The 40,887-nt window shown below is 59.7% G+C and carries 42 protein-coding genes and 2 pseudogenes; 19 read left to right on the plus strand and 25 right to left on the minus strand.

The window, feature by feature from the left end; all coding sequences use genetic code 11:
• Nucleotides 1–35: 35 nt before the first annotated feature.
• From MJ643_RS24415 to MJ643_RS24430, 4 genes are all read right to left on the minus strand, one after another.
• Nucleotides 36–926 carry a TniB family NTP-binding protein gene (locus MJ643_RS24415; protein WP_247727028.1) on the minus strand — a complete coding sequence of 297 codons (891 nt, stop codon included), beginning with the start codon at nucleotides 924–926 and terminating at the stop codon, nucleotides 36–38.
• Between the two features lie 86 nt (nucleotides 927–1,012).
• Nucleotides 1,013–2,869 (minus strand): Mu transposase C-terminal domain-containing protein, encoded by a 1,857-nt coding sequence (locus tag MJ643_RS24420; RefSeq protein WP_080708201.1) that lies wholly within the window; start codon nucleotides 2,867–2,869, stop codon nucleotides 1,013–1,015.
• A gap of 811 nt (nucleotides 2,870–3,680) precedes the next feature.
• Nucleotides 3,681–4,091 (minus strand): alternative ribosome rescue aminoacyl-tRNA hydrolase ArfB, encoded by a 411-nt coding sequence (gene arfB, locus MJ643_RS24425; protein ID WP_038410310.1) that lies wholly within the window; start codon nucleotides 4,089–4,091, stop codon nucleotides 3,681–3,683.
• A 77-nt stretch (nucleotides 4,092–4,168) separates the two neighbouring features.
• The gene (locus tag MJ643_RS24430) at nucleotides 4,169–4,591 is read right to left on the minus strand and encodes a hypothetical protein (RefSeq protein WP_024087120.1); all 423 of its coding nucleotides are present in this window, start codon (nucleotides 4,589–4,591) and stop codon (nucleotides 4,169–4,171) included.
• Nucleotides 4,592–4,807: 216 nt separating this feature from the next.
• Here MJ643_RS24430 and MJ643_RS24435 point away from each other — a divergent pair, with 216 nt between their 5' ends.
• Entirely contained in the window at nucleotides 4,808–5,734 is a 927-nt protein-coding gene (locus tag MJ643_RS24435) for a LysR family transcriptional regulator (protein ID WP_023663224.1), read from the plus strand.
• A 20-nt stretch (nucleotides 5,735–5,754) separates the two neighbouring features.
• Here MJ643_RS24435 and MJ643_RS24440 read toward each other — a convergent pair whose 3' ends face one another.
• On the minus strand, nucleotides 5,755–6,216 hold the full coding sequence (locus tag MJ643_RS24440; RefSeq protein WP_023663225.1) for a Rid family hydrolase: 462 nt from the start codon (nucleotides 6,214–6,216) through the stop codon (nucleotides 5,755–5,757).
• 263 nt (nucleotides 6,217–6,479) lie between these two features.
• Here MJ643_RS24440 and MJ643_RS24445 point away from each other — a divergent pair, with 263 nt between their 5' ends.
• Together MJ643_RS24445 and MJ643_RS24450 are read left to right on the plus strand one after the other, a co-directional pair.
• A complete protein-coding gene (locus MJ643_RS24445; RefSeq protein WP_013972601.1) occupies nucleotides 6,480–7,166 on the plus strand; it encodes a hydrolase in 687 nt (228 codons plus the stop codon).
• A gap of 169 nt (nucleotides 7,167–7,335) precedes the next feature.
• Nucleotides 7,336–7,788 (plus strand): AraC family transcriptional regulator, encoded by a 453-nt coding sequence (locus tag MJ643_RS24450; protein ID WP_013972600.1) that lies wholly within the window; start codon nucleotides 7,336–7,338, stop codon nucleotides 7,786–7,788.
• A gap of 47 nt (nucleotides 7,789–7,835) precedes the next feature.
• Here the strand turns inward: MJ643_RS24450 and MJ643_RS24455 are convergent, their stop codons facing one another.
• A complete protein-coding gene (locus tag MJ643_RS24455; protein WP_003258733.1) occupies nucleotides 7,836–8,315 on the minus strand; it encodes an Lrp/AsnC family transcriptional regulator in 480 nt (159 codons plus the stop codon).
• Nucleotides 8,316–8,474: 159 nt separating this feature from the next.
• On the opposite strand from MJ643_RS24455, the gene MJ643_RS24460 reads away from it, so the two are divergent.
• The 5 genes from MJ643_RS24460 to MJ643_RS24480 all read left to right on the plus strand — a co-directional run bounded on the left by MJ643_RS24460 (nucleotide 8,475) and on the right by MJ643_RS24480 (nucleotide 14,689).
• The gene (locus tag MJ643_RS24460) at nucleotides 8,475–10,301 is read left to right on the plus strand and encodes a tyrosinase family protein (RefSeq protein ID WP_169774827.1); all 1,827 of its coding nucleotides are present in this window, start codon (nucleotides 8,475–8,477) and stop codon (nucleotides 10,299–10,301) included.
• A complete protein-coding gene (locus tag MJ643_RS24465; RefSeq protein WP_023663301.1) occupies nucleotides 10,298–12,034 on the plus strand; it encodes a hypothetical protein in 1,737 nt (578 codons plus the stop codon). Before MJ643_RS24460 ends, MJ643_RS24465 begins: the two co-directional genes overlap by 4 nt.
• A 79-nt stretch (nucleotides 12,035–12,113) precedes the next feature.
• Nucleotides 12,114–13,718 carry a hypothetical protein gene (locus tag MJ643_RS24470; RefSeq protein WP_024087116.1) on the plus strand — a complete coding sequence of 535 codons (1,605 nt, stop codon included), beginning with the start codon at nucleotides 12,114–12,116 and terminating at the stop codon, nucleotides 13,716–13,718.
• Nucleotides 13,719–13,930: 212 nt separating this feature from the next.
• The gene (locus MJ643_RS24475) at nucleotides 13,931–14,245 is read left to right on the plus strand and encodes a hypothetical protein (RefSeq protein ID WP_023663299.1); all 315 of its coding nucleotides are present in this window, start codon (nucleotides 13,931–13,933) and stop codon (nucleotides 14,243–14,245) included.
• Between the two features lie 66 nt (nucleotides 14,246–14,311).
• On the plus strand, nucleotides 14,312–14,689 hold the full coding sequence (locus tag MJ643_RS24480) for an NUDIX domain-containing protein (RefSeq protein WP_024087115.1): 378 nt from the start codon (nucleotides 14,312–14,314) through the stop codon (nucleotides 14,687–14,689).
• Nucleotides 14,690–14,734: 45 nt separating this feature from the next.
• On the opposite strand, the gene MJ643_RS24485 is transcribed toward MJ643_RS24480, so the two are convergent.
• Complete coding sequence (locus MJ643_RS24485; RefSeq protein ID WP_023663297.1) at nucleotides 14,735–15,688, minus strand: GlxA family transcriptional regulator; 954 nt, start codon at nucleotides 15,686–15,688, stop codon at nucleotides 14,735–14,737.
• Nucleotides 15,689–15,794: 106 nt separating this feature from the next.
• On the opposite strand from MJ643_RS24485, the gene MJ643_RS24490 reads away from it, so the two are divergent.
• The 3 genes from MJ643_RS24490 to MJ643_RS24500 all read left to right on the plus strand — a co-directional run bounded on the left by MJ643_RS24490 (nucleotide 15,795) and on the right by MJ643_RS24500 (nucleotide 18,605).
• Complete coding sequence (locus MJ643_RS24490; protein WP_015270283.1) at nucleotides 15,795–16,592, plus strand: SDR family oxidoreductase; 798 nt, start codon at nucleotides 15,795–15,797, stop codon at nucleotides 16,590–16,592.
• A gap of 20 nt (nucleotides 16,593–16,612) precedes the next feature.
• Entirely contained in the window at nucleotides 16,613–17,377 is a 765-nt protein-coding gene (locus MJ643_RS24495) for an SDR family NAD(P)-dependent oxidoreductase (RefSeq protein ID WP_015270282.1), read from the plus strand.
• A 220-nt stretch (nucleotides 17,378–17,597) separates the two neighbouring features.
• Nucleotides 17,598–18,605 (plus strand): zinc-binding alcohol dehydrogenase family protein, encoded by a 1,008-nt coding sequence (locus MJ643_RS24500; RefSeq protein WP_013972591.1) that lies wholly within the window; start codon nucleotides 17,598–17,600, stop codon nucleotides 18,603–18,605.
• Between the two features lie 49 nt (nucleotides 18,606–18,654).
• Here the strand turns inward: MJ643_RS24500 and MJ643_RS24505 are convergent, their stop codons facing one another.
• The 10 genes and pseudogenes from MJ643_RS24505 to MJ643_RS24550 all read right to left on the minus strand — a co-directional run bounded on the left by MJ643_RS24505 (nucleotide 18,655) and on the right by MJ643_RS24550 (nucleotide 24,693).
• Nucleotides 18,655–19,629: a LysR family transcriptional regulator gene (locus MJ643_RS24505; RefSeq protein ID WP_013972590.1), complete on the minus strand. Its 975-nt coding sequence runs from the start codon at nucleotides 19,627–19,629 to the stop codon at nucleotides 18,655–18,657.
• Between the two features lie 83 nt (nucleotides 19,630–19,712).
• Nucleotides 19,713–20,519, minus strand: coding sequence for a DUF3618 domain-containing protein (locus MJ643_RS24510; protein ID WP_013972589.1), 807 nt, complete (start codon nucleotides 20,517–20,519; stop codon nucleotides 19,713–19,715).
• The gene (locus MJ643_RS24515) at nucleotides 20,516–20,944 is read right to left on the minus strand and encodes a phage holin family protein (RefSeq protein ID WP_024087114.1); all 429 of its coding nucleotides are present in this window, start codon (nucleotides 20,942–20,944) and stop codon (nucleotides 20,516–20,518) included. Before MJ643_RS24515 ends, MJ643_RS24510 begins: the two co-directional genes overlap by 4 nt.
• On the minus strand, nucleotides 20,944–21,531 hold the full coding sequence (locus MJ643_RS24520; protein ID WP_013972587.1) for a hypothetical protein: 588 nt from the start codon (nucleotides 21,529–21,531) through the stop codon (nucleotides 20,944–20,946). Before MJ643_RS24520 ends, MJ643_RS24515 begins: the two co-directional genes overlap by 1 nt.
• A gap of 241 nt (nucleotides 21,532–21,772) precedes the next feature.
• Entirely contained in the window at nucleotides 21,773–22,297 is a 525-nt protein-coding gene (locus tag MJ643_RS24525) for a hypothetical protein (RefSeq protein ID WP_013972586.1), read from the minus strand.
• Nucleotides 22,298–22,403: 106 nt separating this feature from the next.
• Nucleotides 22,404–22,700: a DUF6555 family protein gene (locus MJ643_RS24530; RefSeq protein ID WP_024087113.1), complete on the minus strand. Its 297-nt coding sequence runs from the start codon at nucleotides 22,698–22,700 to the stop codon at nucleotides 22,404–22,406.
• Between the two features lie 112 nt (nucleotides 22,701–22,812).
• Nucleotides 22,813–23,526 (minus strand): annotated as a pseudogene (locus tag MJ643_RS24535) (DUF72 domain-containing protein).
• Nucleotides 23,526–23,822, minus strand: coding sequence for a hypothetical protein (locus MJ643_RS24540; protein ID WP_013972584.1), 297 nt, complete (start codon nucleotides 23,820–23,822; stop codon nucleotides 23,526–23,528). Before MJ643_RS24540 ends, MJ643_RS24535 begins: the two are co-directional and overlap by 1 nt.
• An 18-nt stretch (nucleotides 23,823–23,840) precedes the next feature.
• Nucleotides 23,841–24,059, minus strand: coding sequence for a hypothetical protein (locus MJ643_RS24545; RefSeq protein WP_013972583.1), 219 nt, complete (start codon nucleotides 24,057–24,059; stop codon nucleotides 23,841–23,843).
• Between the two features lie 100 nt (nucleotides 24,060–24,159).
• The gene (locus MJ643_RS24550) at nucleotides 24,160–24,693 is read right to left on the minus strand and encodes a cupin domain-containing protein (protein ID WP_208209565.1); all 534 of its coding nucleotides are present in this window, start codon (nucleotides 24,691–24,693) and stop codon (nucleotides 24,160–24,162) included.
• Between the two features lie 139 nt (nucleotides 24,694–24,832).
• On the opposite strand from MJ643_RS24550, the pseudogene MJ643_RS24555 reads away from it, so the two are divergent.
• Nucleotides 24,833–26,620, plus strand: a pseudogene (locus tag MJ643_RS24555) (thiamine pyrophosphate-requiring protein).
• Nucleotides 26,621–26,707: 87 nt separating this feature from the next.
• Nucleotides 26,708–27,574 (plus strand): patatin-like phospholipase family protein, encoded by an 867-nt coding sequence (locus MJ643_RS24560; RefSeq protein WP_013972580.1) that lies wholly within the window; start codon nucleotides 26,708–26,710, stop codon nucleotides 27,572–27,574.
• 22 nt (nucleotides 27,575–27,596) lie between these two features.
• On the opposite strand, the gene MJ643_RS24565 is transcribed toward MJ643_RS24560, so the two are convergent.
• Together MJ643_RS24565 and MJ643_RS24570 are read right to left on the minus strand one after the other, a co-directional pair.
• Nucleotides 27,597–28,055, minus strand: a complete 459-nt coding sequence (locus MJ643_RS24565) for a MaoC family dehydratase (RefSeq protein WP_023663529.1) — start codon at nucleotides 28,053–28,055, stop codon at nucleotides 27,597–27,599.
• A 100-nt stretch (nucleotides 28,056–28,155) separates the two neighbouring features.
• Nucleotides 28,156–29,046 carry a LysR family transcriptional regulator gene (locus MJ643_RS24570; RefSeq protein ID WP_013972578.1) on the minus strand — a complete coding sequence of 297 codons (891 nt, stop codon included), beginning with the start codon at nucleotides 29,044–29,046 and terminating at the stop codon, nucleotides 28,156–28,158.
• A 127-nt stretch (nucleotides 29,047–29,173) separates the two neighbouring features.
• Here MJ643_RS24570 and MJ643_RS24575 point away from each other — a divergent pair, with 127 nt between their 5' ends.
• Nucleotides 29,174–30,004, plus strand: a complete 831-nt coding sequence (locus MJ643_RS24575) for an oxidoreductase (RefSeq protein WP_024087110.1) — start codon at nucleotides 29,174–29,176, stop codon at nucleotides 30,002–30,004.
• Nucleotides 30,005–30,537: 533 nt separating this feature from the next.
• Here the strand turns inward: MJ643_RS24575 and MJ643_RS24580 are convergent.
• From MJ643_RS24580 to MJ643_RS24590, 3 genes are all read right to left on the minus strand, one after another.
• Nucleotides 30,538–31,038 carry a peroxiredoxin gene (locus MJ643_RS24580; RefSeq protein WP_023662316.1) on the minus strand — a complete coding sequence of 167 codons (501 nt, stop codon included), beginning with the start codon at nucleotides 31,036–31,038 and terminating at the stop codon, nucleotides 30,538–30,540.
• 90 nt (nucleotides 31,039–31,128) lie between these two features.
• Nucleotides 31,129–31,548, minus strand: a complete 420-nt coding sequence (locus MJ643_RS24585; protein WP_024087109.1) for a DUF6691 family protein — start codon at nucleotides 31,546–31,548, stop codon at nucleotides 31,129–31,131.
• A 1-nt stretch (nucleotide 31,549) separates the two neighbouring features.
• Nucleotides 31,550–31,987 (minus strand): hypothetical protein, encoded by a 438-nt coding sequence (locus tag MJ643_RS24590; protein ID WP_003258763.1) that lies wholly within the window; start codon nucleotides 31,985–31,987, stop codon nucleotides 31,550–31,552.
• 238 nt (nucleotides 31,988–32,225) lie between these two features.
• Here MJ643_RS24590 and MJ643_RS24595 point away from each other — a divergent pair, with 238 nt between their 5' ends.
• Nucleotides 32,226–32,648 (plus strand): hypothetical protein, encoded by a 423-nt coding sequence (locus MJ643_RS24595; RefSeq protein ID WP_024087108.1) that lies wholly within the window; start codon nucleotides 32,226–32,228, stop codon nucleotides 32,646–32,648.
• Nucleotides 32,649–32,666: 18 nt separating this feature from the next.
• On the opposite strand, the gene MJ643_RS24600 is transcribed toward MJ643_RS24595, so the two are convergent.
• A complete protein-coding gene (locus MJ643_RS24600; protein ID WP_013972571.1) occupies nucleotides 32,667–33,308 on the minus strand; it encodes a dTMP kinase in 642 nt (213 codons plus the stop codon).
• 91 nt (nucleotides 33,309–33,399) lie between these two features.
• Entirely contained in the window at nucleotides 33,400–34,188 is a 789-nt protein-coding gene (locus MJ643_RS24605) for a LuxR C-terminal-related transcriptional regulator (protein ID WP_013972570.1), read from the minus strand.
• Nucleotides 34,189–34,350: 162 nt separating this feature from the next.
• On the opposite strand from MJ643_RS24605, the gene MJ643_RS24610 reads away from it, so the two are divergent.
• Together MJ643_RS24610 and MJ643_RS24615 are read left to right on the plus strand one after the other, a co-directional pair.
• Nucleotides 34,351–35,172, plus strand: a complete 822-nt coding sequence (locus MJ643_RS24610; protein WP_024087107.1) for a carbon-nitrogen hydrolase family protein — start codon at nucleotides 34,351–34,353, stop codon at nucleotides 35,170–35,172.
• Between the two features lie 99 nt (nucleotides 35,173–35,271).
• Complete coding sequence (locus MJ643_RS24615; RefSeq protein WP_013972568.1) at nucleotides 35,272–36,594, plus strand: APC family permease; 1,323 nt, start codon at nucleotides 35,272–35,274, stop codon at nucleotides 36,592–36,594.
• A 134-nt stretch (nucleotides 36,595–36,728) separates the two neighbouring features.
• Here the strand turns inward: MJ643_RS24615 and MJ643_RS24620 are convergent, their stop codons facing one another.
• Nucleotides 36,729–38,372, minus strand: coding sequence for an acetolactate synthase large subunit (locus MJ643_RS24620; protein ID WP_247727029.1), 1,644 nt, complete (start codon nucleotides 38,370–38,372; stop codon nucleotides 36,729–36,731).
• Nucleotides 38,373–38,542: 170 nt separating this feature from the next.
• Here MJ643_RS24620 and MJ643_RS24625 point away from each other — a divergent pair, with 170 nt between their 5' ends.
• Together MJ643_RS24625 and MJ643_RS24630 are read left to right on the plus strand one after the other, a co-directional pair.
• Nucleotides 38,543–39,424, plus strand: coding sequence for a LysR family transcriptional regulator (locus tag MJ643_RS24625; RefSeq protein WP_038409629.1), 882 nt, complete (start codon nucleotides 38,543–38,545; stop codon nucleotides 39,422–39,424).
• A gap of 181 nt (nucleotides 39,425–39,605) precedes the next feature.
• On the plus strand, nucleotides 39,606–40,790 hold the full coding sequence (locus MJ643_RS24630) for an MFS transporter (protein WP_023660858.1): 1,185 nt from the start codon (nucleotides 39,606–39,608) through the stop codon (nucleotides 40,788–40,790).
• Nucleotides 40,791–40,887: the final 97 nt, after the last annotated feature.

Consider the following 40,887-nt stretch of genomic DNA (forward strand, 5'->3'; position numbering starts at 1 on the left):
ATCAGCGTAGGCTGAAGTCAGTCAGAAATACAGGGCTATTTCAGACCATCCTTAGGCTTTGTTTGCGGTTCATTGATCTGATAACCGTACCTTTGTGTAATTCTGCTAATGTCCTGGAACTGTTTTTCATGAATACGCTCAACTCCAGTCGCAATAGCATCCATTGCAAACGCCTTGATGATCTTCACAACGTTATCCATGATGCCGAACGATTTAGCGTGAAGTAGCGCCCGAACCCGCTGATCAGCGATATTTGAAGGAAGCTTCAAGGGCAGGTGTGATTCATAAGCCGCGATGAAATCCGTAAAGTTTTGATCATTCTCCCAAGGCGGCAACAAAAACCGAACAAAGCGCCTGTTGATTTGATCATCATAACCAAGCACATCAGCCGTCCTGAGGTCACCGCATACAATCAGGCACAGTCGACATGGATCGCCTGAAAGGTTCTTCATAAGCGAAAGCGTCGTACCTGTCTGCCCATAAGCCTGAAACAATGCATCATGAAGCTCATCAACGACTAATCCTTTTACATTTTCAGCCTCTATGACCCTCACAACTGAAGCGGTTCTATCTCCCGATTTTACATTAAACCTAACCCCGAACGCCTCGCAAACTGAATGATGTAATCGGTAACGATCAAGGTTCTCGCTGAGGTTTACAAATTTCAATTTGTGTTCCGCGAGAACGTTAAGGTCAATCAAACGCTTAACCACTGCTGACTTACCAGAACCTCCCGTACCAATAATAGAGATACAGGATGCGGTAATCTGGTTTTCCGTCTCGAGAATATAGCCGATACATTCGAAAATATCATCGAAAGCAGGCGTGTTAATCCAAATGTCATGACGGCATATGGTAATCCTTTTTCGATCGGGGAGATCTGCCAGGTGCCGCTTCTGTGGAATAATGTGCTCATACTTCTCCATCAAATAAACCCCTCGAACAATATAAAGCCGGAACAACTTAAGTGTAAGTGCAAGAGCCTTTTTTCAAATGCTCTCGCACCTACAAATCAGAGCAGATAATCAAGCGGATCAATGATTTTCCTTGGGACTAGCACCTCCGGCTGTGGAGCTGGTATGGCGGGTGTCTGCTTTGGTTCAGGAACGGCAGGAATGTGATCGATTTCGGGAGTAGGCTCCATATTAGAATCAATTTGAACCTCGCCATTCCTCAGACCTTTCTCATAATCTGCCGTTTGCTTCACTGCCGCATCAACAATGCGATCTTGTCGTTCCAGCGCATTATCGGCGTATGGATCATCCACCTCTCCCGCTGGCACGGCAGGCACAAACTTGTGCTGCTTATAAGTTTTATCAGCCTTGTATGCCTCATATATTCTCGGCCAACTTCTTCTACTGTAACTACATGGGACTCTTACAAAAACCCCATCAAGGTTAGCCCATATGTAATCCAGGCAATTATGATCAAAACGAATATCGGTGCGAGTTCCGCGATATGCATCTAGATCTCTTGAGTTGTAACGTCGGCCATTGTAGGCAATACCGTACGGGTGAATCCGGCACCTGTATGCTGAAGGCAGGAAGTCTGTTCGGAATTTGTTTACCTCCTCATCTGGCACCACCGGTATACCTTCCTTCGCATAGTGCTCCCAAGCCTGCCTTGGCGTACAACCTAATCCTCTATGTTTTATTCCGTGATACTTGATCACCTCATTTATAAACCAGTCGCACAGCTGAACAAGATCCATCGTTGCGTCTTGCTCGCTAGATAAATATTTTCTTTCACCGGTATTTCTTCCTGTCGCCCCTGGCACAAAGCGTACGTTTGACATAAAGGTTCCGATCACACGCTCAATGGTTCCTCCATACCACTTTTTGTCTTTGGGTCGGTGCACCCAAGAAATACCCCAATGATCTTGACACTTATTCCGCAGTTCAGGGCTCAAAAACTCAAGGGCGTTATCTGTTCTTATGCATTTGAACAGTCCATGAAAAGGATGCTCGCTTGGTTCATACCCCCACCACTTCATCCACTCATCTTTCGGGAGGACTGCCATCACCAACGCATTTTGAACCGTTTGGATATTGGGATGCCTCAAACTGATGTAAAACCCAAGGATCACCCGTGTGGCCATATCGATGATCATTGTTACCCAAGGTCTGCCGAGGATCACCTTTCGATGAATGTGGTGGACGACAAATACGTCCATCTCGGTATGATCCATCTGCACATCAGAAAGAAGGCCTTCCACATGAAACTTCTTCGACATAGTCCCGTGAAGTTCATGCGCACGCTCCTTAGCGTACTTTCTTAGATTGCGCTCCCGAAGAGGCTTGGCTTTAATAAACTTCGTGACTATGTGCTTTGTCGGAGGATCCAGCCCGAGCTTTCTTGCAAAGCGTTGGGCGTACCTACAAACATCTGCATGCGATGCACCTGGGCCGTTCCATCTTCGATCGTACGCCCGCTGTATCACCTCCAATATTTGCGGTGGTGCGCGAACATGACCGGGGACGGGGCCCCTCTTGCCCCTTATGAACTCGGGCGCACTATCACCGACTAATTGATAACTTGTATCATCAGCGCACTCTCCTAAGCTTTGCTCATCGGTATGAACAGATTTGTAAATCGTAAGCAGCTTGTAAAATTGTGCGCGCTTGACGCCAATCCTTTTCATTGCCGCTTCGCGATCTATGTTGTTACACACAAAATCCCTTAGAACCTTCTTTCTTAACTCTGCCTGTTGTAGCTCTTGTTCGCTAGCCGTCTCCTCCTTGAAAGGTATAACGTACTCCGGTTGGTATTCAAGGCCACTAGACACCCAAGGGGTGGGTATCGGTGATTGCTGTGGCTCGATGACTGTTACTTGGTCGCCTACATTTTTCGTACTGGGTGGATCCTTCATCTTACCTCCTTACTATCAGCCTCCTGTTCACTGCCCTCTTTGAATCGACGTTGGTTAGGCTAGCTCAAGATTTCGTCGGCCTGCAAGGGCGCTACTTTTCCAGCTCACTGAGTAGTACGAGTTTAACTTAGAATCCCCTGTACAAACATCCAAGAAGTAATGCGTATATTGATGGACTCGGTTTTTATATAAATTAGTTTGGCTAACGATTTCATCGAAGCATTAATCTCGAACGATCAAGCGCTTACAAATGAAAAAATCCACACTATTATTTATCAATGCCAGGCATTAAATTCATTAAATTTATGCCTTGGCGGAATAACCTCTATTCTAAAATATTATGAAAAAAACCATCGACTGGATGGTGATTCAAGACTCGAACCTTTACAGGGAAGGCCACCAGCCTCATCACCAGGGATTCGTTTCTGACTATCAGACAGTACGTTTAGTGGCCACGTAGCCTTCCAGCAGGCAAAAACAGCCTAGCGCGCAGTGCTTGCTGGTGTTTGAACAATCAGAACCTGTTTCTGCGCGGCGAATACGTCGCGCAGGGACTCTTCGCACAAAGTGAAGGATCTATGGTTACGCCATCCTCACGGATGAACGTTGGTGCTTGGTGGGCGCATCTCGTCGGAGTTGGAGCGGTTCGCTTCAGCTCAGCATGATGCAGGCTATCTCGGGTGACGAATTAATCGGAATAGTTGAAAAGGCATAAAGAGATAATCGGACTCTGGATTCTCAATTCTGATTAATCCGTTACCTCAAGAAAAATCGTACTGACTTCATAGGCTTATGGGAGTCTGATTAATCCTCAACGCTCACAGCCCCGACCCGCCTTGACAGTGCTGCGCCTGGCTTTTCCTTCGAGGCGACGGGTCTTCGAGCCGAGGGTTGGCTTGGTGGGACGGCGTTTCTTCTCGGTCTTGCCGGCATTGATGATCAACTCGGCAAGGCGCGCCAGTGCATCCGCACGGTTCTGCTCCTGTGTGCGGTATTGTTGTGCCTTGATGATCAACACGCCGTCGCCGGTGATGCGATTGTCACGCACCGCCAACAACCGCTCCTTGTAAAACTCGGGTAGCGACGAGGCAGTGATGTCGAAGCGTAGATGCACGGCGCTGGACACCTTGTTGACATTCTGCCCGCCTGCGCCTTGCGCGCGGATGTATGTCAGTTCGATTTCGGCGTCTGGCAGGTGCACATTATTAGAGATGGTCAGCATGGCATGGCCCTTGTGATTCCCCTCCATTATCCAGGGGCCCCAAGCAACCATGCCAGTCATTGATGTACGCAGCACCATCACATCAGGCAATAGAATTCCCTAACCTCTGCCACAATCTCTCCCTTCGCATCATAAAGCCTCGCCTCTGGCGTCATGGCCATGGAGCGGGCCTCGAGCACGTAGCGCTGCCCAGCCTTGAAATGCTCGTAGTCGATGGTCAGGTAGCATTGCCTTACCGTGGTACCTCCCATCAGGCTGATGCCACCGCCACCATTTACTTCGTAGTCGAACCTGACGACCAATTCATGGCTGCCGGGGCTGACCTCAAAGAAGCGCCCATCACGCAGGCGTTGTGTATCCAGGCGTTCGGCCAACAGCACACGGTCATTCGGGAATGGCGTCGAGAGATCGACCCAAGCCATCTGTGGGTTGGCAGTTGGCATCGGCGCTTGGCAACCCGCAAATGCAGCGATCGCCAACAACAGTGTCAACTTGCGCATGAGTAATTCCCCAAAGACTCTCGGCTCAACAGACAGGATAACGCCGACAAGTGTTGAGTGTGCATGAAGGGACGACCGAAGCCCCCTCCTTCGCCTTCATGCTGATACTTGGTTCACGCGACCCCTTCTCGTATGATCGTCGCAATCTGATCTGGAACGGATTTCGTGAAGTCGTTACCTGGAAATGTCCCAATTACCCCGGCTACCCCCAAGGACGTGAAATGGAACGTGGGCGAGGCTGCCAACCAGCTCTCATGGGACGACCTGCGGATCATCAAAACGCTCAGTGAGTGTGGCAATCGCGCTGCCACAGCCAAGAAGCTCGGCATCAACGTGTCCACCGTCTCCCGCAGGGTCTCCCAGGTTGAAAAAACACTTGGCGTAGCCTTGTTCGATCACCGCAAATCAGGCTATTTGCTAACAATCGAGGGCGCGGAATTACGTGCACTCGCCGAGCGCGTGGAGCTGGACATTGTCAGCGTGACGCGGCGTGTCTCACGTGCCGGCCAGGGGCCACTCGGAAAGCTTCGTATCACCACCAGCGACTCACTGCTGCTTTACTTCCTCACCCCCATCATCGCGGACTTCAAGGCCCTCAATGAAGGCATCACGATTGAGGTGCTGGTGGGCAACGAATCACTGAGCCTTGCGCGAGACGAATCGGATATTGCGGTTCGAGCGACCAGGAAACCCGCCGAAAGCCTGGTGGGCCGCAAACTGGCCACAATCGCCTGGGCTCCCTACGGCAGCAGCAACCACACATCGCCTACTCCTCTGTTCACTGAAGGCCAGGCATGGGTTTCCTATTCCGCAGCGCTACGCGGGCTCAAGGCAACGAGCTATGTCGAAAACAGGGTCGCAGCCGAGTGCATCTCGTACCGCACCGATTCGGTTGCGGCGGCAAGTGCTGCAATCGCGGCGGGCCTGGGGGTGGGATTTTTGCCCTGCATGCTGGGTGATATCACGCCAGGGCTTGAACGCGTCGGCCCGGTGGTGCCGGAGCTGCAGGATGAGCTGTGGCTGCTGACGCACCAGGACATCCGCAAATCGTGGCGGGTCAAAGCATTCATGACGTTCTGTGCAGCTGCCGTTGCCAACCAGAAGCCGTTGATCGAGGGCCAACTGGTACTCCCGGTCACATAGAGCGAAACCGGGAGTGCAAGTCACTCAGCGCGTGAGCCAAGTACCGCTTTGCAGGCGATTTCGATCAGCTGTGGGCGCTGGGCAAGCCTCGATACGCCGATGATGTTGCTGGCGCATTGAGGCCGTTCCGTGCCGTAGGCGGCCTTGCGCACCTTGCCGACCACGGCAAAGGCCGCGTCCATGTCCAGCACGTACAGCGTCTCTTCCACGACATCTTCAAGCGTCGCCCCGTATAGCGCGAGCAGCTTGGCAATATTGTCGTAGGCGGCGCGCATCTGATCCCCCATCGAAGAGAAATCACAGGGCCTGCCGTCACGATCCAAGGGTGCCGGCGCGACCAGGTTGCCTTCTTCGTCATGATTGAACTGGCCCGATACGTAGATCTCGTCCCCTACCCGCCGTGCCTGCGGATACCCGTAAGAATTCTCCCACGGAACGCCCCAATAAGCGGTTTGTTTGTTGAGTGGTTGTGAAGCTGCCATCGCTTTCTCCTGGCGTAAACCGGATCAGGTAGACCCGCGTTTGCGTGCGAATACTAGCAACAGGATGAACAAACGAAGGGCGCATTAATGCGCCTTTGAGAGCGCAAAAGTGCGCCACCGCTTCGTTCTGCGATTGGCTATCTTGTTCTCGGACTCAAGCAACGGGCATCACTGAGGACGTCATCCAGTGCCTCAGCACAGCCTGCAGAAAACAGGCGCCGTGACTTGTGCGATGACCATCATCCAGGTGACAGGGAACACAAATGAACAATCCGAAAACTGAAGTACTGACCCCATTCAACAGCCAGCTGATCTTCATCGATCAGCAGCCACAGATGGCCTTCGGCGTTCAGAGCATCGACCGCCAGACGCTGAAGAACAACACCGTGGGCCTGGCCAAGGCAGCCAGGATCTTCAATGTGCCCACCACCATCACGACGGTCGAGACTGAAAGCTTCTCTGGGCACACCTACCCCGAACTGCTCGCCGTCTTCCCCGACGCTCCGCTGCTGGAGCGAACCTCCATGAACTCCTGGGATGACCAGAAGGTGCGTGACGCGCTGAAGAAAAACGGGCGCAACAAGATCATCGTTTCCGGCCTGTGGACGGAGGTGTGCAACACCACCTTCGCGCTGTCGGCGATGAACGATGCCGGCTATGAAATCTACATGGTTGCCGACGCCTCCGGTGGCACCACCAAGGAAGCCCACGATTACGCCATGCAGCGCATGATTCAGGCAGGCGTGGTTCCGGTGACCTGGCAACAAGTGCTGCTGGAGTGGCAACGCGACTGGAAAAACCGCGACACCTACGATGCCGTCATGGCACTGGTGAAAGAACACTCCGGCGCCTACGGCATGGGTGTCGACTATGCCTACACCATGGTGCACAAAGCACCAGAGCGCGTTCAGCACGGCCCAACCCTGGCCCCGGTTGCTGCCGCTGTCTGACCATTGCCAGCCCCTGCATCCAGGGGCTGTTCATTGACCCGCTGATGGGTACGCCGGCTGGCTGAGCCAGGCCATCGAATCGAGCGTTATCGTCTGTAGCCCGCCCGAGGCTGCAGTGGCCTGCCCTGCCCACTCTAAACGTGCCCATTTCACTGATTGATGGATCTGTATGAACAGTGATCACTGCACTGTGCTGGCGACTGTCGCACTGAAAACGACCGGGCTCCTCAAGCCCTGGCAGGTCACGACTGCCAAGAGGTTAATGCTGGAGAACCTGGACACTGGCATAACCGTTACGGAAGTCGCCCAAGCCTGCTCGTTGTCGCGTAGCCATTTCACACGAATGTTCAGGGATACCATGCACGTGCCCCCGCAACAGTGGATGCGTGAACAACGGTTGCGCAAAAGCAAGGAGCTACTGGGGGGCTCGGGAATGATGCTCGCTGAGATCGCACTGGAGTGCGGTTTCTGCGATCAGTCCCACTTTTGCCGCACATTCGTGAAGGCCGAGGGAATATCGCCGCAGGCCTGGCAGCGACAAGCGTCCACTCAAACTGAGCCTTTGCTCAATCAAGGAGCACATCTGTACTCTTCCGACGCAACGGCAGCAATCTACCTCTGAATAAATGCTGAGTATCACGAGCGGTTCAGGGTACCGCGCTAGCTTTGTCAGGCATCGACAGCCTGCTGCAACCCTCCTCCCAGCGGCAATTCATATGATTTCTTCACCGTACGCACCACCAGCGTCGAGGAATAAGTGCGAATCGGAATATCCCGGTAAGTGTCGAGAAACCGGTAGATATAGTCGGTGTACTCGGTGGCATCGCGAAACTTGGCAACCATCACGAAATCGAACTCGCCCGTCATCAGGTAACAGTCCTGAATCTCCGGGTGGCTGGCCAGGATGTGCTGCATCTTGCGGTCAATGTCGTTGCTGTCGCGGTCCAGCTTCACCAGAAAGAAGGCAGTCACCTGAATGCCAAGCTTGCGCTCGTCCAGTATCGCGACCTTGGCCTTGATGATGCCTGCGCTCTCCAGGCGCCTGATACGCCGGTAGCAACTGGTGGAAGACAGCCCAACGCTGTCGCTGAGCAACTCCAGATTCTGGCTGCAATCCTTTTGCAGCTTTCCCAGAATCTTCAGATCCATGGCGTCTGTCATTTTTCACGTGTCTTCCCTGAAAAACTGCAATGAATCCGCCGCAAGGACGCGCCAATTTGCACGATTCCCTGCGCGCCAGCTCTTTACCATCAACTGAGCTTAGCAGCCCGGCCGAATATGGCCTGCGGGGCGCATGAGAGGGACCTTATGATCATCGCGAAACCGACATGGACCGCGGACATCCACGGCCTTTTTACCGCTCCCTACTGGATTCCTGCTGCGCAGCGCGCGGCCGTGGCAGCCTCCTGGACCGGGTGCATGAACGCCTATTTCGTCTACCTGGACGACCCGGGCTCGGTCAAAACCTGGTCAGAAACCATCTACCAGCACCTGGCCTCGCGAAACATGCCGCTGACCCTCGACCAGCAACAGTTCTGGCCGATCGATGCGCTGGAAACCTTCAGGTTGTGGGTCAACCAGGGCTGGCGCCTGAACGCCGATTCTCCCTTCGATCTGGCCGAGCGCATCCCACCACCCGACCTGCCCCAATCGGTCAGGCGGGTGAGAAAGGACATCCGCGCCCTGACCCTTGAGGAACTGAACCTGTACCGCGCCCGCCTGGACGATGTAATGCAGGTGGGCGACCCCGACAGTGGTTCGCCCTGGCAACGTTACGCCTACATCCACACCAACTGGTGCCTGCATTATCAGGAGGCGTTTGCCCTCTGGCACCGGGCCTACCTGTTGTATCTGGAACAACTGATCGACTGTGCCATTCCCTATTGGGACTGGATGGCCGAAGACGCCAGCGTCGACGGCAGCCCCCAGGCCGGCCTGCCCCAGGCTTTTCTCGATGAAACCTATGTGCACCCCCACACCGGCGAAACCCGGCCCAACCCCCTGCGCTACGCGGCCGCCAAGGATGGTTGTTCGAAAGTGTGCGCCAGCGGTGCGGTCAAAGGGGTGGACTGCCGGTATGTGCAGCGCGACCGGTTGTTCTACACCCACGGTGACGACTCGCGTTCGGAGCGCACCCGTTTGTTCGGCATGAGCCGGATTTTCCAGCAACAGGTGGTGGATGCCCTGAAGTTCACCACCTTCAGCCAACCACAGGGCGTGCCCGGTTATCCGTGGGCCAACATCCCGGTGTTCGACCCGCCCCAGAAGGACAGCCTGTACCCCAACCGTGCCCTCAACTTCGACGGCCTGTACGAGCAACCCCACGACAACTATCACGGCTGGATCGGCGGTGACATGGCCGACAACGCCTACACCGCCTTCGACCCGGTGTTCTGCTCCTACCACGCCAACATCGATCGCATGCTCGAGGTATGGATCAGGGCCAACCCCGGGGCGCAATTCACCACGCAGTGCCTGCTCCAGCCGTTCTCCGGTCACGATGCCACGCAGCTCACATTCACCAGCGCCGACGCCTGGCGCTACACCACCATCGGCGACATGGCCCAGGACAGCCGGCACATCGGCTACGACTACGGCGTGCCGGTGGCCCCACAATTCGGCGCGCCCAAGGCGGCCACCGGCGCCTGCTGCAAGCACAGCGCAACAGCCGGGCCTGCCGCGGGCAACGCCGCAGGGCCCGGGCCGTGGGTGGTGTTCGATCACGTGCGCTGCACCCATGACACCTATCTGATCGATGTCTTTCTCGACCAGCCCGACGCTGCCACGCAGCACATCAGCGCCGACAACCCCCATTACGTGGGGCGCTTCAGCCGTATCGGCATGGGGCTGGTGGACGACAAGGGCCGATGCATCACCCACGGCGTGTCCCGCGCACTGAATGCGGCCCGCAACGCCGCTGCGCTGGGCCTTGCCCGCGGCGACGCGGTGCAGTTGTCGCTGGTGGTGACCCACCTCGACAGCGGCCGCGTGCTGACGCCTGACGAATACACGACGCTGCCCGGTTTCATCGCCCAACTGGTGTGGGACGACCCGCGCCAGACCCTCGCCGGCCCGCCCCCGGTCGCCGGCTGCTGCTCTGCTTCCACCTCACGCACATCAGGAGAACCGACATGAGCACGCCCTTCAAGCAGTTCACCTCTCCCGCCGGCCAAGCCCCCAAGGACTACAACAAGCTGGGCCTGGAAGACCAGTTGCCGCAGTTTGAAACCGACTGGAACAACAACCTCACCGGCTGGACCGAATCGTCGATCATCGGCAACCCCTGGTCGGGCCTGAACGACGCCCCCCGCTCGGGTTACTACAACCCGCTGGTGGAAGGTTTCGGCGACGTGACCGCCCCGGCGATCACCTGGGCGCCCTTCCCCAACCGGCTCTGGACGTTCTTCTACAACAACGGTGCGGCGGTCATTCCCCAGCTGGGTGGCAAGGCCATGACCCTGGACCAGGTGATGGAATTGACCGACCACGGCCAGATCACCCTCGACAACACCCTCTACATGCTCTACGACCCCAACAAGCAAGGTACCGTGCTGCAACTGCCGGCCAAGCGCTGCCCGAGCATCGACTGGAACGGCAAGTACACGGCGTTCTCGCCTTCCGGCCCACGGGGCTGGCTCGACGAGTACTGCGAGTGGTCGATCGTACGCGATGCCAACGGCAACATGCGCAAGATCACCTTCACCTGCGAAAACCCCGCGTACTTCCTGACCATGTGGCGCATCGACCCGAACGCAGTACTGGGCCTGTATCGCGACTACATCGACCCGAACGTGCAACTCGAAGACCTGTACCTGCGCTACGCCGTCGACTGCCCGACCGGCAAAGCCGGCGACCCGGTCATCGACCCCACCACCGGCAAGCCGGCCTATGACACCGTCAACAAATGGAACGCCGGAACGGCCTGTGTACCCGGCCAGTACGGCGGTGCGATGCACCTGACCTCCGGCCCCAATACCCTCAGCGCCGAGGTGTACCTGGCCGCCGCCGCCACCATCCTGCGCCCGGTGAGCAGCAGCCAGAACGCCCAGTCGTTGATCTGCTGCGCGCAGTACGGGCAAAACTATCGCAACTCTGATCCGCACATCGGTTTCATGGCCAATACCACGGCGGTGAACAACCGACTGTCGCTGACCAACCCCATTGGCCTGTACTTGCAGCAGCCCACCGATTTCAGCGCCTGGAAGGGCCCGCAAGGCCAGGACGTGAGCCAGTACTGGCGCATCACGCGCGGTACGGCGAAGTCGGCCGCCAATGGTTCCGACCAGATCCTGCAGGCGGTGTTCGAGGTGCCGGAAAGCGCTGGTTTCTCGATCAATGACATCACCATCAACAACCAGAAGGTCAACTATGTGTGGGTCATCGCCCAACAACTGCTGGTCGGCCTGAGCGTCACCGTCAAGCCGCTCAGCACCACGCCTCAAGCGTTCCCATGCGTGCAGGACCGGGTGGCCGGCCTGCAACCCTGGCCAGTGCAACTGCTGCCGCTGGACCTGTTCTACGGGCAATCCCCCACCGACCTGCCCGCCTGGCTTGCACCGGGTAGCAGCAACCAGTTCGTGCTGGTGGTGCAAGGTGCCGACCCGACTACCACGGCGCAGAATGCAAGGGTGCAATTCTCCAACCCCGGGGTGACGGCGCAGGTCACCCAGTACCTGCCCGACGCATCGGCCATTCCTGGCCAGACCAACTCGGGCGGCACCCAGGCCTACATTCTGACCATCACGGTCAGCCCCTCCGCAGCACCCGGCCTGGTGGCAGTGCGTGCCCTCAACCCGGGTGAAGATGTGAACGTGAGCGCGACAGACCACCCTTGGGAATCTGGCCTGGCGCTGGTGCCTGGCGCCTGAGCCACGCCACTTACGCCACTTACGCCCTTCTACCGCCGCACCTTCGGGTGCGGCTTCACAGCTTGCAAGGAGCGCAATGATGCCCAGGTCACGCTTGAGTCTTCTGTCGCTGCTGTGCGGCATTCTACTGTGCCTGTCGACCCCGCAACTTGCCACGGCGGCCACGCTGTCGGACGCCGATACCTGTGTACAGCAGCAATTGGTGTTCAACCCGGCTAGCGGGGGATTCCTGCCGGTCAACAACTTCAATGCCACCAGCCAGGCGTTCATGAACTGCTTTGGCTGGCAATTGTTCATTGCCTTGAACTGGCCGGTGAACCCCGGTTGGCCGGCCACCGCCAGCCTTGCGGGTGAACCCGACATGCAGAGCACGCTGGCGCAGTTCGGGGTCCCCTCCGCACCGGGTCAGCCCATGAGCGTGGCCCCGGTATGGGCCAGCTACAAGGACGCCAACGACATCTTCCTGCCCGGCGCACCCACGCCTACCGGCTGGGGTGTGCAAACCCTGGTGCCGTCCGGCTGCAGCACCCAGGGTAGCCTCAAGGCGCTCAAGGTGGGCGCACGCAAGTTCATGAACGCCACCTCCGAAGGCGCGATCAATGCCTTGCACGGTTTCCACCTGTCGACCGGGACACTTGCGTCCATTCCCGACCCGGTCATGGAGGCGTCCGGCGGCTGGCTGACGGACCAGGCGGGCAAGCTGGTGTTTTTCGAACGCAAGGTGGGCAAGGCCGAGTTCGACTACATCGTCGACAAGGGGCTCTACGACGCTGCCAACCAGTTGAAGGTCGCGCAAAACCTCGACGGCCAGACACCGGAGGGCCTGTCGCTGCCCATCGGCGAACCGATGCGCTCACTGCCAACCTCCCCAGTGCCACAGGAGCAACTGGGCGCGATCGAGCTCAAGGCCGCCTGGCGGGTTCTGACCGGCAAACCCGAGCTGTTCGGGCGCTACCTGACTACCGTCGCCTGGCTCAAACGCCCCGACACGCTGGAGTGTACCCAGGAGGTGGTGGGGCTGGTGGGCCTGCATATCATCAACAAGACCCAGGCTTCGCCCAACTTCATCTGGACCACCTTCGAGCAGGTGGACAACGTGCCCGAACCGGCCCAGGTCCCGCCGCAACAAACCCCGCCGAACGGGTTCGCCTTCAACAACCCTGACTGTGGCGACGGCCCCGAGTGCACACCGAACCAAGCCCGTATCCAGTGCAAGCAAACGCATCCCGACAAGGACTGCACCGATCTCTTCCCACGCGACCAGCCGGTACAGACCACCCGCGAACACCCCGTGCCCGGCGACCTGCAGGCCCTCAACAGCGCGGTACAAGCCAACTTCGCGCAGCACAGCCAAGGCAAGTCGGTGTTCCAGTACTACAAGCTGATCAACGTACTCTGGACCCTCGCCCCCAATCCGCCCAGCCCGGAACCGGGCGCCAACGCGCAAGTGCCGCTGTCGTACGGGCCGTTCATCAGCCAGGGCAACGTGCCGGTGGCCAACACCACCATGGAGACCTACGTGCAGGGTGATGACTGCAATCAGTGCCATCAGTACGCGACGATTGCCGGCAGCCCGTCATTGGCCTCGGATTTCTCTTTCCTGTTCAACAGTGCCGGCTCCGCCAGCAACAAAAGCCTGATCAAAAGCGTCAAAGCCTTCGAAACCCTCAAGGACCGCCCCTGAACCGCAAAAGGGGCGATCACCGATCGCCCCGAACAGGGTTTCGCAGATGGCGCTGCCCTTCAGGCACCTTCCTGTCCACACACCAAAATCTCGTACCCCTGAAATTCATGCGTTTAGTCAGCTAGCCAAATATTCCTTGCATACCGCGCGAACGGGCCTCGGTCATAACAGTACACACAGACCTTCCTGTGTCTGACACGAGGTAAGCGATCATGGCAAACAATCAAGACAAAGGTGGCAACCAGGGCAATGCTGACACCGGCATGGGCAACAATACTGCCGGGGCTGGCCAGCAAGGCGGCCAAGGTTCGGGGGGGCGGATGCCCGGTCAGCAGCAAGGTGGCAGCCAATCCGGCCAAAAACCTGAGGACAAGATGAACAAGGACTGGGAACGTTCCCGTGATACGGGCAGCCAGGGCGGCCAGGGTTCAACCGACAAGCAGAACCAGAACCTGCAAGACAAGGACCGCATGGGTGGTCAGCAAAACCAGGCAGATGATCAGCAGCAGTGGGATAAAGAGCGCTGATAATCAGCAGCGGGCATCAGGGTGATTGCTGCCCTGATGCCACCTCCATGGTCCGGGAGGGGCATGATGAACAACGCCAGAGAACGACACTCGACTGTCATTTGCCTGCAAGCAGGGCGCATCCTTTTCGTGCGCAAGCAAGGCGCTGAATGGGCGTTGCCAGGCGGGAAGATTGACCCAGGCGAGCACCACCTGGATACAGCGCAGCGCGAGCTGATGGAGGAAACTTGCCTACCCTTCAATGGTGCTCGATTCCTCAACCATTACGTGCTCGCAGGTGAGGAGCACTACCTCTATCAGCTGCCTGTTGAAGCGGGAGCAAAGCCTGCTGCAGATCACGAGATAGTCGAGTGCCGCTGGTTCACTGCCCCAGAGCTTCACGAAGTTCGGGTCAAGCCATCAAACATCGAGTTGCTTGAACGAGAACACCTGCTTCCTGTGTAGTGGATCAGAGCCAGAAAGCGCACATCCACCGGGCTGCGTGCGTTGTCATTCAACCAATACGACCCGCCGGGCATCTCTTCGCACGGCTTGAGGCGGGACACCAAAACCACGAATGAACACCTCCCGCATGTGCCGCCGGTCCCTGAACCCGGTTTCCTTCGCCACCACATCCAGGCTGTGGCGACTCTGCTCGATCATCAGGCGGGCAGCCTCAAGACGCAGGCTTTCCACAGCCTTGGCAGGTGACTGACCTGTCTCGGCAGTGAATACGCGGGTAAATTGTCGGGGGCTCAAATGCACGGACTCGGCGAGCTCTTCGACACTAAGTGGACGGCTCAAATGCTTGCGTGCGTAATCCAGGGCGTTTTGTATCCGATCAGACTTCGGCGAAAGCGCCAGCAACTCGGAATGCTGCGATTGCCCTCCGGAGCGCCGCTGATGCATCACCAGCTTGCGTGCCACTGACCTGGCCATCTCGGTTCCCAGGTCTTTTTCCACCATACCCAGTGCCATGTCCAGGGCGGCGGTCATCCCGGCGGACGTCCAGATCTGCCCGTCCACAATGAAGATTCGGTCTTCTTCCACTTCGATCTTCGGGTGCAGTTCACGCAACTTTTTCGCATAGGCCCAATGTGTCGTGGCCCGCCGGTTGTCCAGCACGCCTGCCTGGGCCAACACGAAACAGCCGGTGCACAGACCGGCAGTGCGTCGAGCGCCATCGACAAAGCCTCTGACGCTGGCCAGCACTTCCTCGCCTGGCGGAGTCAGCGGCGTCAGGGTTCCCGTGATCATCCAGGTATCAGCCAGACCAGGAGCGCCCAACGGCAGCGTGTCCATGTACATGCCCAGGGAAGAACGCACCGTGCCGCCGCCGATGGAAAAATTCTGGATCTTGTAAACCGTTTCGCCCGCGACAATGTTCGCGAACTCGAACACGGCCTGCGTCGCCAGCGACATGATCTGGAAACCTTCGGTGATGAGATAGCCGACCCGGTGCATGGTTGGAGCTCCACATTAGATGTCCTGAAAACGTACCATATGTGTCGTTTAAGACAAAGACGACCTTCTGCATCATGGGCTCCACATCCAACAACGGAGCATGACCATGAAGCAGCAATTCAAAGGCACTGCCCTCATCACTGGCGCCTCTACCGGCATCGGCTCGATCTACGCAGAACGCTTGGCGCGTCGGGGTTACGACCTGGTGCTGGTGGCCCGCAACCGGGAGCGCCTCAATACGCTGGCCAGCCGGCTGACTACGGAAACCCGGCAGAACGTGGAGGTGTTTCCGGCAGACCTGGCAAACACAGATGACCTGGCCAAGGTAGAGCGGAAATTGCGCGAGGACGCCAGTATCAGCCTGCTGGTGAACAACGCAGGCATAGGCACCCACACCAGCCTGCTGGAAAGTGATGTCGAGCGCATGGCTGAAATGATCACCCTCAACGTCACCGCCCTCACCCGCCTCACCTACGCGGCCATCCCCGGATTTGTCGCCCGTGCGCAAGGCGCCGTGATCAACATCTCGTCCGTTGTCAGCCTGGCGCCGGAGCTGCTCAATGGTGTGTACGGTGGCAGCAAGGCGTATGTCACCGCCTTTACCCAGTCCCTGCACAAGGAGCTTGCGGACAAAGGCATAAGGATCCAGGCAGTGCTGCCAGGAGCCACCGCCACCGACTTCTGGCAGATCGGCGGCTTGCCGGTCGAAAACCTTGATCCGGGCATCGTGATGTCGGCCCAGGACCTGGTGGACGGTGCCCTGCAGGACTTTGACGACGAGGTACTGATCTCTATCCCCTCGATGCATGACCTGAAGTCCTTCGAACGCTACGAGGCCAGCCGGCAAGCCCTGTTCGGCCAGTTGTCCAGCAATCAGCTTGCCCCTCGCTACAACGCCAACTGAACAATGCAAGGAGACGGATCATGAAACTTAGCGCAAACACCATTTTCATTACCGGCGGTACCTCAGGCATCGGCCGCGCCCTGGCCGAGGCATTCCACCAACGTGGCAATAAAGTGATCGTTGCGGGGCGCCGTCAGGCACTGTTGGATGAAATCGCCCAGGCCAACCCGGGGATCGATACAGTGCGCCTGGACATCAATGATCCGCAGCAGATCAAGGAGGTGGCCCAGGATGTGATCCGCCGCCATCCTGCATTGAACGTGATCATCAACAATGCCGGCGTCATGCCGTTCGACAATCCGGCTTCCGGGGACCTCGACGACGAACAAGCAGTGAGCCTGCTGCAGACCAACCTGCTCGGCCCGGTGCGCGTCAGCGCGGCCTTCGTCGAGCACCTCAAGCGCCAACCGGATGCTTGCATCATCAATAACAGTTCGGTTCTGGCCTACCTGCCGCTAGCGGCCACCGCGTTGTATTCGGCGACCAAGGCCGCCATCCACTCCTACTCACTGTCGCAACGGTTCAGCCTGCGTGACACCAGCGTCAAGGTACTGGAAATTGCGCCCCCTTGGGTGGACACCGATCTGATTCACAAGAGCGGTGATGAGCGCGCCATGCCGCTGGATGATTTTATCCAGGAAACCTTGGTCAAGCTCGAATCCGCAACCACGGAAGTCCTGGTGGATCGTGTCGTCCCGCTGCGAGCCAACCAGGGCCTGAACGAACACGAACTGATTCACCAGTTCAACCTGGCGCTGGTTGAGAACCCGATCCCTGTTGCCTGACCCAATTCCCGAATCCCGACAACGTTGCGCAGTCTGTTGGCAACGTTCCACCACAAGGCTGCCGATTGCTGCCGCCCGGTCCAAGGGAGCCCTTTCAACCCGGGCGGCAGCTAGCCGATTTTCAGCGAAACGCGGAAAGTGTTCCGGCAATAGCCCGGTTTTTCAGGGGGGCCGACACGATTAGCCTGTTACCACTGTTTACCTGAAAGGTCACATCCCAATGAAAGCAATCGTCTACGACACCCCCGGCCTCCCGATCCAGGATTCCCGATCGTTGTACGAGCACGAACTGCCCAAACCCACGCCCGGCGCCAGGGACCTGTTGGTGGAAGTCAAAGCTATCGCAGTAAACCCGGTCGATACCAAGGTCAGAGCCAGCCGCAGCGGCGCCCATCCCCAGGTGTTGGGATGGGATGCCGTGGGCGTCGTTCGCGAGGTCGGCGCCGAGGTGTCGTTGTTCCAGCCTGGCGATGAAGTGTTCTACGCCGGCGCGATCGACCGCCCGGGCACTTACAGCGAATTTCACCTGGTCGACGAACGCATCGTCGGGCACAAGCCTCGTACTCTGGACAATGCCAGTGCCGCAGCCTTGCCGCTGACGTCCATCACCGCCTGGGAGCTGCTGTTCGACCGCCTGGGTGTTGAGGAAAATGGCGGCGCTGGCAAGAGCCTGCTGATCATCGGTGCCGGCGGCGGGGTTGGTTCGATCCTGGTACAGCTTGCACGCAAGCGTACCCAGCTCAAGGTGATCGGTACCGCGTCACGGCCTGAAACCCAGGCCTGGGTCAGCGAACTCGGAGCACATCACGTCATCGACCATTCGGCATCCTTTGCCCTGCAACTGGAGCAACTCCAGCTCAACCCAGTGGATTACGTGATCAGCCTGACTCACACCGATGCGTACCTCGCGCAGATCGTCGAAGTCCTGCGCCCACAGGGCAAGCTCGCGCTGATCGATGACCCTGAGCATCTTGATGTCGTGCCGTTCAAGCGCAAATCGCTGTCGGTGCACTGGGAGCTGATGTTCACCCGCTCGCTGTACCAGACCGAGGACATGATCAAGCAGCACCATCTGCTGGAGAAAGTCTCGGCGCTGGTCGACGAAGGGGTCATCAAGACCACCGTTGGCGAGCACTTCGGCAGCATCAATGCCAGCAACCTCAAACGCGCCCATGCCCTGATCGAAAGCGGCAAGGCAAAAGGCAAGATTGTCCTGGAAGGCTTCTGAGCATTCATCCAGTCAAGGTAACCAAGGCGGGGCCATGAGCCCCGTCAGCTTATCCATCAGCAGCGATGAGCTGCTCGAATCGCTCCGCCAGAAACGCTCTGAGCACCTGCACAGCAGGTGTGAGCGAGGTTCGATGAGCGCACACCAGTTGCAACGGCGCAGGTTGGCCGTAATCCCAAGGAAACAACTCGACCAGCCGCCCAGCGCGTATGTCCGCCAGAACGTCCAGCCTGGATTTGTAAACGATCCCCAATCCTTCAACACCCCAGCGCCGAACGACATCGGCGTCATCGCTCAAGCGGTCGCCTGTAACCTGGACGGTCTTGATTCCATCGGGCAAATGGAAGCTCCATCGCTCGTAAGTCTGCTCGCCCATCACATAGCGCAGGCAATTATGCCTGCCCAGGTCTTCCAGAGCGTCTGGCGCCCCATGTCGTGCCAAGTAACGAGGTGAGGCGCAGACCGTTCTGCGATTCCCTGGGGCGAGCATCAGTGAAACTAGGCTGGAGTCTGCCAGTTGCCCATACCTGATACTCGCATCCAGTTGCTGGCCGACAAGGTCGGCCACCTGATCGCTGACCCGCAGTTGCAGCGTCACCTTGGGGTTCAACCGCTGGAAATCGTCGAGCCAGGGCAGCAGCAGATTCCTGCCAATATCCGAAGGGATGGACAGGCGAAGTGTACCCGCGATCTCATCTCTCCCTTCGGTCAGCGCCACCTCACCGGCGTCCAGTGCGTCCAAGGCCTGACGGGCATGGGGCAGATATCGCTCGCCATCATCCGAGAGCCGCAAACGCCTCGTGGAGCGCACGAACAACCTGGCACCCAGGCTGCTTTCCAGTCGCTGGACAGCCCCGCTGGCCAAGGCCGGTGAAATATCCAACAACCTGGCCGCTGCCGAGAAGCTGCCGGCAAAGGCTGTTGTGACGAAGACCTGAAGATCATCAAACCGAACTGTTTTCTTCACTGTGGCGAATTCTTGACCTGGCGCGTGGGCCAAAGCGTAGCGACATTGCGCAGCCATTCCCAGCCTGGGCCTACAACATTCGTGATGAGCCGCCAGCCCTCTGCGCAGGCAGAGGGGCCGGCGACGCACATCCAGCGGGATCAGGAATTGAAGCCCAACCCTGAGGAAAGGTCGGAGTCTCCAGGCTTGCGCTCCGCCTGTGTCGACGCTTTACCACCCGCCTGATCGAGCGACTCTTCGACCGACGCCTTCACCTCGCGGCCCTTGGCCTTGAGCGTGTCGGTCAAGCGATCGCTGCTGGCGCCCATCAGCTGGTCTTCCTTGCGGGTACTGGGTAGCGCCGCCCCCAATGCCGCACCCAGCGCTATCCCCAAAGCGGCCAATACCAGCGGTTGCTCCTGAAGCAGATGATCGAACTGGCCCTTCAGAGCCGTGGCCTGATCTGCGGCTTTATGTGCCGAATGGCGCAGGGTATCCGCAGAAGCCCCCACGGAGTCGCGAGCGCCGCTGCCAACTTCGCTGGCCCGATCGCGCATGTCATGGGCTTTCATGCGCACCTTCTGGCTAGCGTCGTGCACTGCCTCCCCCGCCTGCGCGAAAGCGCCCTTCACCGTGTCCACCGCGTCGCCGAGCTTTTCGCCCAACCCAGGCCCATGGTGCGCAGGCCCGGGGTTGAAGGGGCGGTTCTGGTTCAGGCCCAGCCAGGCCAGGCCCAATACCGTCAGGGTTGCGGGTACGGGGTTGTTCTTGAGGGTGGTGCCAAGGTTCTCGAAGAACTCGCCGCCATTGCCCTTGGCATAGGCCAGGACCCGGTCGACCATCTGGCCCGGGCTCAGGCGCTGTTCGAGGGCGTCCACCAGATCGCTGATGTGCTCGCGCTTGGCGTTGATTTCCTGCTCGAGCAAGTCAGGGTCTTTGTGCGCTTCATGTTCGAAGGAAGTGGTCATGGCAGTTTCCTCTTCAGCGTGTCCTTGTCCTGCTGCATGGCATGCAAGGTACGGTCAGGGGCCAGGTGCGTGGGTTCGAACCGTTTCTTGCCCGACTGCAACATGATGAACCCGATTACCAAGGTGACCGCGCCCACGATCAGGGCTGCCAGCCAGGGTTCGAGCACCGTCGCCAAGGCGTAGACTGCCGCCAGCAACAGGATGACGAAGCCCGCCAGCATCACGATCGCACCCGCTGCCACCGCAGCCGTGCCGGCCTTGAGGGTGGCGAGGTTCTGCTGCAGCTCTGCCTTGGCCAGCGCCAGCTCCTTGGTGAACAGGTCCGGTACTTCCCGCATCAGCTGGCGCAACAAACCGCCAACACCGACGGCGTCGTCTTCCGCCGTGTGCAAGCTCGGGGTGGTATGCAAGGGTTCTTTGTTCATCATTCACCTCCTTTGAGAGGATCGCGTTCGAACGGGCTGCCACTGACCGGCGTGCCTGCACCAGGGCCGACTGGGTCGACTGGGGTGAAAGGTTCACGGGTGGATACGTCGCTACCACGATCAGGCACTGGCTGCGCGGGGTGGGACTGTTGCCAATCACCGGACGACGCAGGGGTGGTGGACTCATGGCTGGTGCTGGCTCGCATGAAACGCGATACGGCAAACCCGATGGCGACGCTACCGGCCAGGAATAGCGCCGGGTTGCTCCTGGCCAACTGAGCACCACGCTGCAGCAGGCTTTCGGCACTTTCATGGCGTACCTGTTCGGCGAACTCACCCACGCACTCTGCTGCCTGGTTCAGGTACTGCGACAGCCCGAGACTGTCCTTGCCTTGCAGTGCAGCTGCCGCCGAACGCGCACCTTCCTCGAGCGAATCAAGCTGATCGGCTGCGTTATCGCGGTAATGTTCGAACTGCTCGCTGCCTTTGTGCCTGGCCTCGCCAAGCAGCGCACCGGCGTCGTCGATAAAGGCATGCTCCTGGGTGCTACCGGGTGGAGATGTCGAACTTTGATTGGTCTTGTCCATCGTTTCGCCCTCGAAGCTGATTGTTGGGTGAGTGCCGCTTTTATTGGGGCATTCATTCGAGGGACGCAGGTGAGGTGGCAGGAGTTCAGCGTTTGTGATCTATGACATTTGTCCAGAGGACCAAAGAAAATAGCGCAATCAATCTTGGTTGCTGGTACCGGAGCAGAGGCTTTGCATGTGGCGGTAATCAGCGTCGACAACGATCGCAGCACCGCCTTGTAAGGGGGTGCAGCTGTGCTGCTCACGCCAGCTGGATGAAGACCGCGTAGATACCGAGAACCATCCAGAAGACCAGGAATATCCAAGGCGTACGCAGCGAAAACAACAACGACTTACGGTGCCCGGCCTCTGAAATTTCAGCCTCACTGAACAATGGCGATTCGTCATACGCCAGCCCCATCAATGGCTCGCTGCGCAGCAGGTGGCTCTGTTTCACTTGCCAATGCTCGATGATCTTGTAGGCCGCGCGAATACCCGGCCAGGCATTGAGTGAACTCAATACGCCCAGCAATGCGAGAAACGGGGGAACCACCAGCGTGAACATCTCGCCCCAGCTCTGGTTGAGGTTACTCATTGACGACACGAAGGCGATCACCAGAAACGACTGGGCAGCTAGATAGGCGTCAGTGCGGTTGGCAAGGATGCTGGTCTCGTACTGGATTTCACGGCGGTAGAAATCCAGGCGTTCCTTTGGCGAGCCGAACATGCGGGCGTTCCGCTCGCTGATCTCGTGTTCAGGGGTGCCTGGAGTGATGATTTGCGGCACGTACTGGCTCCTGAAAGTGAGAGTGGTGATGCCTCGAAACTTGGGAAGCGAACCCATGAGCGCAAGCCTGCCTGAAGATTTCAGGCAGGCTTGCGCACAACAAGCTTCAGGTATTGCCGGTACCGCTATTGGAGAACTTCTTTACATCAATGGTCGGTGCGACGAATTCCGGCCCGTCGCCCGATACCCGCCAGCGCACATTGTTGATGCCGTAGCGCTCAGCCATCGGCCGGCTGACCTTCTTGATCTTGTGCTGGCCGAACCGTGGAATGATACCCACGCCGGCATCGCAACTTGCCCAGTGCCAGGCTTCGGCGTTGTCCATACGCTCGAGCCGGATGATGAAGGTGCGAAATTCCCCATGAAGCTCGTACTCGATCACATACAACTGCTGTCCAGCCATTGCACTCTCCTTCACCAATTCAGACTAATGGAGCGAGCAACGTGTAAAAAGATTCATTAATTTTGACTGGTTGGTCATCGCTCTTTTCCATCGCCATGCTTCCATCACTTCCTCAGCGCAAATGCCGCTCCAGAGCCAGTGCATTGGCTATCGCAGCACCGGAGGCGGTGTTGTCGAAAATGCACCAGGTGGGCACTCCGGCGGCAAGGCTGTACCGCAAGTGTTCAGCCAGACGCTGCAGATATTCGTCGGGATACTCGCTGTGGTAGATCCTCGGTTCGCCATGCAGGCGCCAGTAGACCAGCCCCGGCCAACCTCCCGGTTGCGCATCGGTAACGAAGCGCGACGGGCTCGCGGCAACCTGGGCGATGCGCAAATCGACCAGCATCGGCTGAGCCGATTGCCAGCTGGCGTGCCTGGGCTCCAGCGCTACCGGCCCGTCATACCGTTGCCGCAAGCTTTCGAAGAAACGTCGCGCATGCTGGGGGGCATGGCCAAGCGATGGCGGCAGTTGTACCAGCAGGCAACCCAGGCGGTCGCCCAACTGCCCGCATTGAGCAAGAAACCTGTCCAGCGCGTCCTCGCACCCGCAGAGCCGCTGCTAATGGCTGATGACCTTGGGCACCTTCACCGCAAAGCGGAAATGCTCTGGTACGGACGCAGCCCAACGGGCATAGGTTTCCGGGCGATGGGGCCGGTAGAAGGAACTGTTGATTTCCACCGCATTGAAGCGGGTGGCGTAGCGTTGCAGGTGGCTGCCGGGCTGCGCAAATGCCTCGGCGTAACGGCTCGACAGGCTCCAGCCAGCGCAACCCAGATAAATCATCAGCTACCGGCTGGTTCGCCACGCAACGCCTCGCCCTCACCCGCGACGCGCCGGGCATACCCCACACCCCACAGCAACGCACGCCTCATGGTTTCCCCCGCGCGTTGGTCATAGATCCGTTCGCACAGCACCGAACCGTCAGTGCGATAGACGCCAATGAACAACTGCGTGGCGCCTGTGCGTGACAAGCGCGTCTGCACTTCCAGGCAAGTGCCGGTGCCGAGCGTTTCCTCATGGGTTTGATGGTGCAGGATCGGGTCGCACCACTTTCTATAGGTTTCACCTCTTCTTTTCATCTGCCAGCCCTCACCTCTTCACGGTTGCTGATAATGCCCCGGCGACGTGCCTGGCTCATGGTCGTGCTCCAGACGTTGCACCTGCACGTCAGTGAAAGATGACGCTTCGTTGCGGTGCAGGCCTTGGAGGTAATCGCGCGCTGCTTCGCGGCTAAGGTCTTCCTGGTCGCTGCGCAATTCGCAGGTGCCGGGTTGGTTGTCGAGGATGTAGCTGATCAGGTACAGGTACTGGGCCATCGCTGTAACTCCTGCTGGCTGAATGAAATCGGGCGACTCAGCTCGATTGATCCTGGCTTGAGTGCAGCCGTTTAGCAGGGGCGACGACCGGCTCAGGCACTCAGCGCCAGGCCGCCATCAGGGCACCACGCGTGCCGTTGACCGGGTCTTGTGCGGGGCCGGGCACGGAGGCGATTCGCGCCAGCGTCTGCTGGTGCGCTGCGCTTTCTGGGCGCTGGATATCGTAGTTTTCCTGCCCCTTGGGATAGGCGCCGACCACCAGAAAATCATCGCTGCTCTCGACGCAGCGATGGCCAGTTCCTGCCGGCAGTACCAGTACGTCGCCGCACTTCACGCTTATGGTCTGCCCCGCTTCGTCGCCCAGCGTCACCCGCGCCCGGCCGCATGCGATGCCCAGAACTTCATGAGCATTGGGGTGAAAGTGATGGTAATCGAAGATCCCACCGCGCCACAGCGGCACCCACTGGTGTGCGGTGAACAGCGCCTCGAAGGCACTGGCGCAGTCTTGCGACGGGTTGAGTTGCAAGCGGTACAGCAATACCGGGAAACGGCTGTTCGGCGTTGCACCGTCGTCCTTGAAATACAAGGTCTGCACGGTGGCACCCGCAGTGTCTGTCGCATTCATGTCGAGCATCCTGATCCTGTTGTCCGTTCACTTGCGAACCCGATGGCTCATGCAAGGTTCCAGTCGGTAGACCAGTGCGCACACGCTTGAAACTTTCCCGATCCGCGCCAAGTCCAGACCCCTATCGGTCACAGGACGGGAGAAGGCAATGACCAGCACGGTAGGCGACTTTCTGGTGGAGCGCATGTATCAATGGGGGGTGCGGCGCATCTTCGGTTACCCCGGCGACGGCATCAATGGGGTATTTGGGGCGTTGAGCCGGGCCGAGGGCAAGATCCAGTTCATCCAGACACGCCACGAGGAAATGGCAGCCTTCATGGCCAGCGCCCATGCCAAGTTCACCGGCGAATTGGGCGTGTGCATTGCCACCTCCGGCCCCGGCGCTTCACATCTGCTTACCGGCCTGTATGACGCGCGCATGGATCACCAGCCGGTGCTGGCCATCGTCGGTCAGCAGGCGCGAGCAGCGCTTGGCGGGCATTACCAGCAGGAGCTGGACCTGCTGTCGATGTTCAAGGACGTCGCAGGTGCCTTCGTCCAGCAGGCTTCGACCCCGGAACAGGTGCGCCACTTGCTCGATCGCGCCGTACGTACCGCCGTCGGCGAACGCCGGGTCACCGCCATCATCCTGCCCAACGACCTGCAGGACCTGCCCTACCACGAACCACCGAAAGCCCATGGCACGGTGCATTCCGGCATCGGCTACAGAAGGCCCAGGGTGGTGCCTTTCGAGCAGGACCTGCAACGTGCCGCCGAGGTACTCAACGCTGGACGAAAAGTGGCGATCCTGGTCGGAGCCGGTGCACTGCAAGCCACCGAACAGGTGATCGCGGTAGCTGAAACGCTTGGTGCAGGCGTGGCCAAGGCGCTGCTGGGCAAGGCCGTAGTGGCAGACAACCTGCCCTGGGTCACCGGCGCCATCGGGCTGCTAGGTACCGAACCGAGTTATCGGTTGATGAGCGAATGCGACACCTTGCTGATGATAGGTTCCGGCTTCCCCTACGCCGAGTTCCTGCCTGAGGAAGGCCAGGCCCGTGGCGTGCAGATCGATTTGCAGCCAGACATGCTCAGCCTGCGCTACCCCATGGAGGTCAACCTGGTCGGTGACGCCAGCGAAACGCTGCGGGCACTGCTGCCATTGCTCGAACACAAGACCGAGCGCCGTTGGCGCGACAAGGTTGAAGGCTGGCGCGCAGACTGGGACAAGACCCTGCAGAAACGCGCCTTGGTAAAGGCCGACCCGATCAACCCCCAGCGCGTGGTGCACGAACTCTCCCCTCGCCTGCCCGACCACGCCATCGTCACCAGCGACTCCGGGTCCTGCGCCAACTGGTTTGCCCGCGACCTGCAGATACGCCAGGGCATGCAGTGTTCGTTGTCCGGTGGCCTGGCCAGCATGGGCGCGGCGGTACCCTATGCCATCGCCGCCAAGTTCGCCCATCCGCAGCGCAGCGTGGTGGCATTGGTGGGTGACGGGGCGATGCAGATGAACAACCTGGCCGAGCTGATCACCGTCGCCAAGTAGTGGCGCCTGTGGGAAAACCCCCAGTGGATCTGCGCGGTGTTCAACAACGAAGACCTCAACCAGGTGACCTGGGAACAACGGGTAATGGAGGGCGACCCCAAGTTCGAGGCCTCACAGGCGATTCCTGATGTGCCCTACCACCTGTTCGCCATCTCCATCGGTTTGCAAGGCATCTATGTGGAACGCGAAGAAGACATTGCCGGCGCCTGGGAGCGAGCCCTGGCGGCTGACCGGCCGGTGTTGATCGAGTTCAAGACCGATCCGGACGTACCTCCCTTGCCGCCGCACATCAAGCTTGAACAGGCGAAGAAGTTCGCCAGCAGCCTGCTCAAGGGCGACCCGGACCAGGCTGGGGTCATCGTGCAGACGGCCAGGCAAGTTCTCGGTTCGGTATTGCCGGGCAAGAAATGAGATGTGCGCGGCACTGGCAGCAACCAGCCCCGCCGGCACCCGGCCAACTACACTCAGTCGACACACGTCTGCGCAGAGACAGCAATCATGCCTACGCAAACCGCAATCGTGTTCGCTGGCGGCGGCAGTCTGGGTGCGGTCCAGGTGGGGATGCTGCGGGCCCTGGTCGAAGCCGAAGTCCAGTTCGACATGGTGGTTGGCGCCTCGGTAGGCGCCATCAACGGTGCCTACTTTGCAGCAAGGCCCAACGCTCAGGGTGTCGAGACACTCGCCGAATTCTGGCGGGGCCTGAGCAGAACCGACATCTTTCCGTTGTCCTGGCTCGATACCTGCCGAGGCCTGCTCAAACGGCGTGGTTTCCTGCTGCAACCAGCGGCCTTGCACCGATTGCTTGGCAAGGCGCTGCCGATCCATCGCATCGAGGATGCGAAACTGCCCCTGCATATCGTCACCACCGACCTGCTAAGTGGTGCCGAGACAGTGCTGCGCAATGGCGAGCTCGAGCAGGCGCTACTGGCCAGCGCCGCGATACCGCTGGTGTTCCCTTGCGTGCAGATCGGCGGCCAGTTCCTGGTGGATGGCGGTGTGGCAAGCAACACGCCTATTTCGACTGCCGTAGCGCTGGGCGCCAGCAATGTCGTGGTAATCCCCACCGGGCTCAGCTGCGCCTTGACTCAACCGCCCCGCGGCCTTGTCGCCTTGGCCTTGCACACTGTCAACCTGATGAGCATGCGCCAGCTTGTGAGTGACATCGAACACTTCCGCACGCTCACCAGCCTGCATATCGTTCCGCCCTTGTGCCCGGTCGATGTCTCGGTATTCAACTTCGACCAGACCGAGTCGTTGCTGGAGCGGGCCTATGAGCAGACGCTTCGGTGGCTGGACCACGGCGGGCTCGAACGGACCAAGGTGCCGGGTGCCCTGACCGTTCACTCGCATGCCCATGAGCATTGAATGATGTGGACAGTTCGGGGCCTTACACATCTGCCCGGCGAAACACCAATACCCTTGAAACAGTGGTTTGGCATACGGCATCGTCCTGATTGAGCGTGATGCTCTCAAGGACAGCGAAGCCCCGGTCAGGCTTGGACTTCGACGCGGCAAGCTCCCTTATGGTTGTGGTCACTCGCAACAGGTCACCTGGTCGCACGGCCCTTGGCCAGCTGATTTCGCTGCCGGCGCCGATGAGCCCTCCAGCCACTGGAACACTCTCTACCAACAACCGCATCGTGACTGCGCAGGTATGCCAGCCGCTAGCAGCCAGCCCAGCAAAAAAGGTTTCTTGGGCAGCATCGGGGTCCGTATGGAATGGCTGGGGGTCGAACTCCGAGGCGAAACTCATGATCCCCTCCTGGGTCATTTCATACGAGCCGCTCATGAAGGACTCACCTACTTGCAAGTCCTCGAAAAAGAGCCTTTCAGGTGCAGAAGCCATGAGTTACCTCCGGGGTATGCAGGCAGCGGCGGAAAAGCGAACGTCTGGAACTGGCGCCAGTTTAGCCCTTCCCTACCTGCCTCCAAAAGCCACGCTCACGCTAGCGCTGCTCCCGTACGAACTCGATGAAGGCCCTCAACGCCGCAGGCACCTGGCGGCGGCTCGGGTAGTACAGATACAGCCCCGGGTAGTAGTGACACCAGTCCTCCAGCACCTGCTGCAAATGGCCACGCTCCAGGTGCTCCTTGGCCATGTCTTCGAACACGTAGGCCAGGCCGAGCCCTTGCAAGGCAGGCGCCAGCATCAGGCTGACGTCACCCAATACCAAGGGCCCCTGGACATCGACCTCCAGTTGCACACCCCCGCGCTCGAACTCCCATCGATAAAGTGCGCCACCAGGGAAGCGGTGCCCGATGCAAGGTAGTTGCTTCAAGTCTTGCGGGTGCTGTGGAACAGGATATCGATCAAAAAACGCGGGCGCCGCTACCACCACCGAACGAAGGTAAGGGCCGATGGGCAGCGAAACCATGTCCGCCTGGAGTCGCTCCCCCAGGCGCACGCCAGCGTCAAAGCCGGTGCCCACCATGTCCACCAGCGCATCGTCACTGACGATTTCCAGGCGTATATCCGGATACGCCAGCAGAAAGCGATTGGCCAGTGGCAGTAGCGCGAGCTCTACTGCGGCGCGCCCGGCAGTGATACGCAGGTTGCCTGACGGTTTGTCGCGGAAGTTGTTGAGGTCCTCCAGCGCGTCGGCGATGTCCCGAAAGGCCGGTTGCAGCCTCTGGTAAAGACGCTCCCCGGCCTCGGTAAGCGCCACACTGCGCGTGGTGCGGTTGAACAGGCGAACATCAAGACGGGTTTCCAGAGCCCGCAGCGCATGGCTCAGGGCCGAGGGCGTAAGGCCCAGCTCGACTGCCGCGCGGCTGAAGTTCAGGTGGCGGGCAATGCACAGGAACAGGGACAGATCGGCGGTGCTGGTTGGCTTCATTACTGAAAGCTACTCAAAGGCCTATGTAATATTCATGGGATTATCACAGCAATCCGCAGATTTTAAAGTTCGCTCAACTCATCGAGAAGGCCCGCATGGTGCAGGGTCGGATACAGGAGGAGTTGACATGCGTACCTGGCTCATTACTGGCGCTTCCCGCGGTTTCGGCACCCTGATCGCCCAACAGGCCCTGGCAGCGGGTGACGCCGTCATCGCAACGGCGCGTAACCCGGAAGCCATCGAGGCTCGCCTTGGCCGGCACCCGAACCTGCTGGCCGTGCGCCTGGATGTGACCCGCGAAGAGGACGCCCATGCGGCGGTCGCTGCTGGCATCAAGCATTTCGGGCAAATCGACGTGCTGGTCAACAATGCCGGTTATGGCGTGCTCGGCGCGGTAGAAGAAACCAGCGCCAGCGAAACCGAACGGCTGTTCGCCACCAACGTTTTCGGGCTGCTCAACGTAACCCGCGCCGTACTGCCCCACATGCGTCGCCAACGCAGCGGCCACGTGATCAACATCTCGTCGCTCGGCGGCTACCAGGCCTACACGGGCTGGGGGGTGTACGGTTCGACCAAGTTCGCGGTCGAAGGCATCAGCGAAGCGATGCATCAGGAGCTGGCCCCCTTGGGGATCAAGGTGACCGTGGTCGAGCCGGGCTTCTTCCGTACCGACTTCCTGGATGACCAATCGCTGGTGAAGACAGCCTTGGAGCTGCCTGACTACGCAGCCACCGTCGGCGTCATGCGCCACCACGCCGAGGCGGCCAACCATGCCCAGCCCGGCAACCCTGCGAAGCTGGCCGAAGCCCTGCTGGCCCTGGTCAATGCAGCGAACCCGCCACTGCGCCTGGCGCTGGGCAGCGATGCCGTCGCGCGCATCGAGGCCAAGAACAGCGCGGTAGAGCAAGAGCTGGCCCAGTGGCGGGACCTGTCGCTCTCTACCGACTTTGCCGCGTAGCCGTCGCTGGCGTGCCAAACCTGAACCGGGGGCGCCGGTTCAGGTTGTCAGTGGCATTGAACAGCCGCCTCGACAATCAGCTGGACCAAGAGCGTAACCTGCACGCTCAAGGCAACGTTTGAAGGGTGAACCAGGGCAATGAAGCGGTCGACCTGGCGCCCACCAAATGACGAGCGATCGTAGCGCAGGCATCTTCCGAGTGATTGAAAGCGGGACTACCACGCTGAACGTGCTAGGCAATGCAATCGCACCACTGGTGATTGCCCGTTGGGAGGGGGTTCAGTTGAAGCCATCCCGGAGTGAGGCGCCCAGCGGAGGTTGATGGGCCTATTTAGTACCCGTTCTCATAGAACAACACATGAATCATTGATTTAGCAGGGCCCTGTGGGAGCGGGTTCACCCGCGAACACCGGCGAAGCCGGTGCCAAGCACCGCATTGGATTCTTCGCGGGTAAACCCGCTCCCCAGCGGTACGCGAAACACCCGCATGCTCAGTTTTCAGCGAGACAGCGCATGCCTTCAGTGCTCACGAACTAACGCAGCAAGGCCAACATGCTCGCAGCGTCGCTGCACTCGAACTTGCCGGGTGCTTCGACCGCAATGTGCCTGACCACCAAGTCGTCGACCAACATGGCATAGCGTTGCGAACGCCGACCCATGCCGCGTGCCGATAGGTCCTGGATCAGGCCCAGCGCCTCGTTGAATTCACCATTGCCATCGCCAATCATCCTGACCGCCTCGCCCACCTGCAGGCTCGCGCCCCAGGCATTCATGACGAATGCATCATTGACCGAAACACAGAGAATTTCGGCAACCCCGGCAGCGAACAGGTCCTGGGCCGCGGCCACGTAGCCCGGTACATGCCGCTGCGAACAGGTAGGCGTGAAGGCACCAGGCAAGCCGAAGATCACCACTTTTTTCTGCTTGCAGCGCTCGTGCAGGGAAAACGCGTTCGGGCCGATTGCACAGCCGCCCTCGCCGTTGCTGTACTGGTAAAGCGTTACGTCGGGCAGTGTTTCGCCGGTCTTGATCATCGTTTTCTCCGTGGGGCGGTAAATGGCCAGGCATGATGCAGCATCCACCAAGGTGCGTACATACAGCGGTCTGGCCTGGAAAGTTGGATGTCAGCTACCACGACGCGCCTCAAGCCACTGGAACAACCCCATGCCAACCAGCATCGCAGCGACGAACAGCCAGGCCTGCCAGTACCCTGCAGGCAGCAGCACCAGGGCCGGCCCCGGGCAGATGCCCGCAAGCCCCCAGCCAATGCCGAATACCAGGCTGCCGCCGATAAGGCGGCGGTCCACATCGCGTCGGCCAGGCAATTGCATCGCCCCACCCAGCAGGGCCGTTGGATGACCGCTCGCCCAGCGCATCGGTATCCATGCTGCGGCAATCGCCCCGATCATCACCAGCGCCAATGAAGGGTCCCATTGCCCGGCAATGTCGAGGAAACCGAGCACCTTGGCAGGGTCGGCCATGCCTGCAAGCAACAACCCCACGCCGAACAGCAGCCCGGCGATGAAACCACTGAACACTGGCATGTCAGGCCCCTTGTACGAGATGGCGGACCACATACACCGTGGCAAAACCGGTAGCCATGAAGCACAGCGTTGCCACCGCCGAACGGGGTGACAGGCGCGACAGGCCACAGACGCCGTGGCCGCTGGTGCAACCGCTGCCGTAGCGGGTGCCGAGCCCTACCAGCAGGCCCGCTGCGATGAGTGTCCAGGATGCCGTGGTGAAACGGGCTGACGGCAGCGTGGCAAATATCCCCCAAAGCAACGGGGCTGCCAGCAGCCCCAAAAGAAAGGCAAGCTTTTCTCTGCGCCCTTCCCCGCCTCGCTGCAGCATCGAACCGAGCAAACCACTGATTCCTGCAATACGGCCATTCACCACCGCGAACAGCCCAGCCCCCAGCCCGATCAACACACCACCAGCCAGCGCGGACCATGGTGTAAAGGCCAGCCAATCAATTGCCATCGTATTTCTCCCGGAACATGAACAAGAGAACAATTAACGGTTCAGTAAGAAAGCTGAAAAATACCACGACCCTATGCCGACAACTTCAATGAGATTAGCCAGCCTATTCAAAGTACATGAAGCTGCACTTGTTTGATGCAGGTCAAATTCGCGACCAGATGGCCGCCTAGACTGCAATCATCCAGGCATACCAAGGCCTCGAGGCACGTCGTATATATCCATAAAAGTGGAGTTCGCCATGCAAACGCAATTGAAGTTGGTTCTTGCTGTTGTTCTGGCCGGTAGTGCATTCATGGCGCATGCCGAAGCCAAAAATCAGGCTGGCGACGCCTCCACCAGCGCCCCAGCCGCCAGTACAACTTCCGAGTCGCCCATGCACAAGGCGATGAGCGAGCAAATGCACAAGATGCAGGTTGCTCATGACAAAGCCGCAGCCGCGAAGACCCCTGCCGAGCGCCAGGCCGCCATGCGCGAGGGCATGAAGACAATGAAGGAGAGCATGGCCATGCTGCACCAGCAACATGCTGCGGGCTGCATGGGTTCGGGCATGGGAATGTCGGGAGCCAAGGGTGGCATGGGTATGGGCGACGGAATGATGGACATGATGATGAAGATGATGGATCAGCAGTCGTCGATGATGGATATGCCCATGAAGCAGTAACCAGTACTTGCTGTTGTTTCAGCACTGATCGCACTGCGGTCGATGGCGTGGTCGAAGCACGCCATCGATCTCGGCCACTATCTGCCGCGTTGCATCCTCGATGGCCCCTTCATTACGGCACAATACCCAGCCGTGTTCCGCAACCGCACGCTCGAACGCTTCGGTACAGGCAACCTGCTCGACCAGGCTATGGATCACCGTACTGCCCAGCCCGCGCGTCCTTGCCGCGGCTCTTGCCCATGAAGTATCGGGGGCCGTGACGACCCCGACATGCAAATCGGGCACTTGCACATTTCGCTCGAGGTTCAGGCGCAGGATCTCGTCGAACGCCACGCTGCGGCGAAATGCGGCATCAGAAGGGTACCAGCGATCGATCAGGATGATGCTGCCCGCTGGCTGCCTGGGCAGCACGTGTCGGGAAATCCAGGCACGGCTTTCGGCGAAGCGCTCGCATACCCTCAATTCCAGGTCCCGGGAGGGGTTTCTGACCAGTTGATTGACAAGGGCCATGGTTTCCCCCCGGTAGGGGTCGCTTTTTTTCTCGCAAAGCCGGATCACTTTCTTGTTGTCAGCCCGCAAGGCCTTGGTAACCGCCTCCAGAAGCGTGGTCTTGCCGGTGCCCTTGGGCCCATCGATGGAAACAAACAGCGGGCGGGTCATTTTTAATTACCAGTCGAATCTGAAGATGCAGCGCAGGCCTGGGTGCCACAGTATTCATCACAAGCCAGTGGAGCCATACAGCTAGCCTGATTCAACCCAGCTGGGCCTGAAGAAACAGCGAAAAAAGCTCCGACTGCGATTTGATACCCAACTTGCTGTACATATGCTTGCGGTGCACTTTCACTGTCTCCACGGAGATTTCAAGCTTGCGCGCAATTTCTTTGCTGGAACACCCGCTCAGCATCAGCCGCCCCACCTCCAGCTCACGCCCGGTCAGCGGCGACTCCATCTGCTCGACCCTGTCCTCCATGCGGCTTTGCCAGTGCGGCGCAGGTTTGGTGGCCTCTTCCAGCAACTCCCGCTCGAACGTCATCCGCTGGCGCATCAGCGCAGTGACCCATGGCCGCAACAGTTCCAGCAGGGTGACCTGTTCGATGCTGAACCGGCGCTTGCTACCCAACGACAGGCACAGCGTGCGCTGCGCATCCAGCTGCACGTTGAACTGAATTTCATCGGCAACCACGTTAAGTCGGAAATAGCGCTGGTAGTAGTCCGTCTGCTCGAAACACTCAGGGGCCACATCCGCCAGGCGCACCAGGCCGGACACCGCAGCCTCTCGGCTAGCCACGTAGAAAGGGTCCAGCAGGTACAAGCCCTTCAGGTAGTCCTGGAACAGCGGGTCAGGGTTGCCGTCTGCACTGGGGCACTCGGCGAACACCTGCGGGCGCCCTGCGGAAAACAGCAGCGCAACCCAGCTGTCGCAGGCAACGTACTCGTTCAGCAACCGCACCAAGGCTGTCCAGAAGTGGTCCTTGTCGAGGGTTTCGATCAATTGGCCTACCGAGCGGTGCCAGGCGATGTCGTGCAGCGTAAAATTCATCCTCTACCCCTGTTGGGTTACCACGTGGGCGTAATACCCCCCGCCATGATGACCACCCCATAATCCGGGCTAGCTTACGCTGAGCGAACCTGTACCGGGATCGTTTTTTACACCCCATACCGCCAGGGCATGGCGGTCGAAGCTGTTAGTCGAGGATTGGAAATGAAGGTAGAGCTTGTCCAACTGGCCGGTCGCGATGGCGATACCGCGTACAACCTGCAGCGCACCATCGAAGCGATCGGCAACTGCGGCGCCGATACCGATCTGCTGGTCTTCCCGGAAACCCAGCTGATGGGCTTCCCAACCGAAGAAAACATCGGCCGCATCGCCGAGCCACTGGATGGCCCGAGCATCACGGCAGTCCAACAGGCCGCACAAGCGCAGAATGTTGCCGTAGTCGTCGGGATGGCCGAAGCCGCAGACGACGGCCGTTTCTACAACACCACCGTGCTGGTCACGCCTGAAGGCGTAGCGCTCACCTATCGCAAAACCCACCTTTGGGCATCGGACTGCGGGGTTTTCACCCCAGGCGACCGTTTTGCGACAGCCCTGTTCAAAGGCATCCGTGTCGGCCTGCTGATCTGCTTTGACATCGAATTCCCGGAAACCGCCCGTGCCCTGGGGCAGCTGGGCGCAGAACTGATCATCATCACCAACGGCAACATGGACCCGTACGGGCCCACCCACAGAACCGCCATCACCGCACGCGCCATGGAAAACCAGGCCTTTGCGGTCATGGTCAACCGCGTGGGTGATGGTGATGGCGGCCTGGTCTTCGCCGGCGGCAGTGCCGTCGTCGACCCGTACGGCCAGTTGCTGTGCGAAGCCGGCCGTGGCGAGTGCCGGATAACCGTCGAGCTGGCCATGGACCAACTGCAGCAGTCACGGCGCGATTACACCTACATCGCCCAGCGCCGCATCCAGCTGCCGGGTGAACAGGTCGAGCACGCCAACGGTCTTCGCGAACTGATCATCCCCTCCTGAAAATTCCACCCTTCCAGGCTCTATTACTGGAATGCAAGGCCGCCAGAGACGGCAGCGTGTTCGACTCTGAATAACAATCACAAGCTGGAGCAAGCAGTAATGGCCACACTCAAGCGAACGCTTTCGCTGGGCTCGGTGGTGCTTTTCGGCATCGCCTACATGACCCCCATCATCGTCCTGGGCACATTCGGTATCCTGGCCGAGACCACGGGAGGGAGGGTACCTGCAGCCTACCTCGCTGCAGCCATCGCCATGCTCTTTACCGCCTTGAGCTACGGCCACATGGCGCGCGCCTTCCCGGTCGCCGGGTCCGCCTATACCTACGTGCGCAAATCGATCAGCCCACAGCTGGGCTTCATCACCGGTTGGGCGGTGTTGCTCGACTACCTGTTCCTGCCCATGGCGATCTGGCTCATTGGCGCGGCCTATCTGCACTCGGCGTTCCCGGGCGTGCCACAAGCCATTTGGGTGTTGGCATTCATCGGCATCACAACAACGATCAATGTAATCGGCCTGCGGCTGGCCAAGACCGTCAATGGCCTGTTGATGTTCATTCAGCTGCTGGTGCTGGCGGCGTTCGTTGCACTGGCGGTGCACTATGTCTGGGGCGACCCCACGGTACCACTGTGGACACTCGAGCCGTTCTACAAGGAAGGCACCCAGTTGCCGCTGATCATGAGCGGTGCGGCGATTGCCTGCTATTCATTCCTGGGCTTCGACGCGGTCAGTACCCTGACCGAAGAAACCAAGGAACCACGCAAGAACATCCCGAAAGCCATCCTGCTGATCACCCTGATCGGTGGCGGGCTGTTCATCGCCTGCAGCTACTTCGTTCAGCTCGCTCACCCGTCCACCGACTTTGCCAACGCCGACGCGGCGGCTTATGAAATCGCCCAGAACATCGGTGGCGACATCTTCGTCAGCATCTTCCTGCTGGGGCTGATCGTCGGCCAGTTCACTTCTGGCCTGTCGGCGCAAGCCAGCGCCTCCCGGCTGCTGTATGCGATGGGGCGTGACGGAGTGCTGCCCAGGTCATTCTTCGGAAGGTTGAGCGAACGCTTCAGCACGCCGGTGCCCAGCATCATCCTGTGCGGGGTGGTCGCCCTGCTTGCCTTGCGCATGGACGTGACGACCTCCACCTCGTTCATCAACTTCGGTGCATTTCTCGCGTTCAGCCTGGTCAACCTGGCGGTAATCTTCCACTACTGGGTCGCCATGCAGCAGCGTGGTGCGAACGCGCTACTGATGTATCTCGCGTTCCCCTTGGTGGGCTTTGCATCCACGTTGTGGCTGATGGCAAGTCTTGATCACCTGGCGATCTACCTGGGGGCAGGCTGGCTCTGCCTCGGCGTGCTCTACCTGACGGTGATTACCCGTGGTTTCAAGCGCAAGCCCCCGGAGATGCACTTCGAGGAAGCCTGAGCTGTCCACTCAGGTCGATACGGCGCTTTGAGCGATGCTCTGGATGGCACCGGCGGCGCCGGTGTTTGCGGTTGCGGATTCTGAGGCAGGTCGGATCGGCGCCAGCCTTGAGGTGGCGCCGATCCTGTCAGGCCTTACACCGCCAGCGCGCGCTCACGCAGCTCGCTATTGAGGATGCGGTCGTTCTCGCTGTAATCGACCGGGCAGTCGATCACGTGCACGCCCGGGGTCTTGATGCAGTGCTCCAGCAGCGGCAGCAGGCCTTCGGCGCTTTCCACGCGGTGGCCGTTGGCACCGTAGGCTTCGGCGTACTTGACGAAGTCCGGGTTGCCGTAGTCCAGGCCGAAATCGGTGAAGCCCATGTTCGCCTGCTTCCAGCGGATCATGCCGTAGCCGTCGTCACGCAGGATCACCACGGTGATGTGCATGCCCAGGCGTACCGCAGTTTCCAGCTCCTGGCTGTTCATCATGAAACCGCCGTCGCCGCAAACCGAGATCACCGGGCGGTCCGGGTGCACCAGGTGCGCGGCCATGGCCGATGGCAGGCCGGCGCCCATGGTTGCCAGGGCGTTGTCCAGCAGCACGGTGTTCGGCTTGTGTGCCTTGTAGTTGCGGGCGAACCAGATCTTGTAGATACCGTTGTCCAGGGCAACGATGCCTTCGGACGGCAGCACGCGACGGATGTCGGCGACCATGCGCTGCGGGTAGACCGGGAAGCGGTTGTCGTCGGCACCTTCGGCGATCTGCGCTTCGTTGGCTTCACGGATCGCCATCAGGCGGGTGAAGTCCCAGTGTGTGGTGTCGGTCAGCGCTTCGCTGATCTGCCATACGGCGTTGGCGATATCGCCGATCACTTCAACCTGCGGGAAGTACACGGCATCGACTTCGGCGGAGCGGAAGTTGATGTGAATGACTTCGGTGCCGCCACGGACCATGAAGAACGGCGGCTTCTCGATCACGTCGTGGCCGATGTTGACGATCAGGTCGGCGGCTTCGACGGCGCGGTGCACGAAGTCACCCGACGACAGTGCGGCGTTGCCCAGGAAGCGCGGGTGGCGCTCGTCGACCACACCTTTGCCCATCTGGGTGGTGATGAACGGGATACCGGTCTTGTCGATCAGCTGCTTGAGGACCTTCGCGGTCATCTTGCGGTTGGCGCCGGCGCCGATCACCAGGATCGGGTTGCGGGCGTTCAGCAGCTTTTGTACGGCTGCGTCGATCGCCACGTGCTCGGCCAGCGGACGGCGGTGCAGGCTTGGCGGGATCGGCAGTGCGTCGGTCTGCTCGGCGGCGATGTCTTCCGGCAGCTCCAGGTGCACGGCACCCGGCTTTTCTTCTTCAGCCAGGCGGAAGGCTTCGCGCATGCGCGAAGGGATGTTGTCAGCGGAGGCGAACTGGTGGGTGTACTTGGTGATGGGGTCCATCATGCCGCACACGTCGATGATCTGGAAACGGCCCTGCTTGGACTTCTTGATCGGCTTCTGGCCGGTGATCATCATCATCGGCATGCCGCCCAGGTAGGCGTAGGCGCTGGCGGTGACCAGGTTGGTGGCGCCAGGGCCGAGGGTCGACAGGCTGACGCCGGTCTTGCCGGTCAGGCGACCATAGGTGGCAGCCATGAAACCTGCGGACTGCTCGTGACGGGTAAGTACCAGCTTGATCTTCGACTTGCGCAGGGATTCCAGCAGATCGAGGTTTTCTTCACCGGGAATACCGAATACATACTCGACACCTTCGTTTTCCAGGCATTGCACAACGACATCGGCGGCCTTGGCCATTTGGGGTACTACCTCAAAATCTTTGTGGGATTGCAGATTTATTAAGCTGCGTGACTGAGATGTTGCAGGATGTCTCAGTGGCGCGCATCGTAGGCCCTCTGGTTAATAATAATAAATATATTGTTATGATGCTTGGCATCACAGTTTGTTATGAACGGTAACCCCCCTCAATGAACCTCAAGGCATTGCGCTGCTGCGTCGAGATCGTGCGCCAAGGCAGCTTCACCAAAGCCGCGCAGCACCTGCATATCGCCCAGCCGGCACTGAGCATGGCCGTTACCCGCCTGGAAGAAGAACTGGGCGTCACCCTGTTCAACCGCACCACGCGCAAAGTCATCCTGACAGCCGAGGGCGAACGCTTCCTGCCACGTATCGAATCGGCCCTGCGCGAAATGGATGTGGCGCGGCAAGAACTGCGCGACATGGCCGACCTGAAGCGCGGCGAAGTGCGCCTGGGTATCCCGCCGATGTTCGGCCTGCACTATGTGCCCGGCCTGATGAACGCCTTCCGCCAGCTGTACCCGGGCATTGCCATGACCGTGTTCGAAGGCAGTGCCGAGGACATCGGCCATCGCCTGGAACAACGGGAAATCGACCTGGCGTTGCTGGAGTCCCGGCGCGTGCCGCCCGACAAGGAATCGATCCTGCTGGGCAGCGACGAGATGCTGGCGTGCATGCACCCTGACCATCCCTATGCCGGCAAAGCCTTCCTCACGGCCGAGGACCTGCGCAATACCGACATGGTGGTATTCGATCGCACCTTCGTCCAGCGCCACCTGCTGGATGCGTTCTTTGCCGAACATGGCATCACCTACCGGGTAGCGCTGCAAAGCAACTTCGTATCGCTGGTGGTACAGGCCGCGCTGGACAACATGGGCGTGGCGACCCTGCTGCGCTCGGTGCAACAGCGCACACCGGGCATCGTCGGCGTACCGTTCCAGCCAGCGCAGCAGATGAGCTTCCGCTTGTGCTGGCGCTCGGGGGAATATCTGTCGCTGGCCAGCAAGCGCTTCATCGATTTTGCCGCGCAGACTCATTACCTGGAGCGCTGACTCCACCCTGCTCCGCTGCCACAGTCATTACGCAGATCTGCTGTGGGAGCGGACCTGCCCGCTCCCACAGGTGCTGCTTATGCCGCAGGTTCAGGAAGCCGGCCAGCTTCCTCGACGTCACCAGCACGGATTGACTATGATCCCGCCTTGAACGTTTCAGCATGTTTCAACAAGGATCCAGATGTCAGTTCAGGAATTACCCCCTCTCCCTAGCAAAAGTACCGTCGCGAAGATGGAAGCCGCCATGGCACTGGGCAGCTTTGCCATTGGCACCGGCGAGTTCGCCATCATGGGCCTGATGCCCGATATCGCCAGCAATCTGCAATTGAGCGAGCCCCAGGTGGGCCATGCCATCAGCGCCTATGCGCTGGGGGTGATGGTTGGCGCCCCGACACTGGCGATCATCGGTGCCAGGCTGTTGCGCAAGCACATGCTGCTGCTGTTGATGGCGCTGTATGCCATAGGCAACCTGGCTACCGCCTTTGCCCCCTCGTTCGGAGGCCTGGTCGCCTTCCGCTTCATCAGCGGCCTGCCCCATGGCGCCTACTTCGGCATCGCGGCGGTAGTGGCGTCGAGCATGGTGGCCAAGGACCAGCGGGCGGGGGCCGTGGCCCGGGTGATGATGGGGCTGACCGTGGCCATGTTGCTCGGCAACCCGGTTGCCACCTTGCTGGGCCAGTACTTCGGCTGGCGCTCGGCGTTCGTGCTGGTCGGCGCGATCGCCCTGTGCACCATCGCCCTGGTCTGGCGCTTCGTGCCCCAGCGCCACGATGAAGTGCGCAGCGACCCGCGCAAGGAACTGCAAGCCTTCACCCTGCCGCAAGTCTGGATGGCGCTGGGCATCGCCTCGATCGGCTTTGCCGGCATGTTCTGTGTGTTCAGCTACCTGGCGCCGACCATGTTGCAGGTGACCCAGGTGTCGCCGCAGTGGATTCCATTCGGCCTGGCGGCATTCGGCGTCGGCGGCATCGTCGGCAACATCGCCGGTGGCAAGCTGTTCGACCGCCTGCAGTTCCGCGCCGTCGGGCTGGTGCTGGTGTGGTCGATTGCCGTGCTGCTGTTCTTCAGCTTTGCCGCCCAGGCGCTGTGGAGCCTGCTGCTGGGCATTGGCCTGGTCGGCACCATGATTGCCCTGGCGGCGCCGTTGCAGATCCGCCTGATGGACATTGCCCATGAAGCGCCAAGCCTGGCGGCGGCGTCCAACCATGCGGCGTTCAACCTGGCCAATGCGCTGGGGCCGTGGCTGGGTGGCATGGCGATTACCGCGGGTATGGGCTGGACCAGCACCGGGTACATCGGCGCGGCTACGGCGCTGGTCGGGCTGGGGATCTACCTGGTGGCACGGCGGATGAAGGGTGGGCACTAAGGTTGAGGCCTGACAGATAGCGTGAAGGGGGCTGCCATGCAGCCCATCGCCGGCAAGCCAGCTTGTATGGTTAGACTTGAAGGGAGGAGGAGGGACA

The organism is Pseudomonas sp. PNPG3 (assembly GCF_023093815.1).
Classification (GTDB): domain Bacteria; phylum Pseudomonadota; class Gammaproteobacteria; order Pseudomonadales; family Pseudomonadaceae; genus Aquipseudomonas; species Aquipseudomonas asiatica.

Coding starts and splice junctions, on each gene's coding strand:
- MJ643_RS24415 (WP_247727028.1), bottom strand. CDS start 926: ATGGAGAAGTATGAGCACATTATTCCACAGAAGCGGCACCTGGCAGAT.
- MJ643_RS24420 (WP_080708201.1), bottom strand. CDS start 2,869: ATGAAGGATCCACCCAGTACGAAAAATGTAGGCGACCAAGTAACAGTC.
- arfB (WP_038410310.1), bottom strand. CDS start 4,091: ATGCTGACCATCTCTAATAATGTGCACCTGCCAGACGCCGAAATCGAA.
- MJ643_RS24430 (WP_024087120.1), bottom strand. CDS start 4,591: ATGCGCAAGTTGACACTGTTGTTGGCGATCGCTGCATTTGCGGGTTGC.
- MJ643_RS24440 (WP_023663225.1), bottom strand. CDS start 6,216: ATGGCAGCTTCACAACCACTCAACAAACAAACCGCTTATTGGGGCGTT.
- MJ643_RS24445 (WP_013972601.1), top strand. CDS start 6,480: ATGAACAATCCGAAAACTGAAGTACTGACCCCATTCAACAGCCAGCTG.
- MJ643_RS24450 (WP_013972600.1), top strand. CDS start 7,336: ATGAACAGTGATCACTGCACTGTGCTGGCGACTGTCGCACTGAAAACG.
- MJ643_RS24455 (WP_003258733.1), bottom strand. CDS start 8,315: ATGGATCTGAAGATTCTGGGAAAGCTGCAAAAGGATTGCAGCCAGAAT.
- MJ643_RS24460 (WP_169774827.1), top strand. CDS start 8,475: ATGATCATCGCGAAACCGACATGGACCGCGGACATCCACGGCCTTTTT.
- MJ643_RS24465 (WP_023663301.1), top strand. CDS start 10,298: ATGAGCACGCCCTTCAAGCAGTTCACCTCTCCCGCCGGCCAAGCCCCC.
- MJ643_RS24470 (WP_024087116.1), top strand. CDS start 12,114: ATGCCCAGGTCACGCTTGAGTCTTCTGTCGCTGCTGTGCGGCATTCTA.
- MJ643_RS24475 (WP_023663299.1), top strand. CDS start 13,931: ATGGCAAACAATCAAGACAAAGGTGGCAACCAGGGCAATGCTGACACC.
- MJ643_RS24480 (WP_024087115.1), top strand. CDS start 14,312: ATGAACAACGCCAGAGAACGACACTCGACTGTCATTTGCCTGCAAGCA.
- MJ643_RS24485 (WP_023663297.1), bottom strand. CDS start 15,688: ATGCACCGGGTCGGCTATCTCATCACCGAAGGTTTCCAGATCATGTCG.
- MJ643_RS24490 (WP_015270283.1), top strand. CDS start 15,795: ATGAAGCAGCAATTCAAAGGCACTGCCCTCATCACTGGCGCCTCTACC.
- MJ643_RS24495 (WP_015270282.1), top strand. CDS start 16,613: ATGAAACTTAGCGCAAACACCATTTTCATTACCGGCGGTACCTCAGGC.
- MJ643_RS24500 (WP_013972591.1), top strand. CDS start 17,598: ATGAAAGCAATCGTCTACGACACCCCCGGCCTCCCGATCCAGGATTCC.
- MJ643_RS24505 (WP_013972590.1), bottom strand. CDS start 19,629: ATGGCTGCGCAATGTCGCTACGCTTTGGCCCACGCGCCAGGTCAAGAA.
- MJ643_RS24510 (WP_013972589.1), bottom strand. CDS start 20,519: ATGACCACTTCCTTCGAACATGAAGCGCACAAAGACCCTGACTTGCTC.
- MJ643_RS24515 (WP_024087114.1), bottom strand. CDS start 20,944: ATGAACAAAGAACCCTTGCATACCACCCCGAGCTTGCACACGGCGGAA.
- MJ643_RS24520 (WP_013972587.1), bottom strand. CDS start 21,531: ATGGACAAGACCAATCAAAGTTCGACATCTCCACCCGGTAGCACCCAG.
- MJ643_RS24530 (WP_024087113.1), bottom strand. CDS start 22,700: ATGGCTGGACAGCAGTTGTATGTGATCGAGTACGAGCTTCATGGGGAA.
- MJ643_RS24540 (WP_013972584.1), bottom strand. CDS start 23,822: ATGAAAAGAAGAGGTGAAACCTATAGAAAGTGGTGCGACCCGATCCTG.
- MJ643_RS24545 (WP_013972583.1), bottom strand. CDS start 24,059: ATGGCCCAGTACCTGTACCTGATCAGCTACATCCTCGACAACCAACCC.
- MJ643_RS24550 (WP_208209565.1), bottom strand. CDS start 24,693: ATGCTCGACATGAATGCGACAGACACTGCGGGTGCCACCGTGCAGACC.
- MJ643_RS24560 (WP_013972580.1), top strand. CDS start 26,708: ATGCCTACGCAAACCGCAATCGTGTTCGCTGGCGGCGGCAGTCTGGGT.
- MJ643_RS24565 (WP_023663529.1), bottom strand. CDS start 28,055: ATGGCTTCTGCACCTGAAAGGCTCTTTTTCGAGGACTTGCAAGTAGGT.
- MJ643_RS24570 (WP_013972578.1), bottom strand. CDS start 29,046: ATGAAGCCAACCAGCACCGCCGATCTGTCCCTGTTCCTGTGCATTGCC.
- MJ643_RS24575 (WP_024087110.1), top strand. CDS start 29,174: ATGCGTACCTGGCTCATTACTGGCGCTTCCCGCGGTTTCGGCACCCTG.
- MJ643_RS24580 (WP_023662316.1), bottom strand. CDS start 31,038: ATGATCAAGACCGGCGAAACACTGCCCGACGTAACGCTTTACCAGTAC.
- MJ643_RS24585 (WP_024087109.1), bottom strand. CDS start 31,548: ATGCCAGTGTTCAGTGGTTTCATCGCCGGGCTGCTGTTCGGCGTGGGG.
- MJ643_RS24590 (WP_003258763.1), bottom strand. CDS start 31,987: ATGGCAATTGATTGGCTGGCCTTTACACCATGGTCCGCGCTGGCTGGT.
- MJ643_RS24595 (WP_024087108.1), top strand. CDS start 32,226: ATGCAAACGCAATTGAAGTTGGTTCTTGCTGTTGTTCTGGCCGGTAGT.
- MJ643_RS24600 (WP_013972571.1), bottom strand. CDS start 33,308: ATGACCCGCCCGCTGTTTGTTTCCATCGATGGGCCCAAGGGCACCGGC.
- MJ643_RS24605 (WP_013972570.1), bottom strand. CDS start 34,188: ATGAATTTTACGCTGCACGACATCGCCTGGCACCGCTCGGTAGGCCAA.
- MJ643_RS24610 (WP_024087107.1), top strand. CDS start 34,351: ATGAAGGTAGAGCTTGTCCAACTGGCCGGTCGCGATGGCGATACCGCG.
- MJ643_RS24615 (WP_013972568.1), top strand. CDS start 35,272: ATGGCCACACTCAAGCGAACGCTTTCGCTGGGCTCGGTGGTGCTTTTC.
- MJ643_RS24620 (WP_247727029.1), bottom strand. CDS start 38,372: ATGGCCAAGGCCGCCGATGTCGTTGTGCAATGCCTGGAAAACGAAGGT.
- MJ643_RS24625 (WP_038409629.1), top strand. CDS start 38,543: ATGAACCTCAAGGCATTGCGCTGCTGCGTCGAGATCGTGCGCCAAGGC.
- MJ643_RS24630 (WP_023660858.1), top strand. CDS start 39,606: ATGTCAGTTCAGGAATTACCCCCTCTCCCTAGCAAAAGTACCGTCGCG.